Here is a 56915-nt window from a genome sequence, read left to right on the forward strand (position 1 = left end):
GTTGATTGCTTTTGCCATAGCACCAAGCTCATCATTTGTTTTAACATCTATCATAGCAGAATCTTTAGTTTTATGATTGATGAAGTCAAAGAAAGAGTTTAGGCCGATTTGAAGTTTATGAATTGTTCCAACAACACTTTTTTTAACATAAAAATAAATCACACTAATAATAATAAAAAGCACAATTGCAGAAATTGCAAATATAATAAATGCTAAAGAATCAGCAGGCTTTTCCACTGATTTTTTTGGTGCTATAGTTACAACACTCCAATGATCATTAGAACCCTCCCAAAGATCAAAATTTACAAGCTGGGCTAAATTTTCTTCATTTGTAGAAGCAGGTATAAAAGTAAATAAACCATTGGTTTTGGTGCTTTGCATGTCTAGTATTGTTTTTGCACTAGGATGAGGATTAATTTCTGTGATGATTTTTCCAACATATTCTGCTTTTGGACTAGATATGATTAAACCATCACTTGAAATCAATAAACGTTGGTCATTTGCAAATAAACTCTTATTTGGATCATTTAATTCTTCTCTCAATAAATCAATGCGCACAAGCATACCTATTGCACCAATTGTTTCGTTATTCTTTCCAAAAATTGGTAAAACAATGTTTACTAAGTATAATTTTTCTCCATTTATAGAATAATCTCTAGGTCTTCCAACGGCAGGTTGCTTGGTTTGTAAAGCTTTTATGAGAGAATTTTGTTGTAAGATTACTTCTTCAGCTTGGATGAATTTAATTGATCCTTTTTGTTGTGGATTTTCATCTTTTGCTAATAATAAAAACTTTCCTGACGGAGTAAGATTTAAAGGATTATTGCCGTGGTATTGGTTAAGATGAATATATGCAAAATAAGTCCAAGAATTTGAATCTAGCATACTGCTTATTAAAATTTTAAGATCTTCTATATCTAAGTTATTATCTTTATTTGCAAAATTTTTAATAACGCCTTGCGCTGTTTCTAGTGTTGAATATGCGTTTTGGGTAATTGCTTGAATCCCATTTGAGTATCTATTGGCGCTACTTAATAAAAGTTTATGAGCTTCATCATTAAGCATTTCTTGGCTTTTTGAGATTATCGTTACAGATAAAATTCCTATGCCAATAAATATTACAGAAGATAAAATTAAAATCATTTTTGTAGTTAAATTAAAATTTTTAAACATTAGTTACCTCTTTCATCTGATGTATTTGACAAAATGGTAACTTTTGTTTTTTAATATTTTTTTATTAGTTTGTTAATTTTTTCCCACAATCTTACTCCCAATTCTTTTGCATTATTTTTATCTAAACTTTTATATTTATGACTAGCAAGTTTTTCAAGCTCGCTTAGCTCTTTGGCTAGAATGTTAAGTTTATTTTGTGCTAGCTTGCTAAAGTCGTCAATTTTTGGATTTTGTTTAATTTCATTTATTTTAATAAGGATTTGTTCTCTATTTTCTTGTATGAGACGTTTAAATTTAGCAAATAAAGTGTCAAATTTATTTTCTAATAAATCTTTGAGTATGTCTTTTACGGGATTGTCAAGTTCTGATGATATTTTTTTAAGCATTTGAATAAATTCTTGTTCTATATCTATGAGTTCTTTTTCTTTGTTTTTTAAATCATATTCTAAGGCACTATATGCAAAGCTTGATTTAAATTTTTCAATCGCTAAAGAAATTCCTTCTTGCGCTCCATAAATACTTCCAATACATAAATCATAAGCAAAGGCTTGTGATTCATTAGCAAGTTCAAAAGCTGCATTTAAAACTACTTGGGAGATTTTTAAAATTCTTTCTTTTTCAAAACTTCCTTCACAAATTGCATTAAAGACTAAATTTTTAGCAATCTCACAAGAAGTAAGCTCTATATTTTCTCCTTTTTCTAAGGTTGTGATAAAAGCACTTTCGGCAGTTTCTTTTAAAAGACCTAGTATTTCTATATCATAAAGCATTGCATCATTAATGCTTATATTAAATTCATTTAAATTCAAATTCTTTAAGATTTTTTCTAAGTCAAAAAAATTATCACAAATTTTACGCTTAATGGTGTTTTTTTGTTCTTCGATTTTTACTTTTAATTTGCCATATTCATTAATATAAGCAAAAAATGCTTTTTTATCCTCTTCCACTCTAGCTTTGATGATACCTTGGATTATTCTAGAAATATTTTCTTCATTTATAAGTTCAAGTTTTTCTAATACCTTAGAAAAGATGGCAAAAAGTTCTTCATTGCTAGTATTTTCAAAACTAATTTTTTTATAACTTAGACTAAAAACAAGCTCGCTAATTAAGTTTGGAATTTCGTTTTTTTCACAAGCTAAGAGAGAATTTTCAAAAATAATGGCTAAATTTTTCATAGTTTTTCCTTTTTATAGTACAAATTTGGCTTTACTTTTTAATTGATTAAAAATATTTAAACGGTCACTTTTGCTATCTACATAAACACTTAAAAGATAGCTTTTGTATGTTCCTTGTTTGCTAGTATTTGAGATTTTGTATTTAAATTCTCTTTCATTTAGTATTTGAGTAAAAACTTCCAAAGCATCAACTCCAGCTTCAAAAACGACTTTGTAATCCCAAAAAGTAGGGTAGTTTATAATAGGTTCTTTTTTAAGATCGCAGATATTTACCACTTTTTCCTCCTTCTTTGCTTTCTAAAACTATATCAGTAATTTGCATGCTTTTATCAATAGCTTTAACCATATCATAAATAGTTAAAAGCCCAATGCTAACAGCAGTTAAGCTTTCCATTTCAACTCCGGTTTTTCCTTCGCATTTTACGGTCACAAAAAGTTTAAAAGAATATTCTTCTTTGTTTTCTTCTATGTGAGTTTGTACTTTTGAAATCATTAAAGGATGGCACATTGGAATGAGATTTGAAGTTTGCTTAGCTCCCATGATGGCTGCTGTGATGGCAGTTTGCAAAACAGGTCCTTTTTTAGCTTTATTTTCAATGATAGCTTCAAATGCTTCTTTGCTCATGTATATTTTACCGCTTGCACAAGCTTCTCTTTGGGTGATATCTTTTTGACTTACATCTACCATTTTGGGATGATTTTTTTCATCTAAATGCGTTAAATTCATATTTTTCCTTAAGTAAAGTTTGAAAAATTATACCAAAATGTATATTTTTATATTAAAATACTACTAAAAAATTTTAAAGGATTTATAATGGCTTATGATGATGAAGAATTTGAAAATTACGATGATGAAATGTATGATGAAACAGATGATGATACTTATGTAAATAATCAAAGATCGTATAATTATGATGATGATGATTATGAATACGATGATGATTATAGTGATGATGATACTTATGAGATGGATTAAGAGTGAGTAAAAATCTTAGTAAAAAAGATATAAAAGTTTTAGGTCTTTCTTCTTTGGGAGGGACTTTAGAATTTTATGATTTTATCATTTTTGTATTTTTTGCAAGTTATATTTCTAAAAATTTCTTTCCTGAAAATTTAAGTCCATTTTGGCAAATGTTTAATACTTATGGAATTTTTGCTGCAGGATATTTAGCTAGACCGCTTGGCGGTATAGTTATGGCTCATTTTGGCGATAAATTTGGCCGTAAGAAAATGTTTATGCTTAGTATTTTGCTGATGGTTGTGCCAACTTTTATGCTTGCTTTTATACCTGCTTATGAAAGTATAGGGTATTTATGTATAGTATTTTTAGTATTTGTAAGGATTTGTCAAGGTATAGCTATAGGTGGGGAATTACCTGGTGCTTGGGTTTTTGTATTTGAGCATGCTCCAAAGGGTCAAAAACGCACTTATCTTGGAATTTTAACAGCTTCTGTGGTAGGTGGAATTTTACTTGGTAGTTTTGTGTTTTTGATGATGAATAAACTTTTCACGCAAGAAGAGCTTTATGAGTGGGCATGGAGAATTCCATTTTTCTTGGGAGGAATTTTTGGGATCATTTCTGCTTATTTGCGTAAATTTTTAAGAGAAACTCCTGTTTTTGAGCAAATGAAAAAAGATAAAGCCTTAGAAAAATTCCCTTTAAAAGAAGTGTTTAAAAAGGCTAAGCTAGGTGTTGTGCTTTCTATGTTGATAACTTGGGTTTTAACTGCTTGCATTGTTGTGATGATTTTAATCATACCTTCTTTTATGGCAAAAATGTTAAGTATTGATGCAAGCGTTCAAACTTATATGCAAATGCTTGGTATAGTTGTGCTTGTAACTGGCTGTATATTAAGTGGAATGTTGGCTGATAAAATAGGTATAGTGAAAGTTTGTGTGGTTTTTTCATTAGGATTTTTCTTAACTTGCTTGTTTTATTTTAATGCTCTTTATACTAAAACACCTGATTTTAATACAGTGAGTGTGTATTATTTGAGTGCTTGTTTTTTTGCTGGAGTGATGAATTTTTGCCCTTTAATGATGAGTGAAGTATTTGATGCTAAGATTAAATTTTCAGGACTTAGTTTTTCATATAATATAGCTTATGCATTAGCCGGTGGGTTTACCCCGCAACTTGCTTTATTTTTACATACTATTGCTTTAGGAAATTTAGAAAATATCGCTCGTTTTTCTTTAGGATTTTATATGTTAGCTATGGCTATAATCTCACTTATTTGTGCTTTGATGTTTAAATATCTTAGTAATACCCAACGCACATACTCTCAGTGATTTTAATACGCTTTTCCAAAGGAGTGGGACTAAAAAAATGGCATTTTTCGATGTAAATATTATAATTATAATCTAGCTTTAAAAGATCGTAAAATGCCTTTAAATTTACAAATTTAACCCCACATACTTCTTTTATATCTAAGATTTTATAAATTTGAGAATTATTTTTTTCTACTAAATGAGATGGGGCTAGGGTTGTAAATGAGCAAAAAGCACTTGCTAACACATAGCCACTTAAATTTTCACATTTTTGTATAAGATGTTGGTGTTTTTTTAAAATACTTTTTTTGTTTAAAAATACCACTCTTGTACCTTGATAGCGTGCTGCTTGAACGTTTTTCCAAAATTTATAAGCGTTTTTAGAGATATTTGCTAATTGATGTAATTGCACATTTAAGACATAATCATCTAAGAATTGATTGGGTGGTAAAATAGTATAAGTCATAGTTTTTCTTTAGTTTTATTTTTAAAATTATACTAAAAATTGACTTTTGTTTATATTTTTAATTTCTAAATTTAATACAATAAGTAAAAATTATTTTTAAGGAAAAGCATGAAATTTGAAACTATTAATCATGAGGGTATAAAAAAACTTATGGATATTTTTTATGCAAAGGTTAGAGTGGATAAAGATTTAGGACCTATTTTTAATGAAAAAATCGGCACAGATGATGAGAGTTGGAAAAAACATAAAGAAAAAATAGCAAGTTTTTGGGCAGGGATGTTTTTAGCTGATCCAAGCTATAGTGGTTCACCTTTGAGAGCTCATCATGAATTACCTCCATTTCCAAGAGAATTTTTTGATATTTGGCTTAATTTATTTGACGAGAGTTTGCAAGAAGTTTTTGAAGATGAACCAAGAAATATCATTATAGAAAGAGCTAGAATGATAGCCCAAAGATTTCAAATGATTATTTATGATCATAGATTTGCTTAAGAGTTTAAAAACTCTTAGCGATAGTTAAATGTATGTAAGTTTTCACTATGTGAATATTTATAACTGTATTTTCCATCAAGATATATTACCAAACGATAATACCCTTTATGTGAACCAAATACAACTTTTCTAACTTGTGCTGTATTAACTTGCAGTGTTTTGGTGTTAAAATTTTGTTTTTTAGCAAAATCTATAATAATTTTAGTAGGATCTCCTATAGAAAGATGTCTTAGTATTTTATCCTGAGTTTTGATATTGATTTTGTTATTGTAAAAACCAAGAGAAATAAAATTATAAATATTTCCGCTAAAAAGTGGTGTTTCTATGTTTAAAGTAGTGTTGTTTTCTTCTGTTTTTGAGTTTTTATTTCCTTGTTTTTGTGGCACGGTTACAGATACATCAAGTATAGGCGTGGCATTTGGACTTTTGGTTTTTATAAATGAGTAGGTATCATGCCAGTTAATGCTTTTGTATATATCTAAGGTAGTTTGTTCTTCAGAACCATCAAGGTTGATATAAGTAATGGTAATATTTTTTAAAATTCTCGCATCGGAATTAAAGTTAAAATCTTGTCTTTGAAAAGGACTGAGTTTTACAAATTCAGTGTTTTGTTGTTCTGAATTATTATCAAAAGGATTATCCTTTGCATTTAAAAATACACAAGAAAGTAAAAATAATATAAAAAATTTAATTCTCATGCGAATTTTCTCCCTTAAGTCTTAAAAGTTGCAAATATTCTTTTTGAGCTTGAGCATTTTTGGCTTTTAAAGTTATGATATTTTTTTCTAAAATTTTTTGCTCTTCTTTGAGTGTTAGTAGCACATCTAGTGAAGATTTACCAAAAAACATATTACCAAAATACATAGCAACGATAATAGCTACAAATGACAAAGCAATAGTCTTGATGAGTTGATGACGAGCTTCCTTTTTTTTGGAATGCTCATCATACTCTTTTAATAAATCACTCAGAGTTTATCTCCTAGGTACTCATCATTATCAAGTTCAATTTCTAATAAGCGATTGTATTTAGCAGTTCTTTCGCCTCTTGCTAAGGCTCCTGTTTTGATTTGCCCTGTATTAAGCGCTACTGCAAAATCAGCTATAAAAGCATCTTCGCTTTCGCCACTTCTATGGCTCATAATACATCTATAATTATTTCTATGAGCTAATCTTACTGTTCTCATAGTTTGAGTGATTGTTCCGATTTGATTAGGCTTAATCAATACAGCATTTGCCATATTTTTCATGATGCCTTCTCTTAAAATATCTTCATTAGTTACAAATAAATCATCACCTACAAGTTGAACTTTATTGCCAAGCTTTTGAGTGAGTTTAATCCAACCTTCATAATCATCTTCAGCTAAACCATCTTCAATACTAAAAATTGGATATTTTGCACATAATTCTTCATAACGTGCGATTAAGTCTTCGCTTGAGAAAACTTTACCTTCTAAATGGTATTTACCATCTTTGTAAAGCTCACTACTTGCTACATCTAGTGCTAGTTTGATTTTATTTTCATAGCCTGCTTTTTTAATACAAGTCATTAAAAGATCAAGTGGTTCTGTATTATTTGCTAAATTTGGTGCAAAACCACCTTCATCGCCTAAGGCAGTAGAGTGACCTAGATTAGCTAATTCTTGTTTCAATACTGCATAAATTTCACAAACTGATCTTAATCCTTCTTTAAAGCTTGAAAAACCAAAAGGCATAATCATAAATTCTTGAAAATCTACGCTATTGTTTGCATGTGCACCACCGTTGATGATATTACACATTGGTACGGGTAATACGCTTGCATTTGCCCCACCTAAATAGCGATATAAAGGCACACCTAGTGCATTAGCAGCAGCACGTGCTGTTGCCATAGAAATTCCTAAAGTTGTATTTGCTCCTAGATTAGAGTAGTTTTTTGTCCCATCAAGTTCTAAAAGAGTGTTATCTAATTGGGTTTGATTAAATGCATCAAGCCCTATAATATTTTCAGCTATGGTGCCATTGATATTTTCAATCGCTTTTAAAACACCTTTTCCGCCAAATCTTTCATCATTGTCTCTTAATTCTAAAGCTTCTTTTTTTCCTGTGCTTGCACCACTTGGAACGATAGCACTACCCACACTACCATCGCTTAACATGATTTCAGCTTTAATGGTAGGATTGCCTCTACTATCTAAAACTTCAAAAGCTCTTAAATCTTCAATAATCAACATTATTCTTCTCCTTCATCGTCTTCTTTTGCGCCCAAAATCATACTATCTATACCGATTGAGTTTTGTATGGCTTGAGTGATTTCATCTGCAATAGCTGGGTTTTCTTTTAAAAAGGCTTTAGCATTTTCTCTACCTTGACCAAGCTTAGAAGCTTTATAAGAAAACCACGCACCACTTTTATCAATAATATCAAGTTTTACACCATAGTCTATTAGCTCGCCTTCACGGCTTACACCCTCACCAAACATCACATCAAATTCAGCTTGTTTAAAAGGAGGGGCTACTTTATTTTTAGCCACTTTTACTTTAACACGGTTTCCAATAGGCTCATCATTTTGTTTTAAAGTAGCTGTTTTTCTTACATCTAAACGCACTGAAGCATAAAATTTTAAAGCATTTCCTCCGGTAGTTGTTTCAGGAGTACCATAGCCCATCATGCCTATTTTCATACGAATTTGGTTGATGAAAATTACAGTAGTATTCATTTTATGAACGATACCGGTTAATTTTCTTAAAGCTTGACTCATTAATCTTGCTTGAAGACCTACATGTTGATCTCCCATATCACCTTCGATTTCTGCTTTTGGAGTAAGTGCAGCAACGCTATCTACTACTATTAGATCAATGGCTCCACTTCTTGCTATGGTTTCAACGATTTCTAAGGCTTGCTCGCCAAAGTCTGGTTGAGAGATGTAAAGATTTTCTGTATCAACACCTAAATTTTTTGCATATCTTACATCAAGAGCGTGTTCAGCATCGATAAACGCACAAACTCCACCTTTTTTTTGACATTCTGCTATGATGTGTAAGGTAAGTGTAGTTTTACCTGAACTTTCAGGCCCATAAATTTCTATAATTCTTCCTTTTGGAACCCCGCCAATTCCTAAAGCCAAATCAAGTCCAACCGAACCTGTAGGAATAGAATCAATTTTTTCAACTTCTTTATCGCCAAGTCTTAAAATAGTACCTTTTCCAAAGGTTTTATCAAGACTTTTTAAAGCCGCATCAAGTGATTTTCTTTTATTATCATCCATACTTGTTAATCCTTTTATAATATGTTTAAAATTGTATCAAAAAGAAATTTAATATAAGTTTTTATTTTGAATTTTGCTAAAATACTTTTTTAAATTTTTCAAGGAAAAAAATGAATAAAAAAATTAGCGTAGCACACTCTCCTGATGCTGATGATATTTTTATGTATATGGCGGTTAAATTTGGTTGGGTTGGAAATGCTTATGAATATGAAAATACAGCTTTAGATATACAAACTTTAAATGAACTTGCATTAGAAAATATATACGATGTTAGTGCGATATCTTTTGCACTTTATCCTTTAATAGCTAGCGAATATGCTTTGTTAAAAACTGCGGTGAGTTTTGGTGAGGGTTATGGGCCAAAGCTTATTAAGAAAAAAGATAAAAAATTAAAGCCAAATTTTAAAGTTGCTTTAAGTGGAGCACACACTACTAATGCTTTAATCTTTCGCATAAAATACCCACAAGCTAGGATAGTTTATAAGAATTTTTTAGAGATTGAAAAGGCTGTTTTAGAAGATGAGGTTGATGCAGGAGTGCTTATACATGAGAGTATTTTAGAGTTTGATTCTAGTTTGTGTGTTGAAGCTGAACTTTGGGATATTTGGCAAGAATTAGCCAAAGATGATTTGCCTTTACCTTTGGGTGGTATGGCGCTTAGAAGATCTTTACCACTTAATGATGCAATAGCGGTTGAAAAAGATTTGATTAAAGCAGTAGAAGTAGCTGATCATAATAGAAAAATCTTAGCTTCCATGCTTTTAGAGCGTAATTTAATACGCGTAGATGCCCAAAAACTTGATGTGTATTTAAATTTATACGCAAATAAAAACTCTATAAATATGAATGATAAACAATACAATGCCATAGATAAGCTTTTTGAGCTTGGGCATAATCATGGATTTTATGAGAAATTAATAAAAAGCAAAGATTATCTTATACCTAGTGAGTATGAAGAATTTAGAAATTCTTGATAGAATTTGAATTTTTAAGGAGAAAATATGGAAAGTACTTTAGTAGCCTTGGGTGTACAAACTTTTAAAATCACACTTATGCTTTCTTTACCTATGCTTTTAGCAGGGCTTATCGCAGGGCTTATTATAAGTATTTTTCAAGCTGTAACGCAAATTAACGAAGCCACGCTTTCTTTTGTGCCAAAAATTTTACTTGTTGTTGTGGTAATAGTATTTTTAATGCCTTGGATGATAAGTTCTATGATTGATTTTACAACTAATATTTTAAATCAAATTCCAAGCTTTATTAGATGATTATTGATTTTTCTAAGTATTCTTCTGTGCGTATAGGCGAGAGCTTTGAAGTACAAATACTTGAAGAGCTTTGCGAATTTGATGGTTTTTTAATAGGTGGGGCAAATAATCTTTTAATTTCTCCAAAGCCTAAAAAACTTGGAATTTTAGGGAAAAGTTTTGATTATATTAAAATTTTAGAGCAAAATGAAAAAGGTATGTTTTTAGAGATAGGCTCTGGTGTGAAATCTTTTAAAATGTATCATTTTGCTAAAGAAAATAACCTAAAAGGCTTTGAGTTTTTAAGAAATATCCCAGGAACTTTGGGCGGTATTTTAAAAATGAATGCAGGATTAAAAGATGAGGATATTAGTAAAAACTTAATCAGCATTTGCACTTTTAATCAAGAAATTTTAAAACAAAACATCGCTTTTGCTTATAGGTTTAACCCTATTAAAGAAGTGATGTTTAGTGCGAAGTTTTTTTTAGAATATGGATTTGACCCAGTTAAAGATGAACTTTTAAAAAATGCAAGAAAAAATCAACCCAAAGGCGCTAGTTTTGGATCTATTTTTAAAAACCCCAAAAACGATCATGCAGGAAGGTTGATAGAAGCAGTTAATCTTAAAGGTTTTAGTAAAAATGATGCGATGTTTAGTAATGAACATGCAAATTTTTTAATCAATAAAAAACACGCTAGTTTTGATGATGCTTTATTTTTGATAGAGCTTGCTAAGAAAAGAGTTTTTGAAGAATTTGGGATTGTTTTAGAAGAAGAAGTGGTGATTATATAGTATTTTTAATATCTTCATAAACAATTGTAGCTATTTCTTGGACTAATTCTTGATAAGATTTATTTTTATCATTTGTGCTAAATTGAGTATTGATAGTAAGGATTTTATGATCTTTTAGTTTTTTTGTTTTGGCATTAAAAAGTTTGTATTCTATGTCGGCTTTGACTTCAAAATTGGAAAAAAGCAAGAAATTTTGTTGGCTTGCTTGAATGCTTTTTAAATCTAGCAAAATAATAAAATCAGCCTTTTTAAAACGATTAAATTCTAAAAACTCACTTGCATTGATGAAATTTTTATTTGTTTGCAAGATATTTTGGCTATTGATATAAGTTTGATTTTCTTTTTGACTAAGCAAGGCAAAATTATTTTGCTCATTTAAAATAGCACTTAATGCTTTTAGTGTGTCTTTTGCCATGCTTTTAGCATCGATTTTTAAATTTGAAAAATAAAAATTATATTCTTTTTCATAGCTTGGCACTAAAGCTAAGGTGTTAATGTGTGAGAGTTTATCATAATTTATATTTTGTTCAAGATTGATGATGCTAAAATCATCGTTATTTTGTAATTTGATGATTTTTTTATTCGCAAAAGAGTTAGCATAAATAGCACTTAAAAAACAAAAAAATATTAAAAAAAATCTCACTAAAAACCTTTTAATTTAAATTCATTCTTAGCAAAAGCTATAAAACTTGGAAGTTTAAAATCAGGACTATTGTAGTTTAAGGCCTTTTTGTCAAAATCGTATAAAATTCCACCATTTTGTTTGATTAAAAAGTCTCCCGCAGCTATATCCCAAGCTTTTGGGCCGCCAAAACGCGGGTAAATTCCAGCTTTTGCTTCAAGTAAATATACAAATTTCAAAGCAGATGAAACCTTAATACCTTCAAGATGATTTTGAATGAAAAAATCTTCATTATTATCATGGTTTTTAGAGTAAAGGGCTATATTTTTAACCTTTTCGTATTGCTCTAAGCTAAGATTTAAAATTTCATTATTTTTATAAACCTTAGTATGAGTATGTGCATAATAAAATGCATTATTTTCCACATCGCCTATGAGTGAAAGTATAGGGGTGTTTTTGTGGATTAATGCGATTAAAACACAATATTCTTTATCTTTTTTAGCATAAGATTTAGTGCCATCAAGAGGATCTATAAGCCAAAAATACTCTAAATTTTTTCTTTCTTCATAAGAGAGTATATTTTCTTCAGAGCATATAGCTATATCGCTTGAAGCCAAAATCTCACTAATAACTTCATTAGACTTTATATCAGCTAAACCTACTGGGGAATCATCATCTTTAAGCCACAAGGTATTTTTGTCTTTATATTCAAGCAATACTTTTGAGGCTTCCTTGCCTGCTTTTAAGGCTAATTTTAAAAGTGTGTCTAAATTTTTCATAAAAAAAGTATAGCAATTTTATATAAATACTTAGTAGAATTATTTTCTACTAAGATTATTAATAAATTTAATTAAGCTAATGGCTAAAATTGCTTCAAGTAAAGCAGTAAGCACTAGCCCTGAGTATATATCTTGAGTGATGATATTGGTTTGATAAGAAAGCGTAGCTACTGCAATGAGTAAGGTTAGTGGCATAGAATGGCTTAGGCCAAATAAAAAGGTGTTTTTTAAACCAAGTATTTTTACAAAAGTCATAGCACAAAGTATTCTTAGTCCTATCATAAAGGCAGTTAGCGAAAAAGCTATAAGCAAAACTTGAGGGTTTAAAAGCATTTGAAGCTTAAAGCTTGAGCCTATATAGATGAAAAATATAGGGATTAAAAAGCCATAACCAAAACTAGAGAGTTTATGCTCTAAGTCTTTTTTATGATCAAAAAAAGTAGCTATAAATGAACCTGCTATAAAAGCTCCAAGTGCAACTTCAAGTTTAAAATAAATCATAATCGCAACTATGGCTATGAAAATTGCCATGCAAAATCTTATATCTTTTTCGTTTTGATCTTGCCAAGGCATGAGTATGGTTTTAAGCTGTGGATACCACCAAAAAAGCACTTCTAAAAATTTAAATCCAAAAATACAAAGTGCTAAAAATCCCACTAAGTATAATAAATTTTGAGTGAGTGAGAAAAGATCGGCTCCTTTTCCCAAAAATGCTGCAGCTATGGTAAGCAAAACTATGCTTACAACTTCAGCCAAAGTGGCTACCACCATGGATACATTAAGCCACTCACAGTTTTTACCAAAGTCTCTATAAAGTGTTGAGAGTAAACCTACGCTCATAACAGGTATGATAATGACAAAAATATAAGAAATATCTATACTTTCAACTGCTAAAACACTAAAAGCATATAAAAGTATAATGTAAATAAAAGCTTTATTAAGCAAGCTTCTTTCAGTGTTTAAAAAGGTTTTAAGGTTAATCTCCATACCCGCAATAAACATAAGATAATAAAACCCTGCATTAGCTAAAAGCTTAAAATTCTCACTTTCTCCTATGAAACCCAAAAATCCTATAAAAGAGCCAAGCATGATTTCAGTGGCTGAAAGTGGGAGTTTTAAAAATTTAGCAATATAAGGTGAAGTTAGCAAACACCCTGCTACGACTAATAAAATTTTTAAATCCGTAGCAGCTTGAGCATCAATGGCATGAGCTAGCAAAGCTAAATCCCATTTGTTTTAGTTTTTGTATGTCTTTGCTAGGTTCTTCGCCTTTGGTTGTAAGATAATCACCCACTACTATAGCACTAGCTCCTGCGTCAAAAATTTCATATTGTCTTTCTTTTAGCACTACTTCTCTACCACCTGCTACCATGATATGTGCATTTGGTAAGTCTTTTTTAGTGTCTTTGATGATATTTAATGCCTCATCAGGATCAAGCAAAGCTTGTTTAAGTTTTAAGTTTTCATTTGGTATAAAAAAATTAATAGGCGAGGAAAAAGGATCAAGCTCTTTTAAACTTGTTCTAAAACTTTTTCTATCAGCTTCACTTTCTCCAAGACCATAAATTCCACCACAGCAAAGCATTAAACCTGCTTCTTTAGCATAAAGATTAGTTTGAAATCTTTGCTCCCAAGTATGTGTAGAGCAAATGTTTGGAAAAAATTCTTTGGAAGTTTCTAGATTATGATTATAAGAAAAAATTCCTGCTTTTTTTAATTCTTTGAGTTGTTCTAAATTTGCTATGCCATTGCAAGCTATGAGTAAAAGTCCTTCTACTTCTTTTTGCACTGCATGAGCTACTTTACACACATACTCAAGTTTTTCATCATCAAGCCCAGCGCCTGCTGTAACTAAACAAAAACCCAAAGCCTCATTTTTCTTAGCCATTTTAGCTTCTAAAACAATTTGATCTATATCTTTTCTTTTGTATTTATTGATATTGGTTTTCACATGAGCACTTTGAGTGCAGTATTTGCAGTCCTCCCCACATCCTCCACTTGCTATATTAGATATAGCACAAAGCATGATTTGCATTATATTTCCTTTTTGATTTTGCATTTTAAGCACTCTAAAAATGTGCCTTTTTTAAGCTCTTTTATGATTAAAGTTTCGCCACACTCGCTACATTTTTCTTCACTTGGTTTGTATTTGCTTATATAGTTGCATTTTGGATAAGCACTACAACCATAAAATTTACCACGCTTAGAAAAACGCTCCACAATCTCGCCTTCTTGACAGCTTGGACATTTTACGCCTATGGTATTGAGCTTTTTCTCACTTTTTTCTTCATTTTGTGTTTCTTGTTTTAAATTTCTTGAGTATTTACATTTTGGAAAATTTAAACAAGCTATAAATTCTCCATATCTTCCTTTTCTTATAGCAAGCTCACCACCACAATCAGGGCAGGTTTCATCTAATTTTGTAAAAGTTTTTTGACTTTTTATATTTTTTTTACCCTCATCGATTTTTCTCATAAAAGGAAAATAAAACTCTCTTAAAACTTCTTGCCAGTCCATTTTGCCCTCTGCTATGATGTCAAGTTTATCTTCCATTTTAGAAGTAAAATCACTATCTACTATATCGCTAAAGTTTTGCTCTAAAACTTCTGTTACAACAAAGGCTATTTCATTAGGTATGATTTGTTTTTTATCTATATGCACATATTCTCTTGCACTAAGTAAAGAGATGGTTGGAGCATAAGTTGAAGGGCGTCCTATACCAAGATTTTCTAGCTTTTTAACAAGCCCAGCTTCAGAGTATCTTGAAGGTGGCTCGGTAAAATGTGGGTTTAATTCTATATTTTGGATATTTAATGTATCTTCTAGTTTTAAATTAGGTAAAATTTTATCTTTGTCCATATCCCCATATACTTTATAATGCCCATCAAATAAAATTTTTCTACCACTTATTTTAAAACTTGCTTCATTTGATTTTGCATAGACATTTTGAGTTTGAGAGATAGCAGGGTTCATTTGTGAAGCTAGGAAGCGATTATATATTAAAGTATATAATCTTGCTTCATCTTTTTCTAAAAACTCACTTGCAAGTTTTGGAGTAAAACTTAAATTTGTAGGTCTTATAGCTTCATGTGCTTCTTGGGCGCCTTTGCTTTTGGTGGTGTAAATATTTGCCTTGCTTGGCAAGTACTCTTTACCAAAATCACTTTTAATGAGCTTTCTTACTTCTTCTAAAGCTTCTTTTGCGATATTTAAGCTATCAGTTCTCATATAAGTAATCACACCCATAATACCTTGATGAGTTTTTACGCCCTCATAAAGTTTTTGAGCTATCATCATGGTTTTTTTAGGGTTAAAACCAAGACGATTGCTTGCACTTTGTTGCAAAGTTGAGGTCATAAAAGGTGCTTGTGGGGCTATTTTTCTATCTTTGCTTTCTATGTCTTTTATTTTAAAGTTAGCATTTTTGCAAGCTTCAAAGATAAGCTTAGCTCTATCTTCATTAGTTAGACTTAGTTTTTCTATCTTTTGATTTTGAAATTCGACTAATTCAGCTTGTAAGTCTTTTTCAAAAATCATATCTATACTGAAATATTTCAAAGGAACAAAAGCTTTGATCTCTCTTTCTCTATCGACGATGATTTTTAAAGCTGCACTTTGCACACGCCCTGCACTTAAGCCTTTTTGGATTTTTTGATTTAGTAAAGGACTTAATTTATAACCTACTATGCGATCAAGTAAGCGTCTAGTTTGTTGGGCATTGACGCTATTTATATTTAAAGATCTTGGGTTTTTTAAAGCATTTTCTATAGCACTTTTAGTGATCTCATGAAAAACTATGCGTGGCAGGGAATTTTCATCTTTATTGATAGCCTTGGCTATATGATAAGCTATGGCTTCACCCTCGCGATCCTCATCGGTTGCAAGGTAGATGGTTTTAGCTTTTTTAGCTTTTTCTTTGAGTTCTTTTACTAAGCTTGAATGATCATTTGAAATTCTATATTCTGGTTTAAAATTTTCATCTTCTATTTTTATACCAAAGCTAGTTTTAGGTAAATCTCTAATGTGGCCTTTAGAAGCTATTACTTCATAGTCTTTACCTAGAAAATTACCTATGGTTTTAGCTTTAGCAGGTGATTCTACTATGATTAAATTTTTCATTATTTTCCTTGTGAGGATTAAAATTAGTAAAAGTGTATAAAAAAAAGTTAAATTTTTTGCTTAGATGGGTTTTTAAATGAATAATCTAAATTAAGTTACAAATAAAATATTTTAAAAGTATAAAATTTTTTTCTTTATTTTCGATATAGTCTAAACAACGGCATGGAAGCGGTTGAATTTATTTAAAAGGATTTAAAATGGGATTTCGTATAAATACTAACGTGGCATCTTTAAATGCTCAAAACAATGCAAATTTAAACTCAAGAGCATTGGATAACTCTTTGTCTAGACTTAGCTCAGGTCTTAGAATCAACTCTGCAGCAGATGATGCTTCAGGTATGGCTATAGCAGATAGCTTAAGATCTCAAGCTAATACTTTAGGTCAAGCTATTAACAATGGTAATGATGCTTTAGGTATTTTACAAACAGCTGATAAAGCTATGGATGAGCAACTTAAAATCTTAGATACTATCAAAGTAAAAGCAACTCAAGCTGCTCAAGATGGGCAAAGCACTAAAACAAGAAATATGCTTCAAGCTGATATTAACCGTTTGATGGAAGAGCTTGATAATATCGCAAATACAACCTCTTTTAACGGCAAACAGCTTTTAAGCGGTGGTTTCACTAATCAAGAATTTCAAATTGGTGCTCAATCAAATCAAACAATCCAAGCTAGTATAGGTGCAACCCAATCAAGTAAAATCGGTGTTACTAGATTTGAAACAGGCTCTATGTCTCATAGTAGTGGTGTGGCTCAACTTACTATTAAAAACTATAATGGTATTGATGATTTTACATTTCAACCTGTAGTGATTTCATCTTCAGTAGGTACTGGTATAGGTGCTTTAGCTGAAGAGATTAACAGGGTAGCTGACATAACTGGTGTTAGAGCAAATTTCTTAGTTCAAACTACTGGTGCTGGAGCTATAAAAGCTGGTACTACAAGTGATGATTTTACTATCAATGGAGTTAAGATAGGCAAAGTTGATTATAAAGATGGTGATGAAAATGGAGCTTTGATTTCAGCTATTAACTCAGTAAAAGATACCACAGGTGTGGAAGCTTCTAAAGATGCCAATGGTAGATTAGTACTTAACTCAAGAGATGGTAGAGGTATAGAAATCACTGGTAATATGGGACCTGGAGCAGGTATTTTAAAAGATGATTATACTAACTATGGTCGTTTATCATTAGTTAAAAATGATGGTAAAGATATCTTAATATCAGGAAGTGGACTTAGTGCTATAGGTATGGGAGCGGGAGATATGATCTCTCAAGCATCAATTTCTTTAAGAGAATCAAAAGGTAATATCGATACTCATATTGCCGATGCTATGGGCTTTAATGCTTATAAGGGCGGCGGAAAAATGGTTGTTACTTTTTCATCAATTGAGGCTTTTATGAGTTCAGACGGTAGTGGCATGAGTGCGGGTTCAGGATTTTCTATAGGCAGTGGTAAAGAAATGTCTAAAATCTACAATAGTGGAAACTTAGCTTTAGTAACTGCATTTTCTAATGCTTTTGGCTTTAGTGCAAAAGGAGATGGAGCTTCTCAATTCGCTGCATTTGCTATTAGTGCTGGTAATAACAGTCAAATAGCAGCTAAAGATCAACAAGCTGGTGTTACTACGCTTAAAGGTGCTATGGCTGTAATGGATATAGCTGAAACTGCTATTACTAATCTTGATGCTATCAGAGCTGACATTGGTGCGGTGCAAAATCAAATTACTGCAACACTTAATAACATCAGCGTAACTCAAGTAAATATCAAATCAGCTGAATCAAACATCAGAGATGTAGACTTTGCAGCAGAAAGTGCAAACTTTGCTAAGTATAACATCCTAGCTCAAAGTGGATCTTATGCTATGAGTCAGGCTAATGCTGTACAACAAAATGTAATGAGATTATTACAATAGTAAAGAAATCCAAAACACCTTGAATATTCAAGGTGTTTTTCTCTCACTTTTTATTTTATCTCCCATTTACTTTCTTATATTTTGGAACACTTATTGCTTTTATAGAAATCAAGCAATATTTTGAAAGGATTTAAAATGGGTTTTAGAATAAACACCAACATAGGTGCAATGAATGCACATGCAAACTCAACTATAACAGCAAGAGAATTAGACAAGTCTTTGTCTAGACTTAGTTCAGGTCTTAGAATCAACTCTGCAGCAGATGATGCTTCTGGTATGGCTATAGCAGATAGCTTAAGATCTCAAGCTGCGACTTTAGGTCAAGCTATTAACAATGGTAATGATGCTATAGGTATTTTACAAACAGCTGATAAAGCTATGGATGAGCAACTTAAAATCTTAGATACTATCAAAGTAAAAGCAACTCAAGCTGCTCAAGATGGGCAAAGCACTAAAACAAGAAATATGCTTCAAGCTGATATTAACCGTTTGATGGAAGAACTTGATAATATCGCAAATACCACAGCATTCAATGGTAAGCAACTTTTAAGTGGAAATTTTACTAATCAAGAATTTCAAATAGGTGCTCAATCAAATCAAACTGTAAAAGCTAGCATAGGTCCAACCCAATCAAGTAAAATCGGTGTTACTAGATTTGAAACAGGCTCTATGTCTCATAGTAGTGGTGTGGCTCAACTTACTATTAAAAACTATAATGGAGTGGATGATTTTAAATTCCAACCTGTAGTGATTTCATCTTCAGTAGGTACTGGTATGGGTGCTTTAGCTGAAGAGATTAACAGGGTGGCTGATGTAACTGGTGTAAGAGCAAATTTCTTAGTAGAAACTACTGGAGTTGGAGCTATAAAAGCTGGAGTTACTAGTGATGATTTTGCTATCAATGGAGTTAAGATAGGTAGGATAGAATATCAAGATAGCGATCAAAATGGAGCTTTAGTAGCAGCTATTAACTCAGTAAAAGATAGCACAGGTGTGGAAGCTTCAAGAGATGCCAATGGTAGATTAGTACTTAACTCAAGAGATGGTAGAGGTATAGAAATCACTGGTAATATGGGACCTGGAGCAGGTATTTTAAAAGATGATTATACTAACTATGGTCGTTTATCATTAGTTAAAAATGATGGTAAAGATATCTTAATATCAGGAAGTGGACTTAGTGCTATAGGTATGGGCGCAACTGATATGATTTCTCAAGCTTCTGTATCGCTAAGAGAATCAAAAGGAAGGATAGATTCACAAATGGCCGATGCTATGGGCTTTAATGCTTATAAGGGCGGCGGAAAAATGGTTGTTACTTTTTCATCAATTGAGGCTTTTATGAGTTCAGATGGTAGTGGTATGAGTGCGGGTTCAGGATTTTCTATAGGCAGTGGTAAAGAAATGTCTAAAATCTACAATAGTGGAAACTTAGCTTTAGTAACTGCATTTTCTAATGCTTTTGGCTTTAGCGCAAACGGTGATGGCTCTAGTCAATTTGCAGCATTTATTGCAACTGGTGCTAATAGTGGTATAGCAGCAAACGATCAAGCTCCAGGTGTTACTACACTTAAGGGTGCTATGGCTATGATGGATATAGTTGAAACTGCTACAGCAAATCTTGATGCTATTAGAGCAGACATCGGTGCGGTGCAAAATCAAATTACTGCAACACTTAATAACATCAGCGTAACTCAAGTAAATATCAAATCAGCTGAATCAAACATCAGAGATGTAGACTTTGCAGCAGAAAGTGCAAACTTTTCTAAGTATAACATCCTAGCTCAAAGTGGATCTTATGCTATGAGTCAGGCTAATGCTGTACAACAAAATGTTCTAAAACTTTTACAATAAATCCAAAGTGGGTAAAAACCCACTTTATATTAATTTTCTTTTTTCTAAGATATCTTGCAAAGGTATGATAGCTATCTTTAAAGCTTTTTCTTGAATCAAGGTTAATTCTGCAATGTCTTCAAGCCAAGTTTTATGTGCTAGTATCCAAGCTGTAAGTTTGTTTTGTTTATCACTTTCATTATGTATAGGAGTAACATAAATTTGAGAAATAGTACTTTCTAAGTGGAACAAAGAAGGAGAGATAACTTCTCTTAAAAAAATATATTTTTGACTTTCTAGTGTTGCTTTGAGAGTGTCTATTTGAGCACTTAATTCTTGAGGAGTGTAGCGGATTTTGCTTTTATTATTAAGTGCTTTGTGTATTCTTTTACACTCTTTAAAAAATTTATTACTTGCTTTGATGTGTTGTTTGATTTTTTTATAAGCTTGTAACATAAGATCGTTACTATCTTTGCGCTTTGGTTTTTGAACTTTTGGAAAAGGCTTTTTGATTTCATTAGTAAGTAAATTTTTGCAAAGTTCTTTAAAAGGTTTTTCTATGGTTCCTTCTATTCTAGCTCCACCCTCTGTAGCATTATAAATTTTTACTTTTGTTTGTTTGTGGAATAAATTTTCAAAAATTTGTTTAAAAATAAGCCATATTTCAGAGCTTTGCACATAGCCTTTTCCACCATATGCTAGGGTTTCATATTTACCATGATCGCGCTCAAAATCTCCTTCATGATAACTTTCATGTAAAAAGCCATCGCTGTGTGTTTTGCCATCATTAGCATAGGCTAAGTCTTGTCCTATTAAAATGATATTTTCATGCCCTAATAATTGAGCTAGCTCATAATTTAAATGAGCAACACTCATTCCTCCACTAACATAACCAAAATCATGCAACCCTAAAGAATAAGCAAATGCATAAGCTCTAGAAACTAAAATATATTTTCTTTTATTTTTTTCTAAAAAATTAACACTATCTTGATGGACTAAAGAAACTAAAATAAAAGTTATATCTTTATCAAAATCACCAAAATCATTATCAAAACATTTAGCTACTATATCATCTCTTTCAAGCATACAAACATAATCAGGTTTTATATTATGTTTTGCTAGTATAGGATAAGCACTATCAGCGCAAAAGATAGTTGCTTTATTTGCATATTTTTTAAGTAAAGGAAGTTGCTTTTGTAGTGACGGTCCAGTTGCTACTAATATAGCATTTTTGCTTTTATGACTTCTTTTTTGTTTTAACTCTTTAAAGCTTGGGTGTGTTAGCATTTTGGGTAAGTTTAAAACAAATTGCTCCACTCCTTGCATAGCATCTACTGGGTCATTTCCTTTTCGCAAAGCTATATTTTTAATCACTTTGGAATTTAAGGTGTTGATGTATTGAATTTCTTTTTTTTGATCTTCATAAAAATATGAGTGAATATGCAAATCATAAGTTCTTAAAAACAAACCCAATAAATTACAAATTAAATCCGCCTTAACATAATTTAATTCTTTAGTATGAACAACAATTAATCTTCCTTCTGAAAGTTCTTTAGAAAAATCAATCATATTAAAGACCAAAAATATAAGTTCTATATCTTTTTCATAAACAATAACCCTTTCATGGATTTTATTGGTTAATAAATTTTTATAAAAAATTCCATTGCCTAAACCATAAAAAAATAACACAGGGTATCTTAGATATTTTTTATTAAAAATTTCTATTTGTTCTTGTAGCTCCTTTAGCGGATCTTTATATATGTTTTTTAGATTTTTATAACAAATATTGCAGTTTAAAGGATCTTTATCAAAAACATAAATATAATCTTTTGCTTCTTTGATTTTACCTAATTTTCTTTTTAAGCTCTGGTGTTCACTTCCTTTTAAAGCTTTGATATTTTTTTTAAAAATTTCTGTTTTCATATTACCCTTTCGCCTAAAGAAAATCGTCATTTTTTCAAATAAAAATAGTGTGGTTTTTTTGCTTAGAAAATAAAAAAATTAAATATGTTGATTATTTATTATCAAGATTTTCCTTAATAGTCTCATTGTATTTTTCTAGGTATAAAATGATTTCTTCAAAAAAGTCAATTTGCTGAGCTAAGAAAAATTCTAAATCTTTGACTTTCGTAACTTTGTATTTTAAAACCTCACATTCGTTTTGAAAACACCTAGCTTGCACAATATCTGAAAAAAAATCACTTTTTGGTAGCTTTAACCTCAGTTTTTCTAGTTTTTCTAAGTTTTTTTCTTTAATAGCTTTTTTGCATTCATTAATAAATATTTCACATTGTTTTGTTTGTTTGATAAGTTTTTCTTTACATTGTTTGATTTTTTTTTGAGGATTTTTTGGTTTTGTTAAAGCGATATTTTTGTCAATTTTTTCTTTTAGCATTTCTTCACAAACTTCTTTAAAAGGCTTTTCTATAGTTTCTTCTATCCTAGCTCCGCCCTCTGTAGCATTGTATGTTTTTATATTTAGGATATTTTTTGCAAGAGCAATATCTTTTTCAAAACTTTTTAAAAACAAATACCAAGTGAGTTGTGTTTTAACCTTTCCGTTGCCACCATAAGCAGTTATTTCCTTATAGACTACTTCCTCATCTCCTTGATCACCATATAGATGTTCTTTCGGGTGTGATTTGCCATCATCGCTATAGGCTAAGTCTTGTCCTATTAAAATGATATTTTCAAATCTTAAAGCACCAGCAAGTTCATAAGCCATATTGGCAACACTCATAGCGTTTCCTAAAAAGCCATACTCATTTAAACCAAGCTTGCTTTCAAAAAATAAAGGTCTTAAAACAAGCATATAATTTCTATTATTTTTTTCTAAATACTCTATGGTTTTAGGATGGGTTAAAGAAGCAATTATAAATAATATATCTTTATCAAAATCTCCAAAATCATTATTAAAAAATTCACTTGTAAAGTCTACTCTTTCTAGCGAAAAAACATAATCAGGTTTGATCCCTTCTTTTGCTAAAATCGCATAAGAGCTATCAGCGCTAAAAATAACAGCATTTTCTTGGTATTTTTTTAAAAGAGGAAGTTGTTTGATTAAAGAAGGGCCTGTTGAAACTATTATAGCGTTTTTTGCCTTTGCTTTCCTGTCTTTTATTAGACTTTTAAAAGGGGTGTGGGTGATGATTTTTTCCAGGTTTATAACATTATGTTTTATTCCTATTAAAGCATCTTTTGGGTCATTTCCTCGAGTAAGCATGAGTGTTTTGATTAAATTTAGTAAAGTTTGCATTATATTTTGGGTGTTAGATGAGTAAAAATTGGTGTAAAATTCATTATAAAAGTGAAAGTTAAAAATTTTTAATGTATGTTTGATGTTTGGATAATTAAATAAAACTTTGATTTGAGCGGTGTTTATATTTGGTGTAAAAAATAAAATCAATTTTTCCTTTCTTAAAAATGCAGAAAAATCAATCATATGAAAGGCTAAATATAAAATTTCTAATTCATCTTCAAAGATTACGATGTGTTTTAAGTGTTGATTTTTTAAAAGTTCTAAGAAAAATTTTCCATCACCAAAGCCATAAAAAAATAATACTGGATATAGCTCAAATTTTTCAAAGTCAAAAGAGTGATTTTCATCTAAAAGTATTTGATTGTGTGTATCATAAATTTTATTTTCTATAAGTTGAAACCGTTGAGTGTTAGTTAATTTTCTTAATTCATAAGCTAATATTTGATCAACTTCAAAAAGAGCTTGAGTGTTTTTTAAAAATAATTCTTTATTCATTAATATCCATTTTTATTTTAATTATAACAAAATTATATTGAATGTACTTTATATTAATCAACAGCTTTGTAGTTTTGTTGCTTTTATTTTATTTACATATTTTTCAAAGTTATTTTTGATCAGAAAATTTTCTAAATTTAATATATTTGTTTCTAAGGTTATTTTTAATGCAATAATATGTTCGTTAATAATTTCAATAAAAGATAAGTATTCTTTAATCCAAAGAAGCATTTTGTTAAAATTATCTTCTTGCGTTTTAGGGTTAAGCACTTGAATTCTTGCTAAATTAAGCTCAAATTGAACACTAATAGCGCTTGTTAGCTCTTTTAAAATATCTACTTTGATAAGTTTTGTTTTATAATTTTCAATTTCTTGTATTAAACTAATAAAATTTTTTTCATCACTCATTAAAAAACAAATACGATTGAGTATATATAAATTTTCTTTATGCAAAAACTCACAAAGCTTGATGGCTTGTTGTGTTTTATAAAATGTTTTAAGCATGAGTTCATTTTTTTTATTTTGTGTGATTTTATCAAGTTGTATGAATGATTTTGGTGTGGTGTTTTCAAATAAAGATTCACAAAGCTCTTTAAAAGGCTTTTCTATGGTTCCTTCTATCCTTGCTCCACCTTCAGTGGCATTATAAGTTTGGATGTTTTGTTTTTTATTATCAGCAATAGCTTCTTCTAGATAATGTTTAAACACCATCCATATTTCGTGTGTTTTCACCATGCTGTTACCACCATAACCCAAAGTTTGAATATGTTCATAATGACTTTCGCAGTCTGCCTTATAATGATAATCTTGAGGATGTGAAAATCCATCATCAGAATAAGCTAAATCTTGTCCTATTAAAATGATATTTTTGTGTTGTAAGCAAGATGCTATGAAATAAGCCATATTTGCCACGCTTGGAGTATTTATTAAGCTATCCAGGTCTTTTAAATGAAAAAGTTTACTAAAATCACCTATTTTTTGTATAAAAATAAAATCCCTATTGTTTTCTTTTAAATATTTAGGGGTGTTTTTATATACAATTTCAGTTAAGATGAATAATATATCTTTATCAAAATCTCCAAAATTATTATTAAAAAATTCACTTGTTTTTTCTATTCTCTCTAAAGATAAAACATAATCAGGTTTTATATTATGTTTTGCTAGTATAGGATAAGCGCTATCAGCACAAAAGATAGTTGCTTTATTTGCATATTTTTTAAGCAGAGGGAGTTGTTTGATTAAAGAAGGACCTGTTGAAACTATAATAGCGTTTTGGTAGGTGTTTTTTCGTTTTGATAATAATTCTTTAAAAGAATGATTTAAAAAAAGATCTGGTAGGTTATAAATAAAATTTTCTATACCTTTTAAAGCATCTTTTGAAGAATTGCCAAATTTTAAAATAGATTTTTTTATATAAGTTTGCATAGTTTCGTTTGTTTTTAAAATATCATTGTGAAATTTTTCATAATAATCACAATGGATATCTAAAAAATAAGTTCTTAAGAAATTAAAAAACGGCGAGCTATTGCATAAAATTTGAAAATGTGTATAGTTTATATTGTTTATATCTAAAATAATTAGTCGACAGTCTTTTAACTCTTCACTAAAATCTAAAAGATGAAAACTCAGATAAATAAATTCTATTTCTTTTTCAAAAATAACAATTTTTTGTCTATTTTTGTTTTGCAAGAGAATTTTATACAAAATTCCGTTGCCAAAACCAAAAAAATATAATATTGGATATAATAAATATTTATCATTGTATAGATTTATTTTTTCGTTTAACTCATCAAGTGTATTATTATACAACGCTTGTTCTCTTTTATGATGAATAAAATTAATATCTAAAGGATCAGATCCTTGTTTTATTTTAAAATTATTTTGCTTGAAATTTGTTAGTTTTTCTTTTAAATCTTTATTACTTAGAGCTTTTAAATTTTTATTAAAAATATTTTCTTGCATAATTACTCCAAAAAATCTTCTTTTTTTAATGCTTGTCCAAATTCTATATCACAACTTGCTTTTTTACCAAGTATGATAGGTAAAAATTTAGGATGTAAGCCCAGGTTTGGTCTTATGCTTTTTACATTTTCTTGTGTAAAAACCTCACCTTTTTTTATATCTTTACTAGCATGTAAGCTTCTTGCAAAATGACGATTTTTTAAAGTTTTTTCATCCATGCTAAATTCTTTGTTTCCTAAAGCTTGCTCGCTTAAACGCACCATAGAACACATTTTCTTAAACTCTTCATAATCAAGACTAAATTTAGCATCGGCACTATTTAAGCTTTTATCTAATATAAAATGTTTTTCTATGACTCTTGCTCCAAGAGCTACTGCTAAAGTAGGTGCTAAAAAACCCTCACTATGATCGCTTAAGCCTACTATGGTTTTAAATTTTTCTTGTAAAGTTTTGATGGCGTTTAAATTTAAATCACAAATTTGTGAAGGATAAGCCGAAGTGCATTTAAGCAAAATTAGATTTGGGTTGTTTTCTTCTTGGAAAATTTTAACAACCATTTCAAGCTCTTCTTCATAAGCTATACCTGTAGAAACCAAAGTAGGTTTGTTTTCTTTTGCCACATAACGCACAAAATCATAATCATTTACTTCAAAAGAAGCGATTTTATAAGCTGGGGGATTAAATTGTTTTAAAAAATTCACATCCTCTTTAGAGAAAGGACTAGAAAAGCAGATTAGCCCTTCATTTTTAGCACATTCAAAAAGTTTTTCATGCCATTCATAAGGCGTTTTAGCTTCTTCGTATAATTCGTATAGTTTACGTCCATGCCACAAACCACCTTCGATAATAAAATCTTTTTTGTCAGAATTTAGCGTTAAGCTATCTGGGGTATAGGTTTGAATTTTTATAGCATCAGCCCCTGCTTTTTTAGCTGCTTGTATGGTTTTTAAGGCCACTTCAAGGCTGTTTGCATGGTTAGCTGAAAGCTCGGCAATGATAAAAACTTTTTCATCTAAATTAAAATTTTCTATAAACATTAAAAGCCTTTTAGCAAATCAAAATTATAGTATTTTATATTTTAATTATTAATTATGATTAAAGGTTTATTTAGTAAAATAAATTTATTATAAGTTTATTAAGGAAAAGCTATGACTAAAACACTTGAGTATTCGATTTATCATTTTTTTGAGCATATTTTAAAATTAAAAATTTCACAAAAAAGCGTGATTAGAGGCGAACTTTATGGGGCTTCTATACCTTTGTATTTTAAAGATGAGGAATATAGTTTTTATTTGTTTTTTCAAAAACAAGCTTTAAATGAAATTGCACAATTTTTATTACATGAAGAATTAAAAGAAGATGGATTGGCAGATTTAGTTAAAGAAGTGGCTAATCAAATCATAGGCTATGCTAAAAAGCTACTTAATGATACTAATGGAAAAGATGAGTATCGTTTAGGTGTTCCTGAGTATTTAGGGCGTATTGATGGATTTTCAAAAATTAAACTCAAAGAAAAATTTACTTATGAAGTAAAAAATGCTTCCTTTAGAATAGGTTATAAAAAAATATGATAGAAGATCATTTAGGATTATTACAATCTTATGAAGATATTTTAGACATTAGTGTTGATTTTGTTAGTGAGCTTGGCACGACTAATATGAGTGTGAGAGAACTCTTAAAGCTAGAAGTTGGTTCTGTGATAGATCTTGAAAAGCCAGCAGGTGAAAGTGTGGAGCTTTACTTGAATAAAAGAATTTTTGGAAAAGGTGAGGTAATGGTGTATGAAAAAAACCTTGCCATAAGAATTAATGAGATTTTAGATTCTAAATCAGTATTGCAGTATTTTAAAAAAGAATTGCAATGAAATTTATTTGGATTTTACTACTTGCTTTGCCTCTTTTTGGGGCAAAAATTCTTGATTATAATATCTATCCTAGAGAAGATAGGGTGGATATTACTTTTTCATTTGATATTCCTTATAAAGAAGGCATTAGTCAAAAGAGAAAAGGCGATATTATTATTTTTACACTAAATGCTCAAAGTGTTAAAGAAGAAGATAAGACATTAAATTCTAGCATTATTAAAAAAATAAAAATTTTTTCAGAAGGTAAAAAAACTTTTATAGCCTTAAGTGTTGGCGATAAGATACAAATTAATGCAGATACGATTGGTGAATATGGATTAAGACTACGCGCTCAAAAAGAAGGTATGAATTTAGCAACTAAAAATAGCTTAGAAGAAAAAAATGAGGAGATAAAAATGCAAGAGTATGATTTTACAAATTATATTTTAGTTGTAAGTGTTTTGATACTTTTGCTTGTTGGACTTTGGTTTTTAAAAATGTATTTAAGACAAAAACATCCTTTAGATAGAAATTTTACTTTGATTTTTCAAAGACCGCTTGATAGACATAACCAACTTGTAGTCTTTGAGTATGGCTTAAAACGCTATACTATGATCATAGGAAATTCTAATGTGGTATTAGAAACAAGTGAAGCTATGATGAAAAATGAGGAACAAAACAAAACATCCCAAAAACCAAAAGAAAAAGACTTTGATTCTTATTTTGAAGAAAATAAACAAAGATTGCAAAATTTACTTTTAAAACAAAATGCTTAATTAGATTGATTAAAAGCTAAAACAATAAGTTTTGGCTTTGAAATTTTTTTGATTTCTTCTCTTGAAAAATAAATTTGTTTTTTTGTTGAATAAATATATAAGGTATGATTTTTTAATGTAAAATCAAGATTTTCATCACTATCTTTAGCAAGTTTTTTTGCTAGTGCTAGAATAAAATTAAGCCAAGCTAATATATGGTTATTTGGTAATAATTCTTTAACATGTTCTATGGCAAGGGGGTTTATTTTTTTACCATTGGCTTTTAAAAGAGTTGCAATAAGCAAAATTTCTTTGTGTGAAAAGCCAAAGTTTAAGCCACTCATTGCCATATAGGCGCTATGTTCATTAGCAAAATAAAAATTAATTTTTTCACCTATATGGGCTAATTTAGCAGCGCTTAAAAGATCTTTTTTAAAATCTGAACTTATTTTGTGAATAGGTAAAAGCACATCAAATAATTTACTTGCAAAATAAGCACTTTTATCTTTATAATCAACACCAAAGCGATCTTGTAAGGATTTTAAACTTGGGTTGAAATTTGGCGGAAATTTGGCATTAAATTGCGAAAAGTCATTAGTGTTGTTTTTTATTTTGGCGTATTTTTGAAAAAGATTAGATAAAAATACGCCTTCTCTGACACCTACTGCAGAAGTGATGATATTTTTAGCTTTGAGTTTTTTAGCTAAGGCTAAAAATATGACACAACCTTCTTTTATAGTATCAAAGCGATCTTTTTTGATATCAAAATCTGTTAAATTTTTTGCATTTTGAATTTTTTCTATATAATTTTTTTCTTTTTCAAAGCTATAGCTGAAATTATGGATTATTTTTAAAGGATAGGAATTTTTTTTCATTATAGAATTTGATAATGCTCTTAAGCTTCCACCTATGGCAATAATATTTTCACTTTGAAAATGTTTTGGAACTTGTATTAGAGCTTCTTGTATGAATTGATCTAGAGCGTTTAATCTTTTAGTATCATAAAAAATCTCTTTTAATCTTACGGTCCCCAGATCAAGCGAAATGCAATCTATAATTTTACCTTCTTTAATCAAGCAAAGCTCGGTTGATCCTCCACCTATGTCTATGGTGGTGGCATTTTGAATATTTGATAGTAAATTTAATGCAGCAAGACCACCTAAAAATGATTCTGTTTTACCATTAATGCATTTTATATTTAAACCCACATTTTTTGATATTCTAGTAATAAATTCTTTTGCATTTGGTGCATCTCTTAGCGCAGAAGTTCCAACAGCAATAATTTTCCTGCATTTTTCTTTTACAGCTTTTTCTTTAAAATAAGCTAGTGCCTTCTCGGCCTTAAACATGGCTTCTTCTTGAAGGATTTTGTTGTTATTATAAGCATTTTCTCCAAGTCTTACTTTCTTTTTGTGTTCACTGCAAATAAAAAAACCATATCTTGAGGTTCTTTCAAAAACAACCATACGAACGGAGTTAGAGCCAAGATCAATTACTGCTGTTTTTTTAGCCATTAAATATCTTTATTTTTATGTTTTAAGCGAAGCTCATCAATACTTTCTACATTATCAGGATCAGGTATGATGCAATCTACTGGACAGGCCACTATACAGGCTGGTTCTGAAAATTCATTCACACATTCAGTACATAAATCAGGATCTATGACATAGATTGGATCATTATCATAAATTGCTTCATCTGGGCATTCTTCTCTGCATGCATCACAGGATATACATTCTCTAGTGATTAAAAGTGACATACTTTTCCTTTTATTGATAATAAAGCAAACTTATACTATATAAAAACTTATAGCTAATTTAAAAAGAGATAAAAATATTTAATTTTTAGAATGATCAAATCATTCTAAAAATTTTTTAGTTAGTTTTTTTAGGAAAACAAAAGCGATATCCTCTGCGGCGCACAGTTTCTATAGTGGAAATATTAAGAGGTTTATCCATTTTTTGTCTTATTTGATTGATTGCAACTTCTATAACATTTGGAGTTACAAGTTCAGGTTCTTCCCAAATAGCATCTAAAAGTTGTTCTTTTGATACGATTTGATCAGAGTGTCTAGCAAGGTGAGTTAAAACTTCAAAAGGCTTTCCTTTTAACTCTATGTCTTTTCCTTGATAAGTGATTTTTTCTTCATCAGGATCAATCACTAAATCATCAATCTTAATCACATTTGTCCCGCCAAATCTAAGTCTAGCTTCGATTCTTGCCATTAAAATTTCAAAATCCAAAGGTTTTTTTATATAATCATCTGCTCCAGCTTTTAAAGCTTTGATTTCATTTTCTTTATCTGCTTTTGTACACATTGTTACTATAGCAGTTCTTGGGGATTTTTGTTTGATAGCATTGATCAAATCGCTTGCATCATTATTACCTATAGTCCAATTTGATAATACTAAATCATAATGTCTAATACCTATAAAATACTCAGCGTCTTTAAAATTTTCTGAAGTGTCGCTTTGATAGCCAAACTCATTTAAAGTGTTTGATAAAGTTTTATTAAGCGATGCTTCATCTTCTACAACTAAAATACGCATTTTATTCCTTTGAAGATAGTTTTAGTGCAAAAGTATAACACAAATTAAGCAAATGTTCAAAATTCTTTAAAAAATTTTTAATATTTTTTGCTTAAACTAGCTCCAACGCACGCATTTTTGATGATATCGGGCTTATAACAAGTAATATTTATAAATTGAAGTTTTTTATGATGTTTTTTAATATCTTTGCATATATATTTTAAAGATTTTTCTATAGTCTTAAATTTTTTCTTTTTATAGATTTTTTCTATTCTAGTGCATAATTTTGCATAATCTAAAAATTTCTTACTTTTAGCTTCTAATTCTATTAGGACTTTTTGCTCTTGAATTCTTTCAAAATCCAAAAGCCCTATAATGCATTTAAATTCTAAGCTAACTTTTATATGACTTTGCATTCTTGTTTTCCAATAAGCCTTAAAATATTTGGTATGTGTTTATAAACTACTATAAAAGCGATGATAAATATCGGCGCATGGGTATTAATCATAGGCATATCATAATGAAACATAAAAGAAGTTGCAATTAAAACAATTAAAGCTCCAAGTGAAGCTAAGCTTGAAATTTTAAATACCTTACCTATAATAAACCAAGCCAAAAGTGCACATATAATCTCAAAAGGTAAAAATACTGCTAAAACCCCAGCTCCAGTAGCTACTCCTTTGCCACCTTCAAATTTTAAATAAGGAGAAAAACAATGGCCAAATACTGCTAAAACCGCCATAGTCCATAAGATATTTTCATCATAGCCTAAAATTTTTGCTACTAATATAGGTACAATTCCTTTAAGTGCATCTAAGACAATTGTTGCAACAGCAAGTGTTTTGGCAAGCTTAGGGTCGCTTTCTTTTACTACTCTTAAAACATTGGTAGCGCCTATGCTTTTACTGCCTGCATTTTTGATATTTGTTTTGGCAAAAATTTGAGCTAGCAAAAGACCAAAAGGTATAGCACCTATAAGATAAGCTAAAAGATAAATTATTAAATTTTCCATTTACTTTTTATCCTAATTCTATAAAGATTTATAATAATGATAGCAAAAAACTCTGAAATAAATATTTAAGAGATATTTTATCCTATAATAATTTTTATTTTTAAATAGAAATTTTTTATTTTATTTAAAGAAAATTATAGATATATTTTCAATAAGTTTATTTTAAATAGGCTTTATTTTATCTTATTTAGGAGTGAATAATGAAAAAAATTTCATTATTAGTTGCATCATCATTATTAGTTGCATCAACTGCTTTTGCTAACGATAAAGCTTTGCTTGATGAAGCAAAAGCAGCAGGTTTAGCACCTTTGCCAAAGGATCAAGCAGGCGTTGAAAAACTATTAAAAGAAATGGGCGTTAAAGCTAGTAAGTTTTCTAAAGAAAAAGCTAATCTTGGTAAAAAGCTGTATTTTGAACCAAGACTTTCTAAAAGTGGTTTGATTTCTTGTAATACCTGTCACAACTTAGGTATGGGTGGTGCTGATGGTATAGCAGCAGCTGTAGGACACAAATGGACTGCTAATCCTCATCATTTAAATTCGCCAACAGTTTATAACTCTGTTTTAAATTCAACTCAATTTTGGGATGGTAGAGCAGGTACTTTAGCAGATCAAGCAAAAGGACCAATTGAAGCAGAGCCTGAAATGGCAACTCCTGCTAAGTTAGCAGTAGAAAAAATTTCTTCTATGCCAGAATATGTTAAAGAATTTAAAAAAATATATGGTAATGATGGGGTAACTTTTGATAATATAGCAGATGCTATTGCTACATTTGAAAGAACACTTTTAACTCCATCTAAATTTGATAAATTCTTAGAAGGTGATACAAAAGCTTTAAGCAAAAAAGAAAAAGAAGGTTTAAAAACTTTCATCGATAAAGGCTGTACAGCTTGTCATACAGGAGTAAATTTAGGTGGTAGCATGCAAGCTTTCCAAGTGGCAGCTAAATATAAATTTGCAAATGTAGGTGATTTTAAAGGTGATGCAAATGGTTTAGTTAAAACTCCAACTTTAAGAAATATTGCCGAAACAGCTCCATACTTCCATAATGGCGCTATTTGGTCTTTACAAGATGCGATTAAAGAAATGGGTAGTGTGCAACTTGGCATAGAAATTTCTGACAAAGAAGCAGCTTCTATAGAAACTTTCTTACATGCTCTAACAGGTAAAAAACCAAGCATTACTTATCCTCAACTTCCAAAAGCTACTGAAAAAACTCCAAAACCAGAGCTTTAATCAAATTTTCCCTAAAGATATTTCTTTGGGGAATGTTGTTTTTTGTTTATTTTTTATATATAATACATTCTTAATTTTTAATTAGGAATTGGCTATGAAAAATAAAATTTTATTTAGTGTGATTGCATTAACAGCTATTTTATTTAGTGCGTGTGCTAATCATGCAAAAGTAAACAATGAATTAGAGCAAAAGTTAACCCAAAAGATATGTTCTGATGAATTTTTTACTCAAGAAATGACTAAGGTAGATAAAAAAGATGATCCAGTATATGTAGGATTAAATGCAGGTTTAATCGCAAAAAATTGTGGATATTTTAATCTTAGTAATGAATTTTTTGATAAGGTTGAGGAATCTTATCAAGTTGATGTGGATTTAAGAAGTGGCGCTCAAAAAATTGCTAAAACAGCTGTAACTACATTAATAAATGATTCTATATTAGACTATGATGGCTCTTTATATGAAAGAATAATGGTAAATACATATAAGGGTTTAAATTTTATGAGTGAGGGTGATTATAATAATGCAAGAGTGGAGTTTAAAAGAGCTTTATTGCGTCAAGATAGAGCAAAAGATTATTTTAAAGCTCAAATTGCTAAAAATAAAGCAGAATTAGAAAAGGCCAAAAAAGAAGATCCAAATTTTAATAAAAATTTTAGTGAATCAACAAAACAAATAAATGCTCAATATGAAGTTTTGTTTGAAGAATTTTCAACAAGTAAAAATTTTACCAATCCTTATGCAACTTACTTAGCTTCGATTTTTTATTATATGAGCAAAGATTATACTTTGGCTAAAGATTTATTTAAAGAAATAAAGATTTTAAACCCAAAAAATAAAGAAATTAATAAAGAGTGGAAAGCAATTAGCAACGCTAAATCAAAAAATAAATATGTTTTTATTGTTTATGAGAATGGTTTTGGTGTGGTAAAGGATGAGTTTAAATTAACTCTGCCTTTGATTTTAAATGACACTCTTACGACAACTTCTATTGCTCTACCTAAGCTAAAAAAAAGAAGTCAGTCTTTTGAGTATTTAAGTGTAAATGATACTAATACTACAAAATTAGTTGATTTGGATAATGTTGTAGCAAGCGAGTTTAAGTTCGAGCAACCATCAATAGTTACAAAAGCAATAGTTTCAGCTATCTTAAAAACTACTATCAATGCAGCAGTAGCTAATAATGACTCAACAGGAGGTTTTTTAAGCCTTGCTAGTGGTATCATGAATGCAGCAACTACTCAAGCTGATGTTAGATCTTGGAGAGGATTGCCACAAAGCATAGGAGTTGTTATGATTAAAAATACAGGTAAAATTATTATTAAAACTCCAAGTAATGATGTGCTATTTGAAAGACAGATTAATCCAAAGAAAAATGTATTGGTTGTAGTGCGTTCTTTTGCACCTAGTATTGCTCCAAGTATAAATATCATAGAAAAATGAAAAAGTTAATTTTTTTATTATTATTAAATTATATGTTTTTGGTTTCGCAAGATGTTCTTGATGCAAATTTTAAACATACAAATGTAAAAAGTATAAAAGAAAGAATAAATAATGCAGGATTATTAGAAGTGCAGATTATTTTTTATAGTTCTGTTGATAAAAAGCTTTCTTATAAAATAGAATGGTTTGATAAGGATGGATTTGTTATAAAAAATACTATTGATAAAAACTATAAAAATATAAGATTATTAGCTAAACAAGGGTATATTATACAAAATATAGCTAGTAATAAGGAAGCAAAAAAATATAAAATATATATTAAATAAAAAAGGATAAAAAATGCAAAAAATTAAAATTTTAACAAGTGTAGTGGCTATAGGTGTTTTATTTAGTGCGTGTATGCAACAACCTACTTATGTAGATGGAACTGCGGCAAAAGTAAAACAAGGCGATTCTTTAAGCATGGCTTTAACTGGTGAAGATTTTGACAATACAGCTAAAGAGATGTTAAATAGTTTGTTTAATTCAAGTTATGTTGTGAATAAAATAGGAAATTCAGGTAAGGCTATTGTGGCAGTTTATGATGTGGTAAATGATACAGCTTTAAGAATAGATACTAGAAATTTGACTGATTTGATGGTAGAAGAACTTATAAATTCAGGTAAATTTGCAGCTTCAGCTACTCAGGGCAATGATAGTGCTACTCAAAATAATATGGATGATGTAATGAGCGATAAAGATGATGATAGATATGATAAAGCTACGGTATCTAAAAATCATACGCAAATTAGTGCATCTTTGACTTTACAGGGAAGAATTGGTCAGCAAAATATAAAATTAAGTAATGGTAAAACCCAGGTTGAATACTTTTTTGTTATGAAATTAGCTGAAAAGGGCAGTGGTTTGGTAGTATGGCAAAAAACTAATAGAATCAATAAACTAGGATCTAGTAAAACTGTAAGCTGGTAATATAAAACAACAAGGAAATATATGATGAAAAAAAGATTTGTTATTGGATCATTATTGGTAGCGAGTTTTCTTTATGCTCAAGCAACTCCACAAGTTGAAATTACTCAAGAAGATATTAAAATTCAAAATGAAATGTCAGATGCTAGCTCTAAAGATATTACTCCAAAATCTTTAGATGATTTTTTTGAAGAATTTGCAGATAATTTTGGTATAGAATATGGTATTACAAAAGATGGAAAAACCTTTTATACTGGTAGAAGTGTAGTTGCGCTAAGCGATAGCGATCCTCAATTTGCTCAAGCTTTGCAAAATGCTTACCAAAAAGCTATGCTTAATTTACAGTCTGATTTTATTGAAGATGCCTTTGGAAGAATGGCAGTGAGTAAAATTCAAAATTACGAAGCTGATAATTCTACTAATGCAAAAGAATTTGAAGAACTACCAAAAGGAAGTGTTGTAGGGCAAATTTTTGATAAACTGGTTCAATTAAGTGGTGCAAAATTAGATAAAGCTTTGAGAGATTTGGGTATTAATGTAGAAGGTTTAACAGAGGAAAGAAAAAAGATTTTATTAAAAGAAGAGTTTCTTAATAAAACAATTACTAGTGCAGTTGGTTCAATGAGCGGTTTAATTCCTGTGCAAACTATAGTTACGCAAAGAAGAGGGCAATATGATATTGGTGTAATTGCAGTTGTTTCTAAAAAAACTCGTCAACTTGCTAAAGATATGTCTTTAGCGCGTCAAAGTAAGATCAAAGGTAAAGGAAAAAATATCAACGAGTATTTACCAAAAGACAATAAAGGCTTTCTTAATGAATATGGTATTCGCTTAGTTTATGATGAAAAAGGTTCACCGGTTATTTTAAGCTATGGAAATTGGGGTTATATTGCTGATGCAAATAATGCCAAGAAGACAAATATATTAGAAGATAGGGCTAAAGATACAGCTTCAACTATGGCTGATGCAGCTATAATTGAATTTATCAATACAAATTTAAGTTTAAAAGATGAAAAAACTACAGGTGAAAGTTATGAAGAAATCATCAAGCAAAGCTTAAATATCAATGACAATACTACTCAAGAAGAAATTAAAGATTTTACAAATATTGTAGAAAAAATCAATACAAAAATAAAAGCAAGCGCTAGCGGAAAAATCAAAGGCATAGGAACACTTAAAAGATGGAATTATACAAGTGAAAATGGTATAGAACATGTAGGTGTTGTAAGATTTTATTCTTATGATAATGTGGCAAATATTAACGAAGCTTTAAAATCAAATTCAAACACCAGTGTCCCAAAAACTGAACCTAAAAAGTCTTCTAATATACAAAGAAGTTCTAATGTTGTAAATGATATGGATGATTTTTAGGAAAAATTTATGAAGATATTACAAATTTGTATTTTGATTTTATGTTTTCATTTGAGTTTATATGCCAAAATAATCACCACAAGCACTACCAATTCAAGTACGGGCGAGGGTATAGGAGCTAGCAGAGAAGAGGCAATAAATAATGCCATAATAGAAGCTATTGGTAAATTAAATGGTGTTAATATTGACTCAACCAAGCAGTCTTTTGTCAGGGTAAATTCAAATAATAAAAAGACTAATATAGAAGATAGCTATAAAGAGCAAATCATAAAAGCTACAAAAGGCAGAGTTGATGCATATGAAATTGATAGTGTGGTTCAAGAAAACGACAAATACATAGCAAATGTAACCATTTTTAAAACTACTACTCATAAAAAATATCAAATACCAGGTTATAAGCCAGATGGTAGAAGAAGTATTACGGTATTTAATACCTCTTCTAAATACCAAGAGCTTGGAAATATTTTACAGCAAAAAATTATCACAGATTTACTTCAAAGTAGGAAATTTAATGTTTTAGATAGAGATTCTAAAGGTTATTATGAAATGGAGAAAGCTTTGATAAATTCATCTAATTCGCATAAAGATGAAATTTACAAACTTAAGAATGTTTTAGCTACTGATTATATTTTGTTATTTCATGTAGGTGGAGTAGATCTTAAAACCAAAGGAAATAAAAATAAAATAGATGTTGTGGTGGATTATCGCGTGCTTTTATTTGCCACCAGACAAATTAAATTTTCAAATACTTTAACCATGTCAGCCTTTGTTAAAGGTGATTCTTTAGTAGCTAGTGAAAAGCTAAGTGAAAAAATTGCAAAGAAAATTTCAGATGATATTTTAAATGCTATTTATCCTTTAAAAGTTGCACAAGTTAGCAATAATGAAGTAGTCTTCTCGCAAACTTTGAGTAATGATGAAATCTATGAGTGTTATTCTTTAGGTGAAGTGATAAAGGATGCTTATACTAAAGAAAATACAGCAAGAATAGAAACAAAAAGTGGAAAGGTTCAAATTATCCGCTCAACACCAAAACTATCATATGCTAAAATTCTTGAAGGAAGTGTTAAAAAAGATGATGTTTGTAGGCCTTTAGATGAAGCTAATATGGGCGTGGAAAAACAACATAGTGTAAATCCAAATGGTACGGTAAATTTAGGTTGGTAATTAACCTAAATTTAAAATTATTTTGAGTATAATCTCAAGTTTTAACCACTAAAGCTTTTTAAATTTATGTTTTATGCATAATGCTTTATGGTGCTACCAAAATATTTTAAGAAAGGATAGCTGTATGTATGCTATTATAAAACACAGTGGAAAACAATACAGAGTAAGCCAAGGTGATGAGCTTAAACTAGATCGTTTTGAAGCTGAAGCAAAATCAAGCGTAGAAGTAAGTGAAGTTCTTGCTGTATGTGATAAAGAATTAAAGGTAGGTGCGCCGTTTGTTGCGGGTGCAAAAGTTGTTTTAGAAGTGATTGCTCATGGAAAAGACAAAAAAGTTGTGATTTATAAAAAAAGACGTAGAAAAGACTCAAAATTAAAACGCGGTTTTAGAAGACAATTTACTCGCGTTAGAGTAGTAGATATTAAAGCTTAAGGAGTAAAGAATGGCACACAAGAAAGGTCAAGGTTCAACTCAGAATAATCGTGATTCTATAGGTCGTCGTCTAGGTGTTAAAAAATTTGGTGGAGAATTTGTTCGTGCTGGTAACATCATCATTCGCCAAAGAGGAACAGCAACTCATGCAGGTAATAACGTAGGCATGGGAAAAGATCATACAATTTTTGCTTTAATTGATGGTTTTGTAAAATTTGAAAGAAAAGATAAAAATAGAAAAAAAGTTTCTGTTTATCCTGCATAATTTTTAAGGCTACTTTGTAGCCTTTTTCTTCTTTTTAATCTTAATATATTAAAAAAAATATAATATCATTTTAAAAATTTATACTTTGGTGATTGTATGTTTATAGATAATGTAAAATTAGTTTTAAGTTCAGGTAATGGTGGCAAAGGTGCTGTGAGTTTTCGCCGTGAAAAACATGTTCCACTTGGTGGACCTGATGGTGGCGATGGCGGAAATGGTGGCGATGTGTATTTTATATGTGATAACAATACCCATACCCTAGCGCACTTTAAAGGCAAAAAAGAACTTAAAGCGCAAAATGGCCAGCCGGGTTTGGGCCGTAACAAAAATGGCAAAAGAGGGGAGAGCTTAGAATTAATCGTTCCTCAAGGCACCCAAGTAATTGATGCACAAAGTGGGGAAGTTTTGCTTGATATGTTAGTAGAAGGCCAAAAAGAACTCTTTTTAAAAGGTGGTAAAGGCGGTCTTGGTAATACTCACTTTAAAAACTCTACTAATCAACGCCCAGATTATGCTCAACCAGGTGTGACAGGAAAAACCTTAAGTGTGCGCTTAGAGTTAAAACTCATAGCAGATGTTGGACTTGTAGGCTTTCCAAATGTAGGAAAATCCACTCTTATAAGCGTAGTGTCTAATGCAAGACCTGAAATAGCTAATTATGAATTTACTACTTTAACTCCAAAACTTGGTATGGTTGAAGTAGATGATTATAATTCTTTTGTAATGGCAGATATCCCAGGTATTATAGAAGGTGCAAGCGATGGTAGGGGTTTGGGGCTTGAGTTTTTAAGACACATAGAAAGAACTTCTTTTTTACTTTTTGTACTTGATCCATTAAGAGATATGAGTTTAAAAGAGCAATTTTGCATTTTAAGAAAAGAATTGGAAAAATTTTCAAGCAAACTTTATGCAAGAAATTTTGGCTTAATGCTTTCAAAAAGTGATAGTGTAAATTTGGGTGAGGAATTTGCACAAAAAATGGAAGATGATTATAATGAGTTAAAAGCTTATTTACAAAGTCAAAATAATCCACAAAGCTTTTTTGTTAAAGTATCAAGCCTTGAAAAAACTGGACTTAAAGAGCTTAAATTTATGCTTTTAGAAGAAGTTAAAAAAATTAGAAATCAAAATAATCTTTGATGAGTGAAAATTTAACTATAGATTTTATCCAAGAATATATCAAGTCCAATTTTAAAGGTTTGGTATATAAATTTACCTATAAAGAACATAGCTTTTTTTATAATCCCGATAAGGTTTTAAAAAACGGAGTTTATTTTTGTACTATTAAAGAAAATGATGGCATAAATGATAAAGCTTCGAATTTAAATAGAGAAGGTGTGTTTCGTCTAAGTTGCTCTCTTTGTGATCAAGATTACCAAAATCTTTTTGGTCAAAAACCTAAAAAAGCTTTAAAGGGTGAAATTGTTAGTTTAAATTATGATTTTTCTATGCTTGATCTTATCATGCCTCATCCAATTTATGCTTATATGGGATATATTTGTATTAACAATCCTTCAAGAAAAAATTTTGAAATTTTTAAAGATTATCTTGAGCTTTCATATCAAAAAGCTATAAAAACTTATCAAAAAAGGATAGCGGCACTATGAAAAATATCATTTTTATGGGAACTCCCTCTTATGCAACATGTATTTTAAAAGAGCTTGTCGATAAAGGATTTAATGTTCAAGCCTTATTTACCCAGCCTGATAAACCTGTGGGAAGAAAACAAATTTTAACTCCAAGTGATACTAAAAAATTTGTTTTAGAAAATAATTTAAATATAGAAATTTTCACTCCAAAAAGCTTAAAAGATGAAAATATAATCAATGAAATAAAAAATCTAAAACCTGACTTTATAGTTGTTGCTGCTTATGGGAAGATTTTACCAAAAGAAATTTTAGATATCGCTCCTTGTATCAATTTGCATGCTTCCTTGCTTCCTAAATATCGTGGCGCTTCACCTATACAAAGTGCTATTTTAAATGGGGATAAAATAAGCGGGGTTTGCACTATGCTTATGGAAGAAGGGCTTGATAGTGGTGCTATTTTAGAAAACATAGAATGTGATATCGCAGGTAAAAATTCAGCTGAAGTTTTTATTATGCTTTCAAATTTAGCAGCTAAGCTTACTATTTCTACACTTTTGAATTTTGAAAAAATTATCCCAAAAAAGCAAGATGAAAGTTTGGTTACACATTGTAAAAAAATCAAAAAAGAAGATGGGTTGATTAATTTGGATAATGCAAGTGAAATCTATCAAAAATTTTTAGCTTTTACACCTTGGCCTGGAGTTTTTTTAGAAAATGGTATGAAATTTTTAGACATAGAATTAGTTGATAGTGAAAAAACTCAAAAATCAGGTGTGATTTTACAAGTAGAAAAGGAAAGCTTTTTGCTTTCATGTACAAAAGGTATTTTAAGGATTAAAACTTTACAAGAAAGTGGAAAAAAAGTTTTAGACGCTAAGACTTATTTAAACGGAAAAAGGTTAAAACTTGGAGATAGTTTATTTTGATGAACTTGAATCAACTCAAGTTTATTTAAGTGATAAAATTCGTAGTGGAGAAATTACTAACAATACAGCCATTTGTGCTTTTATCCAAAGTGCTGGTATAGGCAGTAGAGATAATACTTGGCAAAGTAAGCAAGGAAATTTGCATGTATCTTTTTGCATAAAAACTCAAGAATTAACACAAGATCTTCCTTTGGCTTCTGCTAGTATATACTTTGCATTTTTAATGAAAGAAGTATTGCAAAGACAAAATTCAAAAGTATGGATTAAATGGCCTAATGATTTTTATATAGAAGATAAAAAAATAGGCGGATTGATGAGTTCTAAAATCAATGATTTTTTGGTTGTAGGAATGGGGATTAATCTTAAATATGCTCCATTTAATGCTGAAATTTTAGATATAGAAGTGGATATAGCAAAACTTTTAAATGAGTATTTTTCTTATGTAGATGAGAAAATTTTATGGAAGAATATTTTTAGCAAGTATATGCTAGAATTTGAAAAATCAAGAAATTTTTTTATACATAATGAAGGTAAGATTTTATCTTTAAAAGATGCTTTGTTGTATAAAGATGGTTCTATATTGTTAGATAATAAAAGGATATATAGTTTAAGATGAGTGAGATAATAACTATTGCAAATCAAAAAGGTGGGGTAGGTAAAACTACTACCGCTATTAATCTAGCGGCTTCTTTGGCAGTAGCTGAAAAAAAGGTTCTTTTAATAGATATTGATCCACAAGCTAATGCTACAACAGGACTTGGTTTTAATAGAAGTAATTATGAATATAATATTTACCATGTTTTTATAGGTAGGAAAAAACTTTCTGAAATTATTTTAAAAACTGAGCTTCCGCAATTATATTTAGCTCCATCAAATATTTCTTTGGTTGGAATTGAGCAAGAAGTAGTAAAAGAAAGCGGAGAATATAGAACAATTTTAAGAGAAAAAATCAAAGAAATTGCCAAAGATTATGATTTTATTATCATTGACTCACCTCCTGCGCTTGGAAGCATTACAGTGAATGCTTTTGCAGCAAGTGATAGTGTTATTATCCCTATACAATGTGAGTTTTATGCACTTGAGGGCGTTGCGATGGTTTTAAACACTATTAAGTTTGTGAAAAAAACTATCAATCCAAAACTAAAAATAAAAGGCTTTTTGCCAACCATGTATAGCTCTCAAAATAATCTTTCAAAAGATACTGTGGAGGATTTAAAGCAAAATTTCAAACAAAAGCTATTTAGAACAGGTGATAATGAAGATGATTTCATCATCATACCAAGAAATGTAAAACTTGCTGAAAGTCCAAGCTATGGAAAGCCTATTATACTTTATGATATAAAATCCCCAGGTTCGGTGGCATATCAAAATTTAGCACATTCTATATTAGGATAAAAAATGGCAAAAAAAAGTGCATTAGGAAGAGGTTTAAGTAGTATTTTGGCTGATATTGATGAGGTTTATGAAAAAGAATTAGGCTCTAATGAAGGCAGAATAGAAGAAATTGATATAGATTTAATTAGTCCAAACCCTTATCAGCCAAGAAAAAATTTTGATACCCAAGCTCTAGAAGAACTTGCAGGTTCTATTAAAGAATATGGCTTGATTCAGCCTGTTGTAGTTTTTAAAAAAGATGAATTTGATTATATTTTAATAGCAGGTGAGAGAAGATTTAGAGCGTGTAAGCTTTTAGAAAAAGAACAGATTAAAGCTGTAGTTTTAAATGTAGATGATATAAAATTACGTGAGCTTGCTTTAATAGAAAATATTCAAAGAGAAAATTTAAACCCTATAGAATTAGCACATTCTTATAAAGAGTTATTAGAAATTCATGATATCACTCAAGAAAAATTAGCCGATCTTATTCACAAATCAAGACCTCAAATTGCTAATACTTTAAGACTTTTAAATTTAAACGAGCAAACGCAAAATTTCATTATAGAAGGTAAAATCTCACAAGGACATGCAAAAGTTTTAGTGGGACTTGAAAAAGAAGAAGAAAAAATGATAGTTGATACTATCATAGGGCAAAAACTCAATGTAAGAGATACCGAAAAGTTAATTAAAAATTTTAAAAACACAAACCAATTAGAAAAAAACGCAACTTCAAACAAACAATATCAATCTATAATAAATTTAAAAGAAAAAATTGAATCTTTAGGCTTAAAAGTAAATGCAAAAGATTTAAAAATTACTATAAATTTTGAAAATGAAGATGAGGTTAGGGAATTTCTAAAGACATTAAATTAAATATGTTTTTAGGTATGTTTTGCTATAATTTCGCGTTTTATTTAGATTTATTTAGGAGTATTAATGTTTAATGATGTACACTTTTCCATCATGATAGCCACTGGTGTCATTTTTTTGCTTATGATAGCGATTTTAAATTCTATGCTCTATAAGCCTTTGATTAAATTTATGGATTCTAGGGATTTAACTATAAAAAATGATGAAGAAAAAATGAAAAAAAATTCTGATGATGTTTCAAATGTAGAAAGTGAATTAGAAAAAATTCATATCCAAACAAGAGATGAAATCAATCAAATCAAAGCAAAAGCAATAGAAGAAGCTAAAATAAAACAAGAAAAAGAATTATCAACAAGAAAAAGAGAATTAGAAGATCAAATGCTTGTTTTTCTTAAAAGTCTAAGAGAAAAAGAAAAAGAATTAAAAGAAGAAATGCGTTTAAAAATGCCAGAATTTAAACAAAGCTTTAAAAATAGCTTGAGTAAAATTTAAGGAAGATAAATGTTGAAAAAAATTACATTATTATCAATACTTCCTTTTTATGCTTTTGCAGCAGGTAATGGAAGTGGTGAGTATGATATTATTCCAAGAGCGGTGAATTTTGTTTTATTTGCTGCTATTTTGTATTATTTCATAGCAACACCTTTGAAAAATTTCTACAATGGTAGAATTGCAAAGATTGCATCTAGAATGAATGAAATTCAAGAAAAACTTATTGCAAGTAAAAATCATAAATTAGAAATGATGAAAAAATTAGATTTAGCCAAACAAGAAGCTGTTAATGCAATTGCTCTTGCAAAAAAAGAGGCAGAAATTATTACTGAAAAAATCGAGAATGAAACAAAAATGGAAATTAAAGCTCTAGAAAAAACTTACGAAGAGCACAAAGAATATGAAATAAGAAAAATGGAAAAAGAAGTTGTGCAAGCAGTTTTAGAAGAAATTTTTGAAGATCAAAATTTACAGCTACAACAAAAAGAAATTTTAAATATCATGATGAAAAAGGTGTCTTGATGGAAAAAGTAATTGCTAAAACATATGCAAAGGCAATATTAGAAAGAAATGATTTTGAAAATTTTTATTCTAATTTGTTAGAGTTAAGCTCAGCTTTTGCATCTAATAAATTTATAGATATTTTAAATTCATACGAAATAAAGCAAGACAAAAAATTAGAGTTAATACTTTCATTATTGAATAATCCAAGTGATGCTTTTAAAAATTTTATAAATTTGATTGTGGATAATAAAAGAGAAATGTTAATTCCAGAAATCACTAAAGAATTAAGTGAACAAAAAGCATCAAAAGAAAATACATTTTTAGGACAAGTTTATTCAAAAGAAAAATTAAGCGAAGAAGAAATTAAAAATTTAGAGGAAAAACTTAGTCTTAAATTTAATGCAAAAATTAGATTAGATAGTAAAATAAGTGATAATGACAGTGTAAAAATTAGCTTAGATGGACTTGGATATGAAATTTCATTTTCAATGCAAAGCTTAAAAGCTAAGATGAATGAATATATATTAAAAGCAATTTAAGGAGATTTGATGAAATTTAAAGCAGATGAAATTAGTTCTATTATAAAAGAAAGAATTGAAAAATTTGACTTTAATCTTGAAATAGAAGAAACCGGTAAAATTATTTCAGTTGCCGATGGTGTTGCTAAGGTATATGGCCTTAAAAATGCTATGGCTGGAGAGATGGTTGAATTTGAAAATGGCGAAAAAGGAATGGTTCTTAACCTTGAAGAATCAAGTGTTGGTATTGTTATCTTAGGTAAAGGACTTGGACTTAAAGAAGGAAGTTCTGTAAAAAGATTAAAAAAACTTTTAAAAGTTCCAGTTGGAGATGCGTTAATAGGACGTGTTGTAAATGCTTTAGGAGAGCCAATTGATGCTAAAGGCGTAATTGAAGCGAGCGAATATCGTTTTGTAGAAGAAAAAGCAAAAGGTATTATGGCTAGAAAAAGCGTTCATGAGCCATTACATACGGGTATTAAAGCTATTGATGCTTTAGTTCCAATTGGTAGAGGACAAAGAGAATTAATCATCGGTGATAGACAAACAGGTAAAACAACTGTAGCAATTGATACAATTATTAGTCAAAAAGGTAAAGATGTTATTTGTATTTATGTTGCAATTGGTCAAAAACAAAGTACTGTAGCTCAAGTAGTTAAAAAGCTTGAAGAATATGGTGCAATGGATTATACTATAGTGGTAAATGCGGGTGCATCAGATCCTGCTGCGTTACAGTATCTTGCGCCATATGCTGGGGTAACTATGGGTGAATATTTTAGAGATAATTCAAGACATGCATTGATCGTTTATGATGATTTAAGTAAACATGCTGTTGCATACCGTGAAATGTCTTTGATTTTACGTCGTCCTCCAGGTCGTGAGGCTTATCCTGGTGATGTGTTCTATCTACATTCAAGATTGCTTGAAAGAGCAAGTAAGTTAAGTGATGAGCTTGGCGCGGGAAGCTTGACTGCACTTCCTATTATTGAAACTCAAGCAGGGGATGTTTCAGCTTATATTCCAACCAATGTTATTTCAATTACAGATGGTCAAATTTTCTTAGAAACAGATTTATTTAACTCAGGTATTCGTCCTGCGATTAATGTTGGTTTATCTGTATCTCGTGTTGGTGGTGCCGCGCAAATTAAAGCAACAAAACAAGTTTCAGGTACATTAAGACTTGATTTAGCTCAGTATAGAGAATTGCAAGCTTTTGCACAATTTGCAAGTGATTTGGATGAAGCTAGTAGAAAACAACTTGAGCGTGGACAAAGAATGGTTGAAGTTTTAAAGCAACCTCCATATTCTCCACTTTCACCAGAAAATCAAGTTGTGATTATTTTTGCAGGCACTAAAGGTTATTTAGATGATGTTGCAGTTTCGAAAATTGGAGAATTTGAAGCAGCTTTATATCCATTTATTGAGGCTAAGTATCCAGAAATTTTTGAGCAAATTAGAACTAAAAAAGCTTTAGATAAAGATTTAGAAGAAAAACTAGCTAAAGCATTGAGTGAGTTTAAAGCAAACCATATATAAGGTTTTTAAATGTCTAATTTAAAAGAAATTAAAAGAAAAATAAAAAGTGTTCACAATACACAAAAGACAACCAATGCGATGAAGCTTGTCTCTACTGCTAAACTAAGAAAAGCAGAAGAGGCAGCTAAAAAATCAAAGGTTTTTGCTCAAAAAATCGATGAAGTTTTATCAGAAATTGCGTTCAAGATCAATCAATACGATGGGCTTGATGACAAACTTCCATTTTTTAGAAAAAAAGATAATATAGAAAAAATGGATATTATTTTTGTCACAGCCGATAAGGGTTTGTGTGGTGGATTTAATATTAAAACCATTAAAGCTGTAAATGAAATGCTTGAAGATTGCAAAACAAAAAAAATCAAGGTAAGATTAAGAGCTATTGGTAAAACAGGTATAGAATATTTTAATTTTCAAAATATAGAAATTTTGGAAAAATATTTAGATACAAGTTCAAGTCCAGATTATGATAAGGCTTGTGCTATTATCCAAAAAGCTGTTGATGATTTTGTAAATGGCGTGACAGATAAAATTGTAATCATTCACAATGGTTATAAAAATATGATTTCTCAAGAAATTCGTATTAATGAGTTGTTGCCAGTAGAAGCTATTGTTGGTAAAGAAGAACAAAAGTCTGAATCTTTAATGGACTTAGAACCAGAAGATGAAGAAATTTTAAACGATTTGTTAAAAACTTATTTTGAATATAACATGTACTTTTCTTTAGTTGATTCTTTGGCAGCTGAACATAGTGCTAGAATGCAAGCCATGGATAATGCAACCAATAATGCAAAAGCTAGAGTTAAGCAGCTTAATCTAGCTTATAATAAAGCAAGACAAGAATCTATTACCACCGAGTTGATAGAAATCATCAGCGGTGTTGAGTCAATGAAATAAATTTAGGAGTGATGATGCAAGGTTTTATTTCTCAAGTTTTAGGACCAGTGGTTGATGTTGAATTTAAAGACTATCTTCCACAAATTAATGAAGCTATTATTGTTAATTATGAATTAGAAGGAAAAGAATGCAAGCTAGTTCTTGAAGTAGCTGCGCATTTAGGCGATAATAAAGTAAGAACCATCGCTATGGATATGACGGATGGTCTTGTTAGAGGTTTAACAGCTGTCGCAACTGGAAATCCAATTAGCGTTCCAGTAGGCGAAAAAGTTCTTGGAAGAATTTTTAATGTAACGGGTGATTTGATTGATGAGGGTGAAGAAATCAATTTTGATAAACACTGGTCAATTCATAGAGATCCGCCTCCATTTGAAGAGCAAAGTACAAAAAGTGAAATCTTTGAAACAGGTATAAAGGTTGTTGATTTGCTAGCTCCTTATGCTAAGGGTGGTAAAGTTGGTCTTTTTGGTGGTGCAGGTGTTGGTAAAACCGTTATTATTATGGAATTAATTCACAACGTTGCATTTAAACACAGCGGATATTCGGTTTTTGCAGGTGTTGGCGAAAGAACTCGTGAGGGTAATGACCTTTATAATGAAATGAAAGAAAGTAACGTATTGGATAAAGTTGCATTGTGCTATGGTCAAATGAATGAACCACCAGGAGCAAGAAATCGTATTGCGTTAACAGGTCTTACTATGGCTGAGTATTTTAGAGATGAAATGGGACTTGATGTTTTAATGTTTATTGATAATATTTTTAGATTTTCTCAATCAGGTTCAGAAATGTCAGCGCTTTTAGGAAGAATTCCTTCAGCTGTTGGTTATCAACCAACCCTAGCTAGCGAAATGGGTAAGTTCCAAGAAAGAATTACTTCAACCAAAAAAGGATCTATTACTTCAGTTCAAGCAGTTTATGTACCAGCAGATGACTTAACAGACCCTGCGCCAGCAACAGTTTTTGCACACTTGGATGCAACAACAGTTTTAAATAGATCAATTGCTGAAAAAGGTATTTATCCAGCTGTTGATCCACTTGATTCTACTTCAAGAATGCTTGATCCGCAAATTATTGGTGAAGAGCACTATAAAGTAGCACGTGGAGTACAATCAGTATTACAAAAATATAAAGATTTGCAAGATATTATTGCTATTTTGGGTATGGATGAGTTAAGCGAAGAAGATAAATTGATTGTTGAAAGAGCAAGAAAAATTGAAAAATTCCTATCTCAACCATTCTTCGTTGCTGAAGTTTTCACAGGTAGCCCTGGAAAATATATCAGCTTAGAAGATACAATTGCAGGATTTAAAGGTATTTTAGAAGGTAAATATGATGATTTACCAGAAAATGCTTTTTATATGGTTGGTAATATAGATGAAGCTATAGCAAAAGCTGAAACACTTAAAGAAGTTAGCAGAAAAGACGTTTGTTTAGATAATTGTAAAGTGGATAAGGCTAAAAAAGGTTAATTTATGCAAGATTTAATATCTTTAGAAATCATTACACCTCTTGGTATGATTTATCAAGGGGATGCAAGATTGGTAGTTCTTCCTGGAAGCGAGGGTGAATTTGGTGTTTTAAAAGGACATGCATCTTTAATCTCTTCTTTAAAAGCAGGAATTATAGATATAGAAAAATCAGATTCAACTCATGAATTAGTTGCTATTGATTCAGGTCATGCAAAAGTTTCTGAAACTAAAGTGAGTGTTTTAGCAAAAGGCGCTGTATGGGTTGGAGGAAATAGTGATAGTGAAATAGCAAAAAGATTAGAAGAAGCAAAAGATTTAATTAAATCTATGAGCAGTGATAGTATTGCACTTGCTTCTACTTTTGCTAAAATGGATAATAATGTAAGGCAAAAATAGTGGATTTTCAAGCAATTTTTCATTTTTTTGAAAATACAAGCTTAATCACTTATATAGTATTAGCTTGGCTTTCGGTGTATTTTATACTTAGTTTTAGTATATTATTTTCAAGGTTGATGCTTATTAATAAATGGACTCAAAATGAAAGCCAGGCTTTAGAAGCTTTAATGAGAGGCGAAAAAGATTTAAGTCAAAGTGCATCAATTTTAAAAAAATGTGTTGAAGTTGATGAAACAAAGATGAATATTTATAAAAATTCTGTAGAAAAAAAAGCCACAATAGGATTAACTTGGCTTAGCATTATCGCTTCAACCTCTCCTTTTATAGGTCTTTTTGGTACGGTTATTTCTATACTTGAAACTTTTGGTGGCTTAGAGATGCAAAATTCTTTAAGCATTATAGCTCCTAAAATCAGTGAAGCTTTAGTGGCTACAGGTTGTGGAATTTTAGTAGCGATTCCTGCATACAGTTTTCATTTGATTATTAAACGTAAAGCCTATGAATTGATTAATATCTTAGATAGTGAAATCAAGGTGCTGGTAAGTTCTATAAAGGCTTAATTTATGTTTTTAGAAGAAAAACCTGAACTCAATATTACACCTTTGGTAGATATTATGCTTGTGTTGCTTGCTATTTTAATGGTAACAGCACCAAGCATCACATATGAAGAAAAAGTTCAACTTCCTCAAGGTTCGCAAAAAACTTCAAGTGCGCCAAATATTAAAAGTTTGATTATAACAATTAATGCAAAAAAAGAAATTTTTATAGGAAAAGATAAATTTGATTTTATAAGTTTTGCGGATAATATGAATGCTTTAAAAGTTCAGTATAATACTCAAGAGACAGTTTTTATCAGAGCGGATAAGAATCTAAAATATGATGATGTAATGAGTGTTTTAAGAACAATGAAACATTTAGGCTTCCAAAAAGTTGCTTTGCAAACTGAGTAAAAAATGGAAGAAAATTCTACACATAATCTTAAAGCTTTTATTTATGCAACTTTAGTTTATTTTTTTGTTGTTTTTTTGGTATTTTTTAAGTTGGTTGAGTATAAACCAAAAGCCATTGAATATACTGATGATCCTAATGGTTTTATCAATATAGAACTTGGAGATAGCATAAATCAAAATCAAGTAAATATGATACAAGAATTACAAAAAGAAAATCTACAAAGTTTATTTGAAGAAAATCTTTTACAAAAATACACTACCAATAAAAGCGTTAACACCCAAAATATAGAACAACAAGCAAGTGTTTTTAATGAGTTGTTTGGTAAAATAGAAGACTATCAAGAAGAAAAAACGACTAAAGTGCAATCTTCTATGCCTTCAAAAAAACCTACTTTTGCCCAAAGAGAAAAAATCAATGATTTTTCTAAGCAACTCAATGAAAATTTAAAAATAAATCAAGAATTAGGTCAATCTGTCATGGAGCAAAAAGTAGGGGTTTATGATCAATTCTTAGGCGCTGTTAGAAAATATCTTGAAGATAGATGGAGAATTTATAATCCTAGTGGTAATTTAAGTATAGAAGTAGAATTTGTAATTGATAATAATGGTTATTTTTACCTGTTAAACACTACTAGTGCACATAGTGATAATTTTGATAAAAAAGCAAAAGAATTTTTACAAAATTTAGAAGGAAAATACATAACTTTACCTCCAAATGGTAAAATAAGAAAAATTAAAATGCAACTTAGTGATATAATTGAGTTTAAAACGGAGAAACAATGAAAAAAATACTAGTATTTTTATTTTTTTGTTCAGTATTATTTGGACAAGATGCAACAATATCTGTTGTTAATAAAGGTATGCAATTGCCAAAAATTTATATTAAAGATCAGTCTAAATTGAATGATTTAGATCTTAAAAAAAGTTTTTATAACATGCTTGTTAATGATATAAAAGTAAGTTCAAATTTTGAGATAACTCAAGATGAAAAACAAGGTGATTATATTTTTTCTTATATATTAAATAAAAACGGTAAACTTTTAGATATTGATGTTGAAATTTTAGCTGCAAATGAAACTAAAACAAGATTTTACGAACAAATTCTTTCCATCGAAGAGTATCCATTTTTAGCACATAGAAGTGTTGCCCAAATGAATAAAAAGTTAGGTTTTGCTCCGGTTGATTGGATGGATCATAAAATTTTAATAGCTAGAACACAAGGTAGTAAGCAAAGTGATATTTTATTAGCAGATTATACTTTAACTTACCAAAAAGTATTGATTTCAAAAGGTTTAAATTTGTTTCCTAAATGGGCAAATAAAGAACAAAATGCATTTTATTTTACTGCCTATGAAGATGAGATTCCAACTCTTTATAAATATAATATGAAAAATAAAAATATAACAAAAATTATTGCTAGCAAAGGTATGATGGTTGCTTCTGATGTGAGTGATGATGGTAAAAAAATTTTACTTACCATGGCTCCAAAAGACCAACCTGATGTATACTTGTATGATGTAGATTCAAAAAATCTGACACAAATTACAAACTATATGGGTATTGATGTAAATGGCAATTTTGTTGATGGTGATAAAAAAATTGTATTTGTGTCTGATCGCTTAGGCTATCCAAATATTTTTATGCAAAATTTAGATTCAAATTTAACAGAACAAGTTGTTTTTCATGGTAAAAATAATTCTTCGGTTTCTACCTATAAACACTACATGGTTTATTCTAGCAGAGAAGTAAATCAAAGCGGAGTTTTTAATCTTTACTTGATGTCAACTCAAAGTGATTACATAAGACAACTCACCGCAAATGGTAAAAATCTTTTTCCAAGATTTTCAAGTGATGGAGAAAGTGTTGTGTTTATTAAGTACTTAGGCTCTCAAAGTGCTTTAGGTGTTATTCGAATTAATGCAAATAAAGCTTTTCATTATGGCTTAAAAGTGGGTAAAATTCAATCAATTGATTGGTAAAATACTAAAATCATATTTTTTTTGTTATAATTAAATTATGATTTTTAAATAAACAAAAGGGGAAATCAATGAAAAAAATCATTTTTGCTTCAATTACTGCATTTGCTGTTATTGTAAGTGGTTGTGCTACTAAAAACACTAGCGTTAGTAGTTCAAGTAGTGTAGATGGCTCAAAAGGTAGCGGTGGATCTGATAGATTTGAAAATCTTGAATCTTTAAATTCTGTAGCAAATGTATATTTTGATTTTGATAAATTTAATGTTAGATCAGATATGCAAAAGGTTATTGCAAATAATGCTGAAATCTTTAATAAAGAAGCTGCTAATGCTGCAATAGTAGTTGAAGGAAACTGCGATGAGTGGGGAACTGATGAGTATAATCAAGCTTTAGGTTTAAAAAGAGCTAAAGCGGTAAAAGAATCTTTAGTAGCTCAAGGTGTTAGCGCGGATAGAATTAGCGTTAAAAGCTATGGAGAAACTAATCCTGTATGTACTGAAAGAACAAAAACTTGCGATGCTCAAAATCGCCGTGCAGAATTTAAATTATCAAAATAAGTTTTAAATAAATGAAATTAAAATTATTATCAGTAGCTCTTTTAGGAGCTACTTTTTTACACGCTGAAATTTCAGCTTTTGATGCAGGAAAAGTAGATACAAAAACACCTTATGGTTTAACTCAAAATGAAAAATTACAATATGAAAATCAAGAACGCCTAAGGGCATTGAATGAATATTATACAAATTTAACAAGTAAAATAAATACAGCAGTAGAGAATATAGAAGGATTGCAAAGTGTAACAGAGGGTTTGAATGCTCAATATTCAAAAGCTAACACAAAATTGCTTTCATTAGAAGAAACTTATCAAAATTTTGACGCAAACATAACTCAAGAAATTCAAAATTTAAGAGCTTATGTGGAGGAAAATAGGCAAATTCAAGAAAAAAATCATCAAGAAATTCAAAAAGTTTTAAGTGAAATTACAACTTTGATTAATAAAATCAATGATGATTATATTTCAAAAGAAGATATGAATAAAACCATAACCTTTTTTCAGTCTGAAATAGCTAGAGTGCAAAATCAAACAAAAATTACTCCAGTTGTTCCTGTTGTAAGTGATGATAATAAAACCGAAGAAATCATTCAAGATGTAAATGAAACTCAAGATGAAGTGATTGAAGCAAAAGATGATAGTTGGAAAAAATTGCAATCTAGTGAAATTTTGAAAAAAGCGATAGAAGAAACTAATAAAAATCAATTTGAGGATGCAAAAGAAAAATTTGAACATCTAATAAGTATTCACTACAAACCTGCTAGATCTACTTTTTGGCTTGGAGAGATAAGATATAAACAGCAAGATTACGCAGGTGCTTTGGGATTTTATAAGAAAAGTTCTGCTATAAGCACTAAAGGCGATTATGTACCAAAATTACTTTATCATACAGCTATTAGCTTAGATAAGGTTGGGGATCCAAAAAGTGCAAATAAATTTTATAAAGCTTTAAAGACGGCTTATCCTGATAGTCCTGAAGCAAAAGTTTCACCAGATAGAAAATAACAAAGGAGATAAAATGGCTATAGAAAAAAATAGTGTAGTTTCAATGTTTTATGAATTAAAAGATGCAAATACTAATGAAGTTTTAGAATCAAATATTTATGCTGAACCTATTTCTTTTATTTTAGGTAAGGGTCAAATTTTAGAAGGATTAGAAGAAGAAATTCAAAAGCTTAATGCTCCTTGTAATGCTGATATTGTGATAAAAAAAGAAAATGCTTTGGGCGAATATGATGCCAATGCATTACAAACTTTACCAAAAGAGCAGTTTGCAGGGATTGATTTGCAAGTTGGTATGGAGCTTTTTGGCGAAGGTGAAGATGGTAATACGGTAAGAGTAATTGTTAGAGAAATTACCGAAAATGAAGTTACTATTGATTACAATCATGCTTATGCAGGAAAAGACTTGTTGTTTTCAATCAATATCGTAGATGTTAGAGCTGCAAGTGAAGATGAAATTTTAACAGGAATTATTGCAGGCAGTAGAAGCTGTGGATGTGGTGGTGGAGGACATCATCATGATCATCATCACGGACATGGCGGCGGTGGATGTTGTGGTGGCCACGGACATGGCGGCGGCGGTTGCTGCGGTGGTCATTAATGAATAGCGCATTTATTTTCCCAGGTCAAGGTTCTCAAAGTGTTGGCATGGGTTTGAGTTTTTATGATAATTCTAAAAAATCGAAAGAATTATTAGATAATGCTAGTGATTTTTGTAAAATTGATTTTAAAAATTTGCTTTTTAAGGAAAATGAAAATTTAAATAAAAGCGAATTTACACAAATGGCCATAGTATTAAACTCACTAATGGCTTATGAAGCTTTAAAAGAGCAAGTTGATATAGAAGCTAAGTACAGCCTAGGTCATTCGCTAGGAGAATTCAGTGCTTTAGCAACCCAAGATGCATTTAGCTTTTTAGATGTTATAGCACTTGTTAATAAACGCGGTAAGTTTATGCAAGAAGATTGCTCTAAAATAGAAGCTGGTATGATGGTGATTTTAGGGCTTGAAGATAAAGTGGTAGAAGAACTTTGTCAAAAAGCATTGAGTGAGAAAAAAAACATTTTTGCGGCTAATTATAATTGTGATGGACAAATTGTAGTAGCAGGTTTAAAGCCTGATTTAGCTTCTTATGAGAGTGAGTTTAAAAATGCAGGAGCTAAAAGAGCTATGCTTTTGAACATGAGCGTTGCAAGTCATTGTCCATTATTAAAAAATGCGTCTTTGAAACTTACAAAAGAATTAGAACCTATTTTAAAAGAGAGCTTTAAAAGCGTAGTGTCAAATGTTAATGCAAAAGTGTATAATGATAAAAATCAAGCTCTAATGCTTTTAAGCGAGCAACTCATCAAGCCTGTTCTTTATAAACAAAGTATTAAAGCAATAGATGAAGAAGTAGATTTTTATATAGAATTTGGTGCAAGTGTGTTAAAGGGATTAAATAAAAAAATCACTCAAAAAGAAACTTATACTTTAAGTAAAATAGAAGATATTGATGAAATTTTAAAGGTAATTAAATGAAAATAGCTATTTTAGGAGCTATGCCTGAAGAGGTTACTCCTTTACTAGAAACATTAAAAGAGTATCAAACAATAGAATATGCAAATAATACTTATTATCTTGCAAAATATAAAAATCATGAATTAATTATTGCTTATTCTAAGATAGGGAAAGTCAATTCTACCCTTAGTGCGACTATTATGATAGAAAAATTTAAAGCCGAGCTTTTACTCTTTACGGGTGTGGCTGGTGCTTTTAATCCTAGTTTAGAAATAGGGGATTTAATCTATGCTACAAAATTAGCTCAATATGATTTAGATATCACAGCTTTTGGGCATCCGCTTGGCTATGTTCCTGGTAATGAAATTTTTATAAAAACAGATGATAAGCTAAATAATCTCGCCATAGAAGTTGCTAAAGAACTTGGTGTTAAATTACAATCAGGTATTATCGCTACGGGTGATGAGTTTATTTGTGATGAGAATAAAAAAGCAAAAATTAGAGAAATTTTTAATGCAGATGCTTGTGAAATGGAAGGAGCTAGTGTAGCTTTGGTGTGCGATGCTTTAAAAATTCCATGTTTGATTTTAAGATCTATGAGTGATAAAGCAGGTGAGAAAGCTGAATTTGACTTTGATGAGTTTGTAGAAAAATCAGCCAAAAATTCAGCTAATTTTGTTCTAAAAATTTGTGAGAAATTATGATAAATCTTAGTAAAAAACTAATCAGAGAAGTAGCTAAAGCTAATGCTAAATTTTCTTTAATAGGAGACAATGATAAAGTTTTATTAGGGCTTAGCGGTGGGAAAGATTCGCTTGCCTTAGCACATCTTTTAAAGCGTATGCAAGCACATGCGCCTTTTAAATTTGAACTTAAAGCAGTAACTTTAAGCTATGGCATGGGTGAAGATTATACCAAACTCCATAATCACTGCAAAGAACATGGTATTGATCATGAAGTGATTGATTCTAATATTTATGAAATTTCAGGTGATACGATTAGAAAAAATTCAAGTTTTTGTAGCTATTTTTCAAGAATGAGGCGTGGTGCTTTATATACTTATGCTTTGGAAAATGGTTTTAATAAATTAGCTATAGCTCACCATTTAGATGATGCGGTAGAGAGTTTTTTTATGAATTTTATTTATAATGGTTCTCTTAGGAGTCTAGTTCCCAAGTATAAAAGCAAAAGAGGTGTAGAGGTTATTCGTCCTTTGATTTTTGTAAGAGAAAGACAATTAAGAGAAAATGCTATTAATAATGAATTAGAAGTAATTGGTAATGAATTTTGTCCTGGCATGAAATTAAGTGAAAAAAATGTAAAATTTCCTCATGCAAGAGAAGAAGCTAAGCAGCTTTTAGCAAATTTAGAAAAAGAAAATCCAAAATTATTTACAAGTTTAAAAACTGCATTTGAAAATATCCACACAGATAGCTTTTTTATGGTCAAGGATAATGGCTAATCTTTTAGTTGTTGTTGATTATCAAAATGATTTTATCGATGGTA

At 30.1% G+C, this 56915-nt stretch carries 66 protein-coding genes (1 of these 66 running past the window's edge); 43 read left to right on the forward strand and 23 right to left on the reverse strand.

Annotation, left to right across the window (positions count from 1 at the left end; genetic code table 11):
* The 4 genes from L8U98_RS00005 to moaC form a co-directional block, all read right to left on the reverse strand.
* A partial coding sequence (locus L8U98_RS00005) for a cache domain-containing protein (RefSeq protein WP_263737832.1) occupies window positions 1-1173 on the reverse strand: 1173 nt, incomplete at its 3' end.
* A gap of 50 nt (window positions 1174-1223) precedes the next feature.
* A complete protein-coding gene (locus tag L8U98_RS00010; protein WP_263724737.1) occupies window positions 1224-2348 on the reverse strand; it encodes a hypothetical protein in 1125 nt (374 codons plus the stop codon).
* Window positions 2349-2360: 12 nt separating this feature from the next.
* Window positions 2361-2624, reverse strand: coding sequence for a DUF493 family protein (locus L8U98_RS00015; RefSeq protein ID WP_039667882.1), 264 nt, complete (start codon window positions 2622-2624; stop codon window positions 2361-2363).
* On the reverse strand, window positions 2602-3075 hold the full coding sequence (gene moaC / locus L8U98_RS00020; RefSeq protein WP_263684305.1) for a cyclic pyranopterin monophosphate synthase MoaC: 474 nt from the start codon (window positions 3073-3075) through the stop codon (window positions 2602-2604). The genes L8U98_RS00015 and moaC overlap by 23 nt, the downstream gene beginning before the upstream one ends.
* Window positions 3076-3162: 87 nt before the next feature.
* On the opposite strand from moaC, the gene L8U98_RS00025 reads away from it, so the two are divergent.
* Window positions 3163-3324, forward strand: coding sequence for a highly acidic protein (locus tag L8U98_RS00025; RefSeq protein ID WP_039667884.1), 162 nt, complete (start codon window positions 3163-3165; stop codon window positions 3322-3324).
* A 2-nt stretch (window positions 3325-3326) separates the two neighbouring features.
* A complete protein-coding gene (locus tag L8U98_RS00030) occupies window positions 3327-4637 on the forward strand; it encodes an MFS transporter (protein WP_263724736.1) in 1311 nt (436 codons plus the stop codon).
* On the opposite strand, the gene L8U98_RS00035 is transcribed toward L8U98_RS00030, so the two are convergent.
* Complete coding sequence (locus L8U98_RS00035; protein WP_263724735.1) at window positions 4606-5082, reverse strand: cysteine permease; 477 nt, start codon at window positions 5080-5082, stop codon at window positions 4606-4608. The genes L8U98_RS00030 and L8U98_RS00035 overlap by 32 nt on opposite strands.
* Before the next feature lie 108 nt (window positions 5083-5190).
* Between L8U98_RS00035 and L8U98_RS00040 the strand changes: the two genes are divergently transcribed.
* A complete protein-coding gene (locus L8U98_RS00040) occupies window positions 5191-5574 on the forward strand; it encodes a group III truncated hemoglobin (protein ID WP_263679710.1) in 384 nt (127 codons plus the stop codon).
* A 14-nt stretch (window positions 5575-5588) separates the two neighbouring features.
* Here the strand turns inward: L8U98_RS00040 and L8U98_RS00045 are convergent, their stop codons facing one another.
* From L8U98_RS00045 to recA, 4 genes are all read right to left on the reverse strand, one after another.
* Entirely contained in the window at window positions 5589-6272 is a 684-nt protein-coding gene (locus tag L8U98_RS00045; RefSeq protein WP_263724734.1) for an AMIN domain-containing protein, read from the reverse strand.
* The gene (locus tag L8U98_RS00050; RefSeq protein WP_052241300.1) at window positions 6262-6465 is read right to left on the reverse strand and encodes a hypothetical protein; all 204 of its coding nucleotides are present in this window, start codon (window positions 6463-6465) and stop codon (window positions 6262-6264) included. Before L8U98_RS00050 ends, L8U98_RS00045 begins: the two co-directional genes overlap by 11 nt.
* 74 nt (window positions 6466-6539) lie before the next feature.
* Complete coding sequence (eno, locus tag L8U98_RS00055; RefSeq protein ID WP_263724733.1) at window positions 6540-7784, reverse strand: phosphopyruvate hydratase; 1245 nt, start codon at window positions 7782-7784, stop codon at window positions 6540-6542.
* Window positions 7784-8818, reverse strand: a complete 1035-nt coding sequence (gene recA, locus L8U98_RS00060) for a recombinase RecA (protein WP_087700900.1) — start codon at window positions 8816-8818, stop codon at window positions 7784-7786. Before recA ends, eno begins: the two co-directional genes overlap by 1 nt.
* A 110-nt stretch (window positions 8819-8928) precedes the next feature.
* On the opposite strand from recA, the gene L8U98_RS00065 reads away from it, so the two are divergent.
* From L8U98_RS00065 to L8U98_RS00075, 3 genes are read left to right on the forward strand one after another with little or no spacing between them, the layout of a single operon-like run.
* On the forward strand, window positions 8929-9792 hold the full coding sequence (locus L8U98_RS00065) for a menaquinone biosynthesis family protein (protein WP_263724732.1): 864 nt from the start codon (window positions 8929-8931) through the stop codon (window positions 9790-9792).
* A 27-nt stretch (window positions 9793-9819) separates the two neighbouring features.
* Window positions 9820-10086 (forward strand): flagellar biosynthesis protein FliQ, encoded by a 267-nt coding sequence (gene fliQ / locus L8U98_RS00070; protein WP_012660903.1) that lies wholly within the window; start codon window positions 9820-9822, stop codon window positions 10084-10086.
* A complete protein-coding gene (locus tag L8U98_RS00075; RefSeq protein ID WP_263724731.1) occupies window positions 10083-10859 on the forward strand; it encodes a UDP-N-acetylmuramate dehydrogenase in 777 nt (258 codons plus the stop codon). The genes fliQ and L8U98_RS00075 overlap by 4 nt, the downstream gene beginning before the upstream one ends.
* On the opposite strand, the gene L8U98_RS00080 is transcribed toward L8U98_RS00075, so the two are convergent.
* From L8U98_RS00080 to topA, 5 genes are read right to left on the reverse strand one after another with little or no spacing between them, the layout of a single operon-like run.
* Window positions 10852-11502 carry a hypothetical protein gene (locus L8U98_RS00080; protein ID WP_263724730.1) on the reverse strand — a complete coding sequence of 217 codons (651 nt, stop codon included), beginning with the start codon at window positions 11500-11502 and terminating at the stop codon, window positions 10852-10854. The two genes, L8U98_RS00075 and L8U98_RS00080, sit on opposite strands and share 8 nt — an antisense overlap.
* Window positions 11502-12260, reverse strand: coding sequence for a 3'(2'),5'-bisphosphate nucleotidase CysQ (locus L8U98_RS00085; protein ID WP_263724729.1), 759 nt, complete (start codon window positions 12258-12260; stop codon window positions 11502-11504). The genes L8U98_RS00080 and L8U98_RS00085 overlap by 1 nt, the downstream gene beginning before the upstream one ends.
* 39 nt (window positions 12261-12299) lie before the next feature.
* Window positions 12300-13478, reverse strand: coding sequence for a cation:proton antiporter (locus L8U98_RS00090; protein ID WP_087685281.1), 1179 nt, complete (start codon window positions 13476-13478; stop codon window positions 12300-12302).
* Window positions 13459-14295 carry a biotin synthase gene (locus tag L8U98_RS00095; protein ID WP_263724728.1) on the reverse strand — a complete coding sequence of 279 codons (837 nt, stop codon included), beginning with the start codon at window positions 14293-14295 and terminating at the stop codon, window positions 13459-13461. The genes L8U98_RS00090 and L8U98_RS00095 overlap by 20 nt, the downstream gene beginning before the upstream one ends.
* On the reverse strand, window positions 14295-16379 hold the full coding sequence (gene topA / locus L8U98_RS00100; protein ID WP_412175036.1) for a type I DNA topoisomerase: 2085 nt from the start codon (window positions 16377-16379) through the stop codon (window positions 14295-14297). Before topA ends, L8U98_RS00095 begins: the two co-directional genes overlap by 1 nt.
* Window positions 16380-16576: 197 nt before the next feature.
* Here topA and L8U98_RS00105 point away from each other — a divergent pair, with 197 nt between their 5' ends.
* Together L8U98_RS00105 and L8U98_RS00110 are read left to right on the forward strand one after the other, a co-directional pair.
* A complete protein-coding gene (locus tag L8U98_RS00105; protein ID WP_263724727.1) occupies window positions 16577-18295 on the forward strand; it encodes a flagellin A in 1719 nt (572 codons plus the stop codon).
* Window positions 18296-18430: 135 nt separating this feature from the next.
* Window positions 18431-20146 (forward strand): flagellin A, encoded by a 1716-nt coding sequence (locus L8U98_RS00110; RefSeq protein WP_263724726.1) that lies wholly within the window; start codon window positions 18431-18433, stop codon window positions 20144-20146.
* 24 nt (window positions 20147-20170) lie between these two features.
* Here L8U98_RS00110 and L8U98_RS00115 read toward each other — a convergent pair whose 3' ends face one another.
* From L8U98_RS00115 to pseI, 4 genes are all read right to left on the reverse strand, one after another.
* Window positions 20171-22048, reverse strand: coding sequence for a motility associated factor glycosyltransferase family protein (locus L8U98_RS00115; protein ID WP_263724725.1), 1878 nt, complete (start codon window positions 22046-22048; stop codon window positions 20171-20173).
* Between the two features lie 91 nt (window positions 22049-22139).
* Window positions 22140-23879, reverse strand: a complete 1740-nt coding sequence (locus L8U98_RS00120; RefSeq protein ID WP_263724724.1) for a motility associated factor glycosyltransferase family protein — start codon at window positions 23877-23879, stop codon at window positions 22140-22142.
* A 57-nt stretch (window positions 23880-23936) separates the two neighbouring features.
* Window positions 23937-25841 carry a motility associated factor glycosyltransferase family protein gene (locus L8U98_RS00125; protein WP_263724723.1) on the reverse strand — a complete coding sequence of 635 codons (1905 nt, stop codon included), beginning with the start codon at window positions 25839-25841 and terminating at the stop codon, window positions 23937-23939.
* 2 nt (window positions 25842-25843) lie between these two features.
* A complete protein-coding gene (gene pseI, locus L8U98_RS00130) occupies window positions 25844-26878 on the reverse strand; it encodes a pseudaminic acid synthase (protein ID WP_263724722.1) in 1035 nt (344 codons plus the stop codon).
* Window positions 26879-26989: 111 nt separating this feature from the next.
* Here pseI and L8U98_RS00135 point away from each other — a divergent pair, with 111 nt between their 5' ends.
* Genes L8U98_RS00135 through L8U98_RS00145 form a run of 3 tightly spaced genes read left to right on the forward strand, consistent with a single transcriptional unit; the run spans window position 26990 to window position 28460 of the window.
* Window positions 26990-27412: a hypothetical protein gene (locus tag L8U98_RS00135; protein WP_012660918.1), complete on the forward strand. Its 423-nt coding sequence runs from the start codon at window positions 26990-26992 to the stop codon at window positions 27410-27412.
* A complete protein-coding gene (gene fliN, locus L8U98_RS00140) occupies window positions 27409-27705 on the forward strand; it encodes a flagellar motor switch protein FliN (RefSeq protein WP_012660919.1) in 297 nt (98 codons plus the stop codon). The genes L8U98_RS00135 and fliN overlap by 4 nt, the downstream gene beginning before the upstream one ends.
* On the forward strand, window positions 27702-28460 hold the full coding sequence (locus tag L8U98_RS00145; protein ID WP_263706422.1) for a hypothetical protein: 759 nt from the start codon (window positions 27702-27704) through the stop codon (window positions 28458-28460). Before fliN ends, L8U98_RS00145 begins: the two co-directional genes overlap by 4 nt.
* On the opposite strand, the gene L8U98_RS00150 is transcribed toward L8U98_RS00145, so the two are convergent.
* The 5 genes from L8U98_RS00150 to plsY all read right to left on the reverse strand — a co-directional run bounded on the left by L8U98_RS00150 (window position 28457) and on the right by plsY (window position 31979).
* The gene (locus L8U98_RS00150) at window positions 28457-29953 is read right to left on the reverse strand and encodes a Ppx/GppA phosphatase family protein (protein WP_263724721.1); all 1497 of its coding nucleotides are present in this window, start codon (window positions 29951-29953) and stop codon (window positions 28457-28459) included. The genes L8U98_RS00145 and L8U98_RS00150 overlap by 4 nt on opposite strands.
* A complete protein-coding gene (locus tag L8U98_RS00155; RefSeq protein ID WP_012660922.1) occupies window positions 29953-30198 on the reverse strand; it encodes a YfhL family 4Fe-4S dicluster ferredoxin in 246 nt (81 codons plus the stop codon). Before L8U98_RS00155 ends, L8U98_RS00150 begins: the two co-directional genes overlap by 1 nt.
* A gap of 115 nt (window positions 30199-30313) precedes the next feature.
* Window positions 30314-30988: a homeostatic response regulator transcription factor HsrA gene (gene hsrA, locus L8U98_RS00160; protein ID WP_039667907.1), complete on the reverse strand. Its 675-nt coding sequence runs from the start codon at window positions 30986-30988 to the stop codon at window positions 30314-30316.
* Between the two features lie 77 nt (window positions 30989-31065).
* A complete protein-coding gene (locus L8U98_RS00165; RefSeq protein ID WP_173787072.1) occupies window positions 31066-31383 on the reverse strand; it encodes a dihydroneopterin aldolase in 318 nt (105 codons plus the stop codon).
* Window positions 31368-31979, reverse strand: a complete 612-nt coding sequence (gene plsY, locus L8U98_RS00170; protein WP_263663526.1) for a glycerol-3-phosphate 1-O-acyltransferase PlsY — start codon at window positions 31977-31979, stop codon at window positions 31368-31370. The genes L8U98_RS00165 and plsY overlap by 16 nt, the downstream gene beginning before the upstream one ends.
* Window positions 31980-32179: 200 nt before the next feature.
* Between plsY and L8U98_RS00175 the strand changes: the two genes are divergently transcribed.
* The 32 genes from L8U98_RS00175 to L8U98_RS00330 form a co-directional block, all read left to right on the forward strand.
* Complete coding sequence (locus L8U98_RS00175) at window positions 32180-33214, forward strand: cytochrome-c peroxidase (protein ID WP_173787074.1); 1035 nt, start codon at window positions 32180-32182, stop codon at window positions 33212-33214.
* 94 nt (window positions 33215-33308) lie between these two features.
* A complete protein-coding gene (locus L8U98_RS00180; RefSeq protein ID WP_263724719.1) occupies window positions 33309-34655 on the forward strand; it encodes a COG3014 family protein in 1347 nt (448 codons plus the stop codon).
* Window positions 34652-34981, forward strand: a complete 330-nt coding sequence (locus L8U98_RS00185; RefSeq protein ID WP_263724718.1) for a YcfL family protein — start codon at window positions 34652-34654, stop codon at window positions 34979-34981. The genes L8U98_RS00180 and L8U98_RS00185 overlap by 4 nt, the downstream gene beginning before the upstream one ends.
* A 13-nt stretch (window positions 34982-34994) precedes the next feature.
* Window positions 34995-35624, forward strand: a complete 630-nt coding sequence (gene lpoB / locus L8U98_RS00190; protein ID WP_263724717.1) for a penicillin-binding protein activator LpoB — start codon at window positions 34995-34997, stop codon at window positions 35622-35624.
* 24 nt (window positions 35625-35648) lie between these two features.
* Complete coding sequence (locus L8U98_RS00195) at window positions 35649-36992, forward strand: DUF6844 domain-containing protein (RefSeq protein WP_263724716.1); 1344 nt, start codon at window positions 35649-35651, stop codon at window positions 36990-36992.
* Window positions 36993-37001: 9 nt separating this feature from the next.
* On the forward strand, window positions 37002-38159 hold the full coding sequence (locus L8U98_RS00200; protein ID WP_263724715.1) for an LPP20 family lipoprotein: 1158 nt from the start codon (window positions 37002-37004) through the stop codon (window positions 38157-38159).
* A gap of 124 nt (window positions 38160-38283) precedes the next feature.
* On the forward strand, window positions 38284-38592 hold the full coding sequence (gene rplU / locus L8U98_RS00205) for a 50S ribosomal protein L21 (protein WP_039617324.1): 309 nt from the start codon (window positions 38284-38286) through the stop codon (window positions 38590-38592).
* A 10-nt stretch (window positions 38593-38602) separates the two neighbouring features.
* Window positions 38603-38857: a 50S ribosomal protein L27 gene (rpmA, locus tag L8U98_RS00210; protein ID WP_002862355.1), complete on the forward strand. Its 255-nt coding sequence runs from the start codon at window positions 38603-38605 to the stop codon at window positions 38855-38857.
* Window positions 38858-38953: 96 nt separating this feature from the next.
* Window positions 38954-39997, forward strand: coding sequence for a GTPase ObgE (obgE, locus tag L8U98_RS00215; protein WP_263724714.1), 1044 nt, complete (start codon window positions 38954-38956; stop codon window positions 39995-39997).
* The gene (locus tag L8U98_RS00220; protein WP_039627800.1) at window positions 39997-40464 is read left to right on the forward strand and encodes a DUF6194 family protein; all 468 of its coding nucleotides are present in this window, start codon (window positions 39997-39999) and stop codon (window positions 40462-40464) included. Before obgE ends, L8U98_RS00220 begins: the two co-directional genes overlap by 1 nt.
* Complete coding sequence (gene fmt, locus L8U98_RS00225; protein WP_263724713.1) at window positions 40461-41372, forward strand: methionyl-tRNA formyltransferase; 912 nt, start codon at window positions 40461-40463, stop codon at window positions 41370-41372. The genes L8U98_RS00220 and fmt overlap by 4 nt, the downstream gene beginning before the upstream one ends.
* Entirely contained in the window at window positions 41353-41988 is a 636-nt protein-coding gene (locus L8U98_RS00230) for a biotin--[acetyl-CoA-carboxylase] ligase (protein WP_263702730.1), read from the forward strand. The genes fmt and L8U98_RS00230 overlap by 20 nt, the downstream gene beginning before the upstream one ends.
* Window positions 41985-42767 (forward strand): ParA family protein, encoded by a 783-nt coding sequence (locus L8U98_RS00235; protein WP_012660935.1) that lies wholly within the window; start codon window positions 41985-41987, stop codon window positions 42765-42767. Before L8U98_RS00230 ends, L8U98_RS00235 begins: the two co-directional genes overlap by 4 nt.
* Window positions 42768-42770: 3 nt before the next feature.
* Window positions 42771-43622 carry a ParB/RepB/Spo0J family partition protein gene (locus L8U98_RS00240; protein WP_173787083.1) on the forward strand — a complete coding sequence of 284 codons (852 nt, stop codon included), beginning with the start codon at window positions 42771-42773 and terminating at the stop codon, window positions 43620-43622.
* 63 nt (window positions 43623-43685) lie between these two features.
* A complete protein-coding gene (locus tag L8U98_RS00245) occupies window positions 43686-44111 on the forward strand; it encodes a FoF1 ATP synthase subunit B' (RefSeq protein ID WP_039627807.1) in 426 nt (141 codons plus the stop codon).
* Between the two features lie 9 nt (window positions 44112-44120).
* A complete protein-coding gene (locus L8U98_RS00250) occupies window positions 44121-44633 on the forward strand; it encodes a F0F1 ATP synthase subunit B (RefSeq protein WP_173787085.1) in 513 nt (170 codons plus the stop codon).
* A complete protein-coding gene (locus tag L8U98_RS00255) occupies window positions 44633-45154 on the forward strand; it encodes a F0F1 ATP synthase subunit delta (RefSeq protein WP_263682551.1) in 522 nt (173 codons plus the stop codon). Before L8U98_RS00250 ends, L8U98_RS00255 begins: the two co-directional genes overlap by 1 nt.
* A 9-nt stretch (window positions 45155-45163) precedes the next feature.
* The gene (gene atpA, locus L8U98_RS00260) at window positions 45164-46669 is read left to right on the forward strand and encodes a F0F1 ATP synthase subunit alpha (RefSeq protein ID WP_012660940.1); all 1506 of its coding nucleotides are present in this window, start codon (window positions 45164-45166) and stop codon (window positions 46667-46669) included.
* A 9-nt stretch (window positions 46670-46678) separates the two neighbouring features.
* The gene (atpG, locus tag L8U98_RS00265; RefSeq protein ID WP_263663543.1) at window positions 46679-47563 is read left to right on the forward strand and encodes an ATP synthase F1 subunit gamma; all 885 of its coding nucleotides are present in this window, start codon (window positions 46679-46681) and stop codon (window positions 47561-47563) included.
* Between the two features lie 14 nt (window positions 47564-47577).
* Complete coding sequence (gene atpD / locus L8U98_RS00270) at window positions 47578-49032, forward strand: F0F1 ATP synthase subunit beta (RefSeq protein ID WP_039667925.1); 1455 nt, start codon at window positions 47578-47580, stop codon at window positions 49030-49032.
* 3 nt (window positions 49033-49035) lie between these two features.
* Window positions 49036-49428, forward strand: coding sequence for an ATP synthase F1 subunit epsilon (atpC, locus tag L8U98_RS00275; protein WP_012660943.1), 393 nt, complete (start codon window positions 49036-49038; stop codon window positions 49426-49428).
* Window positions 49428-49988, forward strand: a complete 561-nt coding sequence (locus L8U98_RS00280) for a MotA/TolQ/ExbB proton channel family protein (protein WP_263682553.1) — start codon at window positions 49428-49430, stop codon at window positions 49986-49988. Before atpC ends, L8U98_RS00280 begins: the two co-directional genes overlap by 1 nt.
* Before the next feature lie 3 nt (window positions 49989-49991).
* Window positions 49992-50378, forward strand: coding sequence for an ExbD/TolR family protein (locus L8U98_RS00285; protein WP_012660945.1), 387 nt, complete (start codon window positions 49992-49994; stop codon window positions 50376-50378).
* Window positions 50379-50381: 3 nt separating this feature from the next.
* The gene (locus L8U98_RS00290; RefSeq protein ID WP_263682555.1) at window positions 50382-51161 is read left to right on the forward strand and encodes a TonB C-terminal domain-containing protein; all 780 of its coding nucleotides are present in this window, start codon (window positions 50382-50384) and stop codon (window positions 51159-51161) included.
* A complete protein-coding gene (gene tolB / locus L8U98_RS00295; protein WP_173787091.1) occupies window positions 51158-52357 on the forward strand; it encodes a Tol-Pal system protein TolB in 1200 nt (399 codons plus the stop codon). The genes L8U98_RS00290 and tolB overlap by 4 nt, the downstream gene beginning before the upstream one ends.
* Before the next feature lie 68 nt (window positions 52358-52425).
* Window positions 52426-52911, forward strand: a complete 486-nt coding sequence (pal, locus tag L8U98_RS00300; protein WP_263678394.1) for a peptidoglycan-associated lipoprotein Pal — start codon at window positions 52426-52428, stop codon at window positions 52909-52911.
* 11 nt (window positions 52912-52922) lie between these two features.
* A complete protein-coding gene (locus L8U98_RS00305) occupies window positions 52923-53912 on the forward strand; it encodes a tetratricopeptide repeat protein (RefSeq protein ID WP_263663550.1) in 990 nt (329 codons plus the stop codon).
* A gap of 13 nt (window positions 53913-53925) precedes the next feature.
* Complete coding sequence (locus L8U98_RS00310) at window positions 53926-54510, forward strand: FKBP-type peptidyl-prolyl cis-trans isomerase (protein WP_039617371.1); 585 nt, start codon at window positions 53926-53928, stop codon at window positions 54508-54510.
* Window positions 54510-55430: an ACP S-malonyltransferase gene (gene fabD, locus L8U98_RS00315; RefSeq protein ID WP_263724712.1), complete on the forward strand. Its 921-nt coding sequence runs from the start codon at window positions 54510-54512 to the stop codon at window positions 55428-55430. Before L8U98_RS00310 ends, fabD begins: the two co-directional genes overlap by 1 nt.
* Window positions 55427-56113, forward strand: coding sequence for a 5'-methylthioadenosine/adenosylhomocysteine nucleosidase (locus L8U98_RS00320; RefSeq protein ID WP_263724711.1), 687 nt, complete (start codon window positions 55427-55429; stop codon window positions 56111-56113). The genes fabD and L8U98_RS00320 overlap by 4 nt, the downstream gene beginning before the upstream one ends.
* Window positions 56110-56871 carry an ATP-binding protein gene (locus L8U98_RS00325; RefSeq protein ID WP_263682561.1) on the forward strand — a complete coding sequence of 254 codons (762 nt, stop codon included), beginning with the start codon at window positions 56110-56112 and terminating at the stop codon, window positions 56869-56871. The genes L8U98_RS00320 and L8U98_RS00325 overlap by 4 nt, the downstream gene beginning before the upstream one ends.
* A protein-coding gene (locus L8U98_RS00330; protein WP_263678400.1) for a cysteine hydrolase family protein crosses the window boundary here: on the forward strand, window positions 56864-56915 show its beginning. 461 nt of this gene lie beyond the right edge of the window; the window shows 52 of its 513 coding nt (coding positions 1-52); the start codon lies at window positions 56864-56866; its stop codon lies beyond the right edge, outside the window. The genes L8U98_RS00325 and L8U98_RS00330 overlap by 8 nt, the downstream gene beginning before the upstream one ends.

It is taken from the genome of Campylobacter sp. RKI_CA19_01128, from assembly GCF_025771175.1.
Taxonomy (GTDB): Bacteria; Campylobacterota; Campylobacteria; order Campylobacterales; family Campylobacteraceae; genus Campylobacter_D.

Coding starts and splice junctions, on each gene's coding strand:
- L8U98_RS00010 (WP_263724737.1), bottom strand. CDS start 2,348: ATGAAAAATTTAGCCATTATTTTTGAAAATTCTCTCTTAGCTTGTGAA.
- moaC (WP_263684305.1), bottom strand. CDS start 3,075: ATGAATTTAACGCATTTAGATGAAAAAAATCATCCCAAAATGGTAGAT.
- L8U98_RS00025 (WP_039667884.1), top strand. CDS start 3,163: ATGGCTTATGATGATGAAGAATTTGAAAATTACGATGATGAAATGTAT.
- L8U98_RS00035 (WP_263724735.1), bottom strand. CDS start 5,082: ATGACTTATACTATTTTACCACCCAATCAATTCTTAGATGATTATGTC.
- L8U98_RS00040 (WP_263679710.1), top strand. CDS start 5,191: ATGAAATTTGAAACTATTAATCATGAGGGTATAAAAAAACTTATGGAT.
- L8U98_RS00045 (WP_263724734.1), bottom strand. CDS start 6,272: ATGAGAATTAAATTTTTTATATTATTTTTACTTTCTTGTGTATTTTTA.
- eno (WP_263724733.1), bottom strand. CDS start 7,784: ATGTTGATTATTGAAGATTTAAGAGCTTTTGAAGTTTTAGATAGTAGA.
- recA (WP_087700900.1), bottom strand. CDS start 8,818: ATGGATGATAATAAAAGAAAATCACTTGATGCGGCTTTAAAAAGTCTT.
- L8U98_RS00065 (WP_263724732.1), top strand. CDS start 8,929: ATGAATAAAAAAATTAGCGTAGCACACTCTCCTGATGCTGATGATATT.
- fliQ (WP_012660903.1), top strand. CDS start 9,820: ATGGAAAGTACTTTAGTAGCCTTGGGTGTACAAACTTTTAAAATCACA.
- L8U98_RS00075 (WP_263724731.1), top strand. CDS start 10,083: ATGATTATTGATTTTTCTAAGTATTCTTCTGTGCGTATAGGCGAGAGC.
- L8U98_RS00085 (WP_263724729.1), bottom strand. CDS start 12,260: ATGAAAAATTTAGACACACTTTTAAAATTAGCCTTAAAAGCAGGCAAG.
- L8U98_RS00095 (WP_263724728.1), bottom strand. CDS start 14,295: ATGCAAATCATGCTTTGTGCTATATCTAATATAGCAAGTGGAGGATGT.
- topA (WP_412175036.1), bottom strand. CDS start 16,379: ATGAAAAATTTAATCATAGTAGAATCACCTGCTAAAGCTAAAACCATA.
- L8U98_RS00105 (WP_263724727.1), top strand. CDS start 16,577: ATGGGATTTCGTATAAATACTAACGTGGCATCTTTAAATGCTCAAAAC.
- L8U98_RS00110 (WP_263724726.1), top strand. CDS start 18,431: ATGGGTTTTAGAATAAACACCAACATAGGTGCAATGAATGCACATGCA.
- L8U98_RS00115 (WP_263724725.1), bottom strand. CDS start 22,048: ATGAAAACAGAAATTTTTAAAAAAAATATCAAAGCTTTAAAAGGAAGT.
- L8U98_RS00120 (WP_263724724.1), bottom strand. CDS start 23,879: ATGAATAAAGAATTATTTTTAAAAAACACTCAAGCTCTTTTTGAAGTT.
- L8U98_RS00125 (WP_263724723.1), bottom strand. CDS start 25,841: ATGCAAGAAAATATTTTTAATAAAAATTTAAAAGCTCTAAGTAATAAA.
- pseI (WP_263724722.1), bottom strand. CDS start 26,878: ATGTTTATAGAAAATTTTAATTTAGATGAAAAAGTTTTTATCATTGCC.
- L8U98_RS00135 (WP_012660918.1), top strand. CDS start 26,990: ATGACTAAAACACTTGAGTATTCGATTTATCATTTTTTTGAGCATATT.
- fliN (WP_012660919.1), top strand. CDS start 27,409: ATGATAGAAGATCATTTAGGATTATTACAATCTTATGAAGATATTTTA.
- L8U98_RS00145 (WP_263706422.1), top strand. CDS start 27,702: ATGAAATTTATTTGGATTTTACTACTTGCTTTGCCTCTTTTTGGGGCA.
- L8U98_RS00150 (WP_263724721.1), bottom strand. CDS start 29,953: ATGGCTAAAAAAACAGCAGTAATTGATCTTGGCTCTAACTCCGTTCGT.
- L8U98_RS00155 (WP_012660922.1), bottom strand. CDS start 30,198: ATGTCACTTTTAATCACTAGAGAATGTATATCCTGTGATGCATGCAGA.
- hsrA (WP_039667907.1), bottom strand. CDS start 30,988: ATGCGTATTTTAGTTGTAGAAGATGAAGCATCGCTTAATAAAACTTTA.
- L8U98_RS00165 (WP_173787072.1), bottom strand. CDS start 31,383: ATGCAAAGTCATATAAAAGTTAGCTTAGAATTTAAATGCATTATAGGG.
- plsY (WP_263663526.1), bottom strand. CDS start 31,979: ATGGAAAATTTAATAATTTATCTTTTAGCTTATCTTATAGGTGCTATA.
- L8U98_RS00175 (WP_173787074.1), top strand. CDS start 32,180: ATGAAAAAAATTTCATTATTAGTTGCATCATCATTATTAGTTGCATCA.
- L8U98_RS00180 (WP_263724719.1), top strand. CDS start 33,309: ATGAAAAATAAAATTTTATTTAGTGTGATTGCATTAACAGCTATTTTA.
- L8U98_RS00185 (WP_263724718.1), top strand. CDS start 34,652: ATGAAAAAGTTAATTTTTTTATTATTATTAAATTATATGTTTTTGGTT.
- lpoB (WP_263724717.1), top strand. CDS start 34,995: ATGCAAAAAATTAAAATTTTAACAAGTGTAGTGGCTATAGGTGTTTTA.
- L8U98_RS00195 (WP_263724716.1), top strand. CDS start 35,649: ATGAAAAAAAGATTTGTTATTGGATCATTATTGGTAGCGAGTTTTCTT.
- L8U98_RS00200 (WP_263724715.1), top strand. CDS start 37,002: ATGAAGATATTACAAATTTGTATTTTGATTTTATGTTTTCATTTGAGT.
- rplU (WP_039617324.1), top strand. CDS start 38,284: ATGTATGCTATTATAAAACACAGTGGAAAACAATACAGAGTAAGCCAA.
- rpmA (WP_002862355.1), top strand. CDS start 38,603: ATGGCACACAAGAAAGGTCAAGGTTCAACTCAGAATAATCGTGATTCT.
- obgE (WP_263724714.1), top strand. CDS start 38,954: ATGTTTATAGATAATGTAAAATTAGTTTTAAGTTCAGGTAATGGTGGC.
- L8U98_RS00220 (WP_039627800.1), top strand. CDS start 39,997: ATGAGTGAAAATTTAACTATAGATTTTATCCAAGAATATATCAAGTCC.
- fmt (WP_263724713.1), top strand. CDS start 40,461: ATGAAAAATATCATTTTTATGGGAACTCCCTCTTATGCAACATGTATT.
- L8U98_RS00235 (WP_012660935.1), top strand. CDS start 41,985: ATGAGTGAGATAATAACTATTGCAAATCAAAAAGGTGGGGTAGGTAAA.
- L8U98_RS00240 (WP_173787083.1), top strand. CDS start 42,771: ATGGCAAAAAAAAGTGCATTAGGAAGAGGTTTAAGTAGTATTTTGGCT.
- L8U98_RS00245 (WP_039627807.1), top strand. CDS start 43,686: ATGTTTAATGATGTACACTTTTCCATCATGATAGCCACTGGTGTCATT.
- L8U98_RS00250 (WP_173787085.1), top strand. CDS start 44,121: ATGTTGAAAAAAATTACATTATTATCAATACTTCCTTTTTATGCTTTT.
- L8U98_RS00255 (WP_263682551.1), top strand. CDS start 44,633: ATGGAAAAAGTAATTGCTAAAACATATGCAAAGGCAATATTAGAAAGA.
- atpA (WP_012660940.1), top strand. CDS start 45,164: ATGAAATTTAAAGCAGATGAAATTAGTTCTATTATAAAAGAAAGAATT.
- atpG (WP_263663543.1), top strand. CDS start 46,679: ATGTCTAATTTAAAAGAAATTAAAAGAAAAATAAAAAGTGTTCACAAT.
- atpD (WP_039667925.1), top strand. CDS start 47,578: ATGCAAGGTTTTATTTCTCAAGTTTTAGGACCAGTGGTTGATGTTGAA.
- atpC (WP_012660943.1), top strand. CDS start 49,036: ATGCAAGATTTAATATCTTTAGAAATCATTACACCTCTTGGTATGATT.
- L8U98_RS00285 (WP_012660945.1), top strand. CDS start 49,992: ATGTTTTTAGAAGAAAAACCTGAACTCAATATTACACCTTTGGTAGAT.
- L8U98_RS00290 (WP_263682555.1), top strand. CDS start 50,382: ATGGAAGAAAATTCTACACATAATCTTAAAGCTTTTATTTATGCAACT.
- tolB (WP_173787091.1), top strand. CDS start 51,158: ATGAAAAAAATACTAGTATTTTTATTTTTTTGTTCAGTATTATTTGGA.
- pal (WP_263678394.1), top strand. CDS start 52,426: ATGAAAAAAATCATTTTTGCTTCAATTACTGCATTTGCTGTTATTGTA.
- L8U98_RS00305 (WP_263663550.1), top strand. CDS start 52,923: ATGAAATTAAAATTATTATCAGTAGCTCTTTTAGGAGCTACTTTTTTA.
- L8U98_RS00310 (WP_039617371.1), top strand. CDS start 53,926: ATGGCTATAGAAAAAAATAGTGTAGTTTCAATGTTTTATGAATTAAAA.
- fabD (WP_263724712.1), top strand. CDS start 54,510: ATGAATAGCGCATTTATTTTCCCAGGTCAAGGTTCTCAAAGTGTTGGC.
- L8U98_RS00320 (WP_263724711.1), top strand. CDS start 55,427: ATGAAAATAGCTATTTTAGGAGCTATGCCTGAAGAGGTTACTCCTTTA.
- L8U98_RS00325 (WP_263682561.1), top strand. CDS start 56,110: ATGATAAATCTTAGTAAAAAACTAATCAGAGAAGTAGCTAAAGCTAAT.